Origin of the sequence: Burkholderia sp. TSV86, from assembly GCF_001522865.1 — a bacterium.
Classification (GTDB): domain Bacteria; phylum Pseudomonadota; class Gammaproteobacteria; order Burkholderiales; family Burkholderiaceae; genus Burkholderia.
Map to the genome: position 1 here is coordinate 1 of NZ_LOWB01000033.1, position 57,510 is coordinate 57,510.

47 protein-coding genes and 6 pseudogenes (1 of these 53 only partly in view) are annotated in these 57,510 nt (G+C 62.9%); 28 read left to right on the forward strand and 25 right to left on the reverse strand.

Annotation, left to right across the window (positions count from 1 at the left end; all coding sequences use genetic code 11):
* The first annotated feature begins 175 nt into the window (after positions 1-175).
* Positions 176-454: a hypothetical protein gene (locus tag WS68_RS05480; RefSeq protein WP_059569835.1), complete on the forward strand. Its 279-nt coding sequence runs from the start codon at positions 176-178 to the stop codon at positions 452-454.
* A 158-nt stretch (positions 455-612) separates the two neighbouring features.
* Positions 613-1,566: pseudogene (locus WS68_RS05485) on the forward strand (MFS transporter); the annotation flags it as partial.
* Positions 1,567-1,760: 194 nt separating this feature from the next.
* On the opposite strand, the gene WS68_RS05490 reads toward WS68_RS05485, so the two are convergent.
* The 3 genes from WS68_RS05490 to WS68_RS05500 form a co-directional block, all read right to left on the reverse strand.
* Positions 1,761-2,774 (reverse strand): DUF2891 domain-containing protein, encoded by a 1,014-nt coding sequence (locus WS68_RS05490; RefSeq protein ID WP_059569836.1) that lies wholly within the window; start codon positions 2,772-2,774, stop codon positions 1,761-1,763.
* A gap of 100 nt (positions 2,775-2,874) precedes the next feature.
* On the reverse strand, positions 2,875-3,504 hold the full coding sequence (locus WS68_RS05495; RefSeq protein ID WP_156429349.1) for a hypothetical protein: 630 nt from the start codon (positions 3,502-3,504) through the stop codon (positions 2,875-2,877).
* A gap of 96 nt (positions 3,505-3,600) precedes the next feature.
* The gene (locus tag WS68_RS05500) at positions 3,601-4,329 is read right to left on the reverse strand and encodes a TetR/AcrR family transcriptional regulator (RefSeq protein ID WP_059569838.1); all 729 of its coding nucleotides are present in this window, start codon (positions 4,327-4,329) and stop codon (positions 3,601-3,603) included.
* 213 nt (positions 4,330-4,542) lie between these two features.
* Here WS68_RS05500 and WS68_RS05505 point away from each other — a divergent pair, with 213 nt between their 5' ends.
* The 5 genes from WS68_RS05505 to WS68_RS05525 all read left to right on the forward strand — a co-directional run bounded on the left by WS68_RS05505 (position 4,543) and on the right by WS68_RS05525 (position 11,614).
* Positions 4,543-5,727, forward strand: coding sequence for an isovaleryl-CoA dehydrogenase (locus WS68_RS05505; RefSeq protein ID WP_059569839.1), 1,185 nt, complete (start codon positions 4,543-4,545; stop codon positions 5,725-5,727).
* 22 nt (positions 5,728-5,749) lie between these two features.
* Positions 5,750-7,357, forward strand: coding sequence for a carboxyl transferase domain-containing protein (locus WS68_RS05510; RefSeq protein ID WP_059569840.1), 1,608 nt, complete (start codon positions 5,750-5,752; stop codon positions 7,355-7,357).
* A gap of 10 nt (positions 7,358-7,367) precedes the next feature.
* Positions 7,368-8,153 carry an enoyl-CoA hydratase/isomerase family protein gene (locus WS68_RS05515; RefSeq protein WP_059569924.1) on the forward strand — a complete coding sequence of 262 codons (786 nt, stop codon included), beginning with the start codon at positions 7,368-7,370 and terminating at the stop codon, positions 8,151-8,153.
* A 156-nt stretch (positions 8,154-8,309) separates the two neighbouring features.
* Entirely contained in the window at positions 8,310-10,310 is a 2,001-nt protein-coding gene (locus WS68_RS05520) for an acetyl/propionyl/methylcrotonyl-CoA carboxylase subunit alpha (protein ID WP_059569841.1), read from the forward strand.
* Between the two features lie 158 nt (positions 10,311-10,468).
* The gene (locus WS68_RS05525; protein ID WP_059569842.1) at positions 10,469-11,614 is read left to right on the forward strand and encodes a DUF2827 domain-containing protein; all 1,146 of its coding nucleotides are present in this window, start codon (positions 10,469-10,471) and stop codon (positions 11,612-11,614) included.
* A gap of 82 nt (positions 11,615-11,696) precedes the next feature.
* Here the strand turns inward: WS68_RS05525 and WS68_RS05530 are convergent, their stop codons facing one another.
* The 9 genes and pseudogenes from WS68_RS05530 to WS68_RS05570 form a co-directional block, all read right to left on the reverse strand.
* A complete protein-coding gene (locus tag WS68_RS05530; RefSeq protein ID WP_059569843.1) occupies positions 11,697-12,848 on the reverse strand; it encodes a DUF2827 domain-containing protein in 1,152 nt (383 codons plus the stop codon).
* 17 nt (positions 12,849-12,865) lie between these two features.
* On the reverse strand, positions 12,866-13,966 hold the full coding sequence (locus tag WS68_RS05535) for a DUF2827 domain-containing protein (protein ID WP_059569844.1): 1,101 nt from the start codon (positions 13,964-13,966) through the stop codon (positions 12,866-12,868).
* A 28-nt stretch (positions 13,967-13,994) separates the two neighbouring features.
* Positions 13,995-14,213, reverse strand: a complete 219-nt coding sequence (locus WS68_RS05540; protein WP_059569845.1) for a hypothetical protein — start codon at positions 14,211-14,213, stop codon at positions 13,995-13,997.
* Positions 14,214-14,232: 19 nt separating this feature from the next.
* A complete protein-coding gene (locus tag WS68_RS05545; protein WP_059569925.1) occupies positions 14,233-14,553 on the reverse strand; it encodes a hypothetical protein in 321 nt (106 codons plus the stop codon).
* A 47-nt stretch (positions 14,554-14,600) separates the two neighbouring features.
* Positions 14,601-16,102 (reverse strand): annotated as a pseudogene (locus WS68_RS28720) (YadA family autotransporter adhesin); the annotation flags it as partial.
* An 888-nt stretch (positions 16,103-16,990) separates the two neighbouring features.
* A pseudogene (locus WS68_RS29525) lies at positions 16,991-17,884 on the reverse strand (ESPR-type extended signal peptide-containing protein); the annotation flags it as partial.
* 566 nt (positions 17,885-18,450) lie between these two features.
* Entirely contained in the window at positions 18,451-19,365 is a 915-nt protein-coding gene (locus WS68_RS05560) for a hypothetical protein (protein ID WP_059569847.1), read from the reverse strand.
* A 136-nt stretch (positions 19,366-19,501) separates the two neighbouring features.
* Entirely contained in the window at positions 19,502-19,714 is a 213-nt protein-coding gene (locus WS68_RS05565; RefSeq protein WP_059569927.1) for a hypothetical protein, read from the reverse strand.
* A gap of 281 nt (positions 19,715-19,995) precedes the next feature.
* On the reverse strand, positions 19,996-20,658 hold the full coding sequence (locus tag WS68_RS05570) for an NADPH-dependent FMN reductase (protein ID WP_059569848.1): 663 nt from the start codon (positions 20,656-20,658) through the stop codon (positions 19,996-19,998).
* Positions 20,659-21,207: 549 nt separating this feature from the next.
* On the opposite strand from WS68_RS05570, the gene WS68_RS27280 reads away from it, so the two are divergent.
* From WS68_RS27280 to choW, 3 genes and pseudogenes are all read left to right on the forward strand, one after another.
* Positions 21,208-21,450 (forward strand): hypothetical protein, encoded by a 243-nt coding sequence (locus WS68_RS27280; RefSeq protein WP_156429350.1) that lies wholly within the window; start codon positions 21,208-21,210, stop codon positions 21,448-21,450.
* A pseudogene (locus WS68_RS05575) lies at positions 21,366-22,655 on the forward strand (quaternary amine ABC transporter ATP-binding protein); the annotation flags it as partial. The gene WS68_RS27280 and the pseudogene WS68_RS05575, both read left to right, overlap by 85 nt.
* Entirely contained in the window at positions 22,648-23,544 is an 897-nt protein-coding gene (choW, locus tag WS68_RS05580; protein ID WP_059569850.1) for a choline ABC transporter permease subunit, read from the forward strand. The pseudogene WS68_RS05575 and the gene choW, both read left to right, overlap by 8 nt.
* Positions 23,545-23,553: 9 nt before the next feature.
* Here choW and WS68_RS28735 read toward each other — a convergent pair whose 3' ends face one another.
* Complete coding sequence (locus WS68_RS28735; protein ID WP_231752955.1) at positions 23,554-23,742, reverse strand: hypothetical protein; 189 nt, start codon at positions 23,740-23,742, stop codon at positions 23,554-23,556.
* On the opposite strand from WS68_RS28735, the gene WS68_RS05585 reads away from it, so the two are divergent.
* Entirely contained in the window at positions 23,684-24,649 is a 966-nt protein-coding gene (locus WS68_RS05585; protein WP_231752953.1) for a GlxA family transcriptional regulator, read from the forward strand. The two genes, WS68_RS28735 and WS68_RS05585, sit on opposite strands and share 59 nt — an antisense overlap.
* Positions 24,650-24,777: 128 nt before the next feature.
* Positions 24,778-25,728: a choline ABC transporter substrate-binding protein gene (locus WS68_RS05590; RefSeq protein WP_059569852.1), complete on the forward strand. Its 951-nt coding sequence runs from the start codon at positions 24,778-24,780 to the stop codon at positions 25,726-25,728.
* A gap of 165 nt (positions 25,729-25,893) precedes the next feature.
* On the opposite strand, the gene otnI is transcribed toward WS68_RS05590, so the two are convergent.
* A complete protein-coding gene (gene otnI, locus WS68_RS05595; RefSeq protein WP_059569853.1) occupies positions 25,894-26,670 on the reverse strand; it encodes a 2-oxo-tetronate isomerase in 777 nt (258 codons plus the stop codon).
* 319 nt (positions 26,671-26,989) lie between these two features.
* Positions 26,990-28,081, reverse strand: a complete 1,092-nt coding sequence (locus WS68_RS05600) for a GlxA family transcriptional regulator (RefSeq protein WP_059569854.1) — start codon at positions 28,079-28,081, stop codon at positions 26,990-26,992.
* Between the two features lie 335 nt (positions 28,082-28,416).
* Here WS68_RS05600 and WS68_RS05605 point away from each other — a divergent pair, with 335 nt between their 5' ends.
* From WS68_RS05605 to WS68_RS05630, 6 genes are read left to right on the forward strand one after another with little or no spacing between them, the layout of a single operon-like run.
* A complete protein-coding gene (locus WS68_RS05605) occupies positions 28,417-29,802 on the forward strand; it encodes an L-serine ammonia-lyase (RefSeq protein ID WP_059569855.1) in 1,386 nt (461 codons plus the stop codon).
* 16 nt (positions 29,803-29,818) lie between these two features.
* Positions 29,819-31,063, forward strand: a complete 1,245-nt coding sequence (locus WS68_RS05610; RefSeq protein WP_059569856.1) for a sarcosine oxidase subunit beta family protein — start codon at positions 29,819-29,821, stop codon at positions 31,061-31,063.
* A 26-nt stretch (positions 31,064-31,089) separates the two neighbouring features.
* Positions 31,090-31,395, forward strand: coding sequence for a sarcosine oxidase subunit delta (locus WS68_RS05615; RefSeq protein ID WP_059569857.1), 306 nt, complete (start codon positions 31,090-31,092; stop codon positions 31,393-31,395).
* Positions 31,392-34,403 carry a sarcosine oxidase subunit alpha family protein gene (locus WS68_RS05620; RefSeq protein WP_059569858.1) on the forward strand — a complete coding sequence of 1,004 codons (3,012 nt, stop codon included), beginning with the start codon at positions 31,392-31,394 and terminating at the stop codon, positions 34,401-34,403. The genes WS68_RS05615 and WS68_RS05620 overlap by 4 nt, the downstream gene beginning before the upstream one ends.
* A complete protein-coding gene (locus tag WS68_RS05625; RefSeq protein ID WP_059569859.1) occupies positions 34,393-35,031 on the forward strand; it encodes a sarcosine oxidase subunit gamma in 639 nt (212 codons plus the stop codon). Before WS68_RS05620 ends, WS68_RS05625 begins: the two co-directional genes overlap by 11 nt.
* Positions 35,028-35,489, forward strand: coding sequence for a dihydroneopterin aldolase (locus WS68_RS05630; protein WP_059569860.1), 462 nt, complete (start codon positions 35,028-35,030; stop codon positions 35,487-35,489). The genes WS68_RS05625 and WS68_RS05630 overlap by 4 nt, the downstream gene beginning before the upstream one ends.
* 216 nt (positions 35,490-35,705) lie before the next feature.
* On the opposite strand, the gene WS68_RS05635 is transcribed toward WS68_RS05630, so the two are convergent.
* Positions 35,706-36,170, reverse strand: a complete 465-nt coding sequence (locus WS68_RS05635) for a DUF3761 domain-containing protein (protein WP_059569861.1) — start codon at positions 36,168-36,170, stop codon at positions 35,706-35,708.
* Positions 36,171-36,469: 299 nt separating this feature from the next.
* Between WS68_RS05635 and WS68_RS05640 the strand changes: the two genes are divergently transcribed.
* On the forward strand, positions 36,470-36,730 hold the full coding sequence (locus WS68_RS05640; protein WP_059520220.1) for a hypothetical protein: 261 nt from the start codon (positions 36,470-36,472) through the stop codon (positions 36,728-36,730).
* Between the two features lie 452 nt (positions 36,731-37,182).
* Here WS68_RS05640 and WS68_RS05645 read toward each other — a convergent pair whose 3' ends face one another.
* A complete protein-coding gene (locus WS68_RS05645; protein WP_059569862.1) occupies positions 37,183-38,148 on the reverse strand; it encodes a LysR family transcriptional regulator in 966 nt (321 codons plus the stop codon).
* Positions 38,149-38,250: 102 nt separating this feature from the next.
* Between WS68_RS05645 and WS68_RS05650 the strand changes: the two genes are divergently transcribed.
* The 3 genes from WS68_RS05650 to WS68_RS29530 all read left to right on the forward strand — a co-directional run bounded on the left by WS68_RS05650 (position 38,251) and on the right by WS68_RS29530 (position 42,125).
* A complete protein-coding gene (locus tag WS68_RS05650; RefSeq protein WP_059569863.1) occupies positions 38,251-39,606 on the forward strand; it encodes an aspartate aminotransferase family protein in 1,356 nt (451 codons plus the stop codon).
* Positions 39,607-39,888: 282 nt separating this feature from the next.
* Positions 39,889-41,406 (forward strand): CoA-acylating methylmalonate-semialdehyde dehydrogenase, encoded by a 1,518-nt coding sequence (locus WS68_RS05655; RefSeq protein ID WP_059569928.1) that lies wholly within the window; start codon positions 39,889-39,891, stop codon positions 41,404-41,406.
* A 146-nt stretch (positions 41,407-41,552) separates the two neighbouring features.
* Positions 41,553-42,125: a murein hydrolase activator EnvC family protein gene (locus WS68_RS29530; protein ID WP_059569929.1), complete on the forward strand. Its 573-nt coding sequence runs from the start codon at positions 41,553-41,555 to the stop codon at positions 42,123-42,125.
* A 124-nt stretch (positions 42,126-42,249) separates the two neighbouring features.
* Here the strand turns inward: WS68_RS29530 and WS68_RS05665 are convergent, their stop codons facing one another.
* Both WS68_RS05665 and WS68_RS05670 read right to left on the reverse strand, forming a co-directional pair.
* On the reverse strand, positions 42,250-42,627 hold the full coding sequence (locus tag WS68_RS05665) for a COG4315 family predicted lipoprotein (protein ID WP_059569930.1): 378 nt from the start codon (positions 42,625-42,627) through the stop codon (positions 42,250-42,252).
* 138 nt (positions 42,628-42,765) lie between these two features.
* Complete coding sequence (locus WS68_RS05670; RefSeq protein ID WP_059569864.1) at positions 42,766-43,566, reverse strand: helix-turn-helix transcriptional regulator; 801 nt, start codon at positions 43,564-43,566, stop codon at positions 42,766-42,768.
* Positions 43,567-43,688: 122 nt separating this feature from the next.
* Here WS68_RS05670 and WS68_RS05675 point away from each other — a divergent pair, with 122 nt between their 5' ends.
* Both WS68_RS05675 and WS68_RS05680 read left to right on the forward strand, forming a co-directional pair.
* Positions 43,689-45,095: an APC family permease gene (locus tag WS68_RS05675; protein ID WP_059569865.1), complete on the forward strand. Its 1,407-nt coding sequence runs from the start codon at positions 43,689-43,691 to the stop codon at positions 45,093-45,095.
* A gap of 33 nt (positions 45,096-45,128) precedes the next feature.
* Positions 45,129-46,253: a DmpA family aminopeptidase gene (locus WS68_RS05680; RefSeq protein WP_059569866.1), complete on the forward strand. Its 1,125-nt coding sequence runs from the start codon at positions 45,129-45,131 to the stop codon at positions 46,251-46,253.
* Here WS68_RS05680 and WS68_RS05685 read toward each other — a convergent pair.
* The 3 genes and pseudogenes from WS68_RS05685 to WS68_RS05690 all read right to left on the reverse strand — a co-directional run bounded on the left by WS68_RS05685 (position 46,244) and on the right by WS68_RS05690 (position 50,623).
* Positions 46,244-47,892: pseudogene (locus WS68_RS05685) on the reverse strand (histidine-type phosphatase). The gene WS68_RS05680 and the pseudogene WS68_RS05685 sit on opposite strands and share 10 nt — an antisense overlap.
* 171 nt (positions 47,893-48,063) lie before the next feature.
* Positions 48,064-48,276: a hypothetical protein gene (locus WS68_RS25740; RefSeq protein WP_082709824.1), complete on the reverse strand. Its 213-nt coding sequence runs from the start codon at positions 48,274-48,276 to the stop codon at positions 48,064-48,066.
* 143 nt (positions 48,277-48,419) lie between these two features.
* Positions 48,420-50,623: pseudogene (locus tag WS68_RS05690) on the reverse strand (FUSC family protein).
* Positions 50,624-50,826: 203 nt separating this feature from the next.
* Between WS68_RS05690 and WS68_RS05695 the strand changes: the two are divergent.
* On the forward strand, positions 50,827-51,837 hold the full coding sequence (locus WS68_RS05695; RefSeq protein WP_059569867.1) for a LysR family transcriptional regulator: 1,011 nt from the start codon (positions 50,827-50,829) through the stop codon (positions 51,835-51,837).
* 157 nt (positions 51,838-51,994) lie between these two features.
* Here the strand turns inward: WS68_RS05695 and WS68_RS05700 are convergent, their stop codons facing one another.
* Positions 51,995-52,300, reverse strand: coding sequence for a DUF4148 domain-containing protein (locus WS68_RS05700; protein ID WP_059569868.1), 306 nt, complete (start codon positions 52,298-52,300; stop codon positions 51,995-51,997).
* Positions 52,301-52,447: 147 nt separating this feature from the next.
* Between WS68_RS05700 and WS68_RS05705 the strand changes: the two genes are divergently transcribed.
* The 3 genes from WS68_RS05705 (at position 52,448) to codA (ending at position 55,626) form a co-directional block, all read left to right on the forward strand.
* The gene (locus WS68_RS05705; protein ID WP_059569869.1) at positions 52,448-52,903 is read left to right on the forward strand and encodes a hypothetical protein; all 456 of its coding nucleotides are present in this window, start codon (positions 52,448-52,450) and stop codon (positions 52,901-52,903) included.
* Positions 52,900-54,162 carry a cytosine permease gene (gene codB, locus WS68_RS05710; protein WP_059569870.1) on the forward strand — a complete coding sequence of 421 codons (1,263 nt, stop codon included), beginning with the start codon at positions 52,900-52,902 and terminating at the stop codon, positions 54,160-54,162. The genes WS68_RS05705 and codB overlap by 4 nt, the downstream gene beginning before the upstream one ends.
* Before the next feature lie 222 nt (positions 54,163-54,384).
* On the forward strand, positions 54,385-55,626 hold the full coding sequence (gene codA / locus WS68_RS05715) for a cytosine deaminase (RefSeq protein ID WP_059569871.1): 1,242 nt from the start codon (positions 54,385-54,387) through the stop codon (positions 55,624-55,626).
* A gap of 39 nt (positions 55,627-55,665) precedes the next feature.
* Here the strand turns inward: codA and WS68_RS05720 are convergent, their stop codons facing one another.
* Positions 55,666-56,970 carry an MFS transporter gene (locus WS68_RS05720; RefSeq protein ID WP_059569872.1) on the reverse strand — a complete coding sequence of 435 codons (1,305 nt, stop codon included), beginning with the start codon at positions 56,968-56,970 and terminating at the stop codon, positions 55,666-55,668.
* A gap of 190 nt (positions 56,971-57,160) precedes the next feature.
* On the reverse strand, positions 57,161-57,510 hold the end of the coding sequence (locus tag WS68_RS05725) for a 3-keto-5-aminohexanoate cleavage protein (RefSeq protein ID WP_059569873.1). 583 nt of this gene lie beyond the right edge of the window; 350 of the gene's 933 nt are visible here — the last part of the coding sequence; its start codon lies off the right edge, out of view; the stop codon is at positions 57,161-57,163.

The following is a 57,510-nucleotide window of genomic DNA, read 5'->3' on the forward strand; positions in this document are numbered from 1 at the left end:
CGATCGTGGACTTGTACGCGGCGACTGCTGAAGCGCTGGCGGCATGGGAGCCGCGTTTTCGGCTCACACAAGTCAAGCTGGCGAGTGCCGATGTCGGCGTCGTCGCGCTCGACTTGATCGGCCGATATCTTCCTGATGGTCAGACCGTGACGCTTGATGGCATTAAGGTGAACCGGTGCGGCGCATCAAGCAATATTTCCCGACGCAGGATCAGGCGGTGGCTGCCGCGAAGGCCGAGTTGGCCAAACGCACGCGGGGCATGCTGAAAATGACGCTCACGTGTCCGGGGCGCGCCGACCTGGGGGCCGAGTCGCAAGTGAATTTACGGGGGTGGCGCGACGGGGTGCCGACCACGTGGATTGCGACGCGCGTGGAGCACGCTCTCGATACCGAGGGCTATGTCTGCCATGTGGAGCTTGAGCAGCCGAATGCGGGGCAGCAAGGGGGCGGTTGATGAGGTGGCTTCATGACAGGCGGTTTTGATCGTGTTCAAAACTACCTGCTAACTCATTGATTTTATTACTGTGCATCGCACCGTTTTGTGACGCATTTTCCTGCCCTATTTTTCATCAAAACTTATTGATTTAAAAGGTAAAAACGTCATTTGCAAGCACGTATATTTCCGAGCTTGTGCCAAAGCAGATTCGCGGGCGCGCGTTCGCCTGCGAGCAAGCGGTCGGCTTCGTGGCGGTGCCGGTCGTCGCGCTGCTCGCTTATCTGCTCGTGCCGCGCGCGCCGTTCGGCATCGACGGCTGGCGCTGGGTCGTGCTGATCGGCGCGCACGGCGCGATCTTCGTCTGGTGGATTCGCCGTCAGTTGCCGGAGAGCCCGCGTTGGCTCGCGCAGCAGGGCAGGCTCGACGAGGCCGAGCGCGTGCTTGCGGCGCTGGAGGCAAAGGTCCAGGCCGAGCATGGCCGGCCGCTGCCGCCGCCCGGGCCCGTCGAGCCGGTCGCGCCGCGCGGCCGTTTCAGCGCGATGTGGGCGCCGCCGTATCGCAAGCGCACGCTGATGATGACGGTGTTCAACGTGTTTCAGACCGTCGGTTTCTACGGTTTCGCGAACTGGGTGCCGACGCTGCTCGTCAAGCAGGGGATCACCGTGACGACGAGCCTGCTGTATTCGAGCGTGATCGCGCTCGCCGCGCCCATTGGCCCGTTGATCGGCCTCGCGATCGCCGACCGTTTCGAGCGCAAGACCGTGATCGTCGCGATGGCGGGAGCGGCGATGGTCTGCGGGCTGCTGTTCAGCCAGACGTCGTCGGCGTGGCTGCTGGTCGCGCTGGGCGTGGGGCTGACGCTTGCGAACAACATCATGTCGTACAGCTTCCACGCTTATCAGGCGGAGCTGTTCCCCACGGCGATCCGTGCGCGAGCTGTCGGTTTCGTCTATTCGTGGAGCCGGTTCTCGGCGATCTTCACGTCTTTTGCGATCGCGGCTGTACTGAAGGGATTCGGCACGGCGGGCGTGTTCGTGTTTATCGCGGGCGCGATGGCGATCGTCATGTCCGCGATCGGGCTGATGGGGCCGCGCACGAAAGGCATCGCGCTCGAGGCGATATCGGGCTGATCCGGCGGGTGATTCGCGCGGGGCCGTGGCGCGATGGCGAATTGCGTATTGAGCCGGGCCGAACGCAGTGCGATGCTCGAATCCGGCGGCTCCACGCCCGCACCCATCTCCCGGCGGCCGAAGCCGCCGTCATGGGCGGTTCCCGCGCGGGCGGCTCACCGGCGCGAATCGGCCGGCGGCATCCGCACGCAGCCTTATGCGTCCAGCGCGAGCGTCGCGAACGACGCGAGCCAGTGCTCGCCCATGTAGTCGCCCGTCACGTGCGGCAGCGCGCTCGCCAGATGCCGTTCGGCTGCCTCGGCGAGCACGGCCCGGCGCGGATCGTCGTGCGGCAGCGCTCGCGCGAGCGAGCGCTGGCACCACGCGCGGCTCAGGTTCAGCCCGTCGAGGTGGGCGATTTTGCCGTCGCTGCGGTCGGTGACGGTCGCCGGCGTGAATAGTGCTGCGGGTTCACGCGCGGCGAGCGCGGGCAGAAATGCGTTGAACCACGGCAGGAATTCGTCGGTGGGCAGCACGCGCCGCATCAGTTCCGCTTCCATCAGCGCAGGCGACAGGAACTCGTCGCCGCTCGGCTCCCAGGCTTGGCAATGCGCATCGCGCAAATGCCAGCGGCGCGCGGTATCGACGATCAGCGCATCCAGCGCCGCATGCTGGGTAACGCGCGCGAAATCGAGCGCGAGCGACAGCGCGAACGACGTGTTGAAGTGCGTGCCGACGCGCACCGGATAAGTCGCCTTCGGCAGAAACTCGACAAAGCGCTCGACGACGATACCGGCGAGCGGCGCGAGCGTCGCGCACCAACGCTGTGCTTGTACCGAGCGCATCGACGCGAGTTGCGCGGACAACGCGAGCAGCCACGCCCAGCCATAAGGGCGCTCGAAATTGCGGTTGTGCGGCAAGCTCAGGTAGGCCGCTTCGCCGGCGACATTGGCGGCGGTGAAATGCTCGTCGACGACCGCTGCGATGCGCGCCGCTTCCGGCAAATCGGGAAAGCGCGCGATCAGATGCGTGACGAGCCAATAGCCGTGCACGCACGAATGCCAGTCATAGCTGCCGTAGAAGATCGGATGCAGCTCGCGCGGGCTGCGCACGTCTTGCGGCCCGGCGAGCGAATGCGTGATCCGGTTCGGGTATTCGCGCGTCAGGTGGCCGAGCGCGACGCGCGCAAAGTGTGACGCGAGCGCGGCCGTCAGATGACTGTCGGTCATGAATGGACTCGATGGGCGCGGCGCGGGAGCGCGCCGCGATCGGCACCATCTTACTGGTTGACGTGCGAACGCGCTCGGGCCGCGCCCGGCCGTTTGCGGGCTACGGACGGCAGTTCAGCTGCCGGTAGCGGGCTTCTAGCGCGGAGTGCCTGTCGCCGCGCTCGCGTTGCTGCTTCTTGTCCTTTTCCGTCATGGGAACGGCGGTGGGGGCGTGATGCAGCGCGGACGGGTATGCCGGCGGCAAATTCGGCGGCGTGCGGCCTTGCTGCTTGGGCAGCGGCCGGGACGGCGGCGGAAGATAGACGGGCGCGGCGGGAATCACTCCCGGCGTGGGATCGTAAGCCGCGCCCGGCGCGCGCAGCGACAGCGGCGCGGCAGGCGCCCCCGACGTACTCGCGCGCAGCAGATTGTCGATTTGCGATGCGAGCTTGTCGCATTCGTCGAGCCGGCTGTATTCCTGTGCGTGTGCGAAGTTGCGCTGCAACGGCGCGGCGTATCGTGCGTTTGGCGCGTTGACGCTCGACGACGCGGCGCGCACAGCGTAGGCGGCCGGCGCGGCGGCCGCGCGTGGGACCGTGCGCAGCGCGGCCGAGTGAGCGTGAGTGGACGGCGGCGGATGGTGGGGCGGCGGCGGGTGTTGCCGCGCGGTACCCGGTTGCGGCTGGCCGAGCGGTTGCGCGCTCGCATAGGCTGGGCTCAGCAGCGAGATGGCCAGGGCCGCATTTGACATCGAAAACTTCATGCGGACGAAGGGAAGAAGCGAGAATCCAACGGCCGCGTATCGTCTCACATTGCGCTCGATTCGTCGAATCGGGCGCGTATCGAATCAACCGCCGCTTGCACGCTGCGCGTCGTCGAGCCGGCGCATCGCGTCCGCGACGTCGCTGCGAAACCGCGCGAGCGCCTCGCGCTGCGGCGCGGGCGGTTGCAGCGCGGCCCACAGCAGATCGGTCAATTGCTGGGCAGTCGCGTCGATATCGAGCTTGCGGTGGCCGAGCGTCGCGTCCCACAGCACGTGCTCCATCGGCCCGAACACCATCGAGCGCAGCAGGCTCAGCGGCATGTCCGCACGAACCTGGCCGTTGGCCTGGCCGCGCGCGAGCACGTCCATCAACGGCGCGGTGTAGCGGCGCTGCAGCGCGCTCAGCTCGTCGGCAAGCGCGTGCTGCTTCGCGCGCCCCTCGGACAGCACGAGCGCGCACAGCCCGGTGCCGTGCACGAGCATCAGCCGCAAGTGCGTGCGCACGATGAACGCGAACTGCTGGCGTACCGATGCGTCGCGCGGCATGCCGGTTTCGAACGCGTCGATGATCTCGTCGTACCAATCGGCGATCACGCGCGCGCAGAGTTCGCGCTTGCCGCGAAAGTAGCTGAATACGGTTGCCTCCGAGACGCCCACCCGATGCGCGATCTCGGCGGCCGTCGCATGCTCGTAGCCTTTTTCTGCGAACACGGCGCGCCCCGCGCGCAGAATGTCCTGCACGCGCTGCTGCGATTTGGGGCCGGTAGGCGCGCGCGGCGTGTTTGGGCGGTCGGTCTTGGCAGGCGTGCTCATAACGGAAGAGGGGCGGATTCGCGTCGCAGATGCAGGATTGGAACGGCTTCGATGATAGTTGAGTATCGCTCAGAAAACTATTGACGATTGCGTGGGCGGCGCGCGAAACTAGCAAAAATTTTCGCTGTATACAGCGTTCAAACTGTGGCGGCACGAATCTGAGTATCGCTCAGAAACCGGCGTTTCGCCGAACTTCCTGGCATTGGAGGAGACATGAGCAACCTGCCTGGCGTGAACTTCATGCTCGGTGAAGACATCGAGATGCTGCGCGATTCGGTCGCGCATTTCGCCGCGAAGGAAATCGCGCCGCGCGCGGCGGAAATCGATCGCACCGATCAGTTCCCGATGGATCTGTGGCGCAAGTTCGGCGAGCTTGGCGTGCTCGGGATGACGGTTGCCGAGGAGTACGGCGGCGCGAATCTCGGCTACACCGCGCACATGGTCGCGATGGAGGAAATCTCTCGCGCGTCGGCATCGGTCGGGCTGTCGTATGGCGCGCATTCGAACCTGTGCGTGAACCAGATCCACCGTAACGGCACCGACGCGCAAAAGCAGAAATATCTGCCGAAGCTAGTGTCGGGCGAGCATGTCGGCGCGCTCGCGATGAGCGAGCCGAACGCGGGATCGGACGTCGTCAGCATGAAGCTGCGTGCGGACCAGCGCGGCGATCGCTACGTGCTGAACGGCACGAAGATGTGGATCACGAACGGCCCGGACTGCGACACGCTCGTCGTCTACGCGAAGACCGAGCCCGACGCCGGCCCGCGCGGCATCACCGCGTTCATCGTCGAGAAGGGCATGAAGGGTTTTTCGGTCGCGCAAAAGCTCGACAAGCTCGGCATGCGCGGCTCGCATACGGGCGAGCTGGTGTTTCAGGACGTCGAGGTGCCGGCCGAGAACATCCTCGGCGAGCTGAACGGCGGCGTGAAGGTGCTGATGAGCGGCCTCGACTACGAGCGGGCAGTGCTGGCGGGCGGCCCGACGGGCATCATGGCCGCCTGTCTCGACGCGGCGGTGCCGTACATCCACGATCGCAAGCAGTTCGGCCAGCCGATCGGCGAATTCCAGTTGATCCAGGGCAAGATCGCCGATATGTACACGACCTTCCAAGCCTGCCGCGCGTATCTGTACGCGGTCGGGCGCCACCTCGATACGGCGTCGTCGGGCGGGCATCTGCGCCAGGTGCGCAAGGATTGCGCGGGCGTGATCCTCTATACCGCGGAAAAGGCGACGTGGATGGCAGGTGAGGCGATCCAGATCCTCGGCGGCAACGGCTACATCAACGAATATCCGGTTGGCCGCCTGTGGCGCGACGCGAAGCTCTACGAGATCGGCGCCGGCACCAGCGAGATCCGCCGGATGTTGATCGGCCGCGAGCTGTTCGCGCAAACGCTTTGATTTCGTGCGCGGAGCCTACGCGATGCCGATCATCGAATCCAAGTTGAACCCGCGCGCCGACGATTTCCGCGCGAACGCCGCCGCGCTCGAGGTGCTCGTCGCCGATCTGCGCGACAAGATCGAGCGGCTTGCGCAAGGCGGCGGGCAAGCCGCGCGCGACAAGCATCTGGCGCGCGGCAAGCTGCTGCCGCGCGAGCGGATTGCGCAACTGCTCGATCCGGGCACGCCGTTTCTCGAGCTGTCGCAACTGGCCGCATACGGGATGTATAACGACGACGCGCCGGGCGCGGGCATCATCACCGGCATCGGCCGGATCGCGGGCCGCGAGTGCGTGATCGTCTGCAATGACGCCACGGTCAAGGGCGGCACCTACTATCCGATGACCGTGAAGAAGCACGTGCGCGCGCAGGAGATCGCGGCCGAGAACCGGCTGCCGTGTGTCTATCTCGTCGATTCCGGCGGCGCGAACCTGCCCAACCAGGACGACGTGTTTCCCGATCGCGATCATTTCGGCCGGATCTTCTTCAATCAGGCGAATTTGTCGGCCGAAGGCATCGCGCAGATCGCGGTCGTGATGGGTTCGTGCACCGCGGGTGGCGCGTATGTGCCGGCGATGAGCGACGAGTCGATCATCGTGAAGAATCAAGGGACGATCTTCCTCGGCGGCCCGCCGCTGGTGAAGGCGGCCACTGGCGAGGAAGTCAGCGCGGAGGACCTTGGCGGCGGCGACGTGCATACGCGGCTATCGGGCGTCGCCGATCATCTCGCGCAGAACGACGCGCATGCGCTCGCGATCGCGCGCGGCATCGTCGGCCATCTCGGCGCGCGTCCCCGGGGGCCGCTCGTTGCACGCGAGCCGCTGCCGCCGCGCTACGACGCGAAGAGCCTGTACGGCGTGATTCCGGCCGATACGCGAAAGCCGTTCGACGTGCGCGAGGTGATCGCGCGGATCGTCGACGATTCCGCGTTCGACGAATTCAAGGCGCGTTTCGGCACGACGCTCGTCACCGGTTTCGCGCACATCTGGGGCTATCCGGTCGGGATCGTCGCGAATAACGGCATTCTGTTCTCCGAGTCGGCGCTCAAGGGCGCGCATTTCATCGAACTGTGCTGCCAGCGCAAGATTCCGCTCGTATTCCTGCAGAACATCACCGGCTTCATGGTCGGCCGCAAATATGAGAACGAAGGGATCGCGCGGCACGGCGCGAAGATGGTGACGGCGGTGTCCACCGCGCAGGTGCCGAAGTTCACGGTCATCATCGGCGGCTCGTTCGGCGCGGGCAATTACGGAATGTGCGGCCGCGCGTTCGGCCCGCGCTTTTTATGGATGTGGCCGAATGCGCGGATCTCGGTGATGGGCGGCGAGCAGGCCGCGTCGGTGCTCGCGACGGTGCGGCGTGACGGGATCGAAGCGAAGGGCGGCCAATGGTCGGCCGACGACGAAGAGGCGTTCAAGCAGCCGATTCGCGAGCAGTACGAGCGCCAGGGGCATCCGTACTATGCGAGCGCGCGCTTGTGGGACGACGGCGTGATCGATCCGGCGCAGACGCGCGACGTGCTCGGCCTGGGCCTTGCCGCGGCGATGAACGCGCCGATCGGCGAGACCCGCTTCGGCGTGTTCCGGATGTGAGGGCATGGTCATGCGCTATGAAACGATCGAAGTGACCAACGGCGGCCGCGTCGCGACCGTCACGCTCGCACGCCCCGACGTGCGCAACGCGTTCAACGAAACAATGATCGCCGAGCTGACGGCCGTGTTTGAATGGCTCGATGCGCACGAAGGCGTGCGCGCGGTGGTGCTCGCGTCGCGCGGCCCGGCGTTTTGCGCGGGCGCGGATCTGAACTGGATGAAGAAGATGGCGGGCTTTTCCGACGACGAGAACCGCGCGGATGCGCGCAAGCTCGCGCGGATGCTCGATGCGGTCTATCGCTGCGCGAAGCCCGTGATCGCGCGCGTGCACGGCGACGCCTATGCGGGCGGAGTCGGCCTCGTCGCCGCGTCCGATATCGCGGTCGCGGCCGACGACGTGAAATTCTGCCTGTCGGAAGCGCGTCTCGGGCTGATTCCGGCGACGATCGCGCCATACGTGGTGCGTGCGATCGGCGAGCGCGCCGCACGCCGTTATTTTGCGACCGCGGAGGTGTTCGATTGCGCGAAAGCCGAGCAGCTTGGCTTCGTCCACGAGCGCGTGCCGGCCAGCGCGCTTGACGAGACGGTCGCCAAGCTCGCCGATGCGCTGTGCGCGAACGGGCCGCAGGCGGTGCGCGCGTGCAAAACGCTGGTGCGCGACGTGGCGGGCCGCCCGCTGGATGCGGCGCTGATCGACGATACCGCCGAGCGCATCGCGCGCACGCGCGCCGGCGCGGAGGCGCGCGAAGGCGTCGCGTCGTTCCTCGAAAAGCGCGCGCCCGCGTGGCGCACGTGATCCGGCCGCCAAGGCAATGCGCCGCCGCAGGCGCGGCGCACGCCGGATGCCCGATGTCCGCGTTGGTCCGGCATCGGATACCGCGCGCCGCCGGATAGGCCAGCGCCAGCCTGCTGTAGACCAAACCCGTTACTTTCATCCATTCCCAGAGCCGCCATGTTCGACAAGATCCTGATCGCCAACCGCGGAGAAATCGCGTGCCGGGTGGCCGCAACCTGCAAACGTCTCGGCATTGCCAGCGTCGCGGTTTATTCGGACGCCGATGTGCACGCGAAGCACGTCGCTGCATGTGACGAAGCTGTGCATATCGGCGGGGCGGCCGCGGCTGACAGTTATCTGCAAATCGCGCGCATCGTCGATGCCGCCCGGGCGACGGGCGCGCAGGCGATTCATCCGGGCTATGGCTTCCTGTCGGAGAATGAGGATTTCGCGCGCGCGTGCGCCGAAGCGGGGATCGTGTTCATTGGCCCGCCCATCGACGCGATCGCGGCGATGGGCTCGAAGGCTGCCGCGAAGGCGCTGATGCAGGCCGCGGCGGTGCCGCTCGTGCCCGGCTATCACGGAGACGATCAGGCAGCCGATTTGTTGCGGCGCGAAGCGGATCGGATCGGCTATCCGGTGCTGCTGAAGGCGAGCGCGGGCGGCGGCGGCAAGGGCATGCGGGTGGTCGAGCGAGCGGACGATTTTGCTGCGGCGCTCTTGTCGTGCCAGCGTGAAGCGGCCGCGAGCTTCGGCAACGATCGCGTGCTGATCGAAAAATATTTGCAACGCCCGCGCCACGTCGAGGTGCAGGTATTCGGCGATACGTTCGGCAATGCGGTTTATCTGTTCGATCGCGATTGTTCGGTGCAGCGCCGTCACCAGAAGGTGCTCGAGGAGGCGCCCGCACCGGGCCTGCCGGACAGCGTCCGGCAGGCGATGGGCGCGGCAGCGGTCGCGGCTGCGCGTGCGGTCGGCTATGTCGGCGCGGGCACCGTCGAATTCATCATGACGGGCGATACGTTCTACTTCATGGAAATGAACACGCGGCTGCAAGTCGAGCATCCGGTGACTGAAATGGTCACGGGGCTCGATCTCGTCGAATGGCAGCTGCGCGTCGCGGCGGGCGAGCCGCTGCCGTTGCAGCAGGCGCAGTTGCGCGTGCGCGGCCACGCGGTCGAAGCGCGGCTCTATGCGGAGAATCCCGTGCGTGGCTTCCTGCCGTCGACCGGCACGCTCAAGCATCTGCGACTGCCGGCGGGCGTGGAATTTGCGCTCGGCGCGGCCGTGCGCATCGACAGCGGCGTGCGCGAGGGCGATGCGATCACGCCGTTTTACGATCCAATGATCGCGAAACTGATCGCGCACGGCGAAACTCGTGCGCAGGCGTTGGCGACGCTTGTGCGCGCGCTGCGCGAATGCGAAGTCGTCGGCTTGCAGACGAATGCGGCGTTCCTGCAGCGCATCGTCGAGAGTCGGCCATTTGCCGACGCGGATCTCGACACGGGGCTGATCGAGCGTCATCGCGACGCGCTGCTCGCGCCGCGCGATGCGCCGGCTGCCGCGCTCGCGCTGGCCTGCGCGGCGCTGTTCGCGCGCGAGCAGGATGCGGCGCGGCGCGGCGAGCCCGTGTCGCCGTGGAGCGCGTTGTCGAGCTGGCGGCTCAACGGCGGCTATACGCGCACGCTCGAATGGTGCGCGCTCGCCGACGACGCGGCGCTTGCCCTCCGCTACGCGCACGGCGATGGCGGACAAACGCTGCAGATCGACGGCGTTGCCCAACCGTTCGTTTGGACGCGCGGCGCGGGCCCGCTCGATTTCGACGTGACGCTCGGCGGCGTGCGCACGGGCGGGCGTGTGTATGTCGACGGCGACACGTTCCATGTGTTCTGCCAGGGCGTTGCATGCGCGTTCCAATGGCGCAACCTGCTCGAGCACGCGGCCGATTCGACCGACGGCGAGGGCCGCCTCACCGCGCCGATGCCGGGCAAAGTGATTGCGGTGCTCGTCGAGCCGGGGCAGAAGGTCGAGCAGGGCGATCCGCTGATCGTGATGGAAGCGATGAAAATGGAACACACGATCGGCGCACCGGCGGCAGGCGTCGTCGGCGAAGTGTTATATGCGGTCGGTGATCAGGTCGCGGACGGCGCGCAGTTGTTGATTTTGGGCAAAGAGTGACAGCCGGACGGCGTCAAACCTTAACGATATCTGACAGTCCGATTATTTGATGTCCGCTAGACTCATTTATGGGGGCGCGCGACGCGGGCGGTAGAACTTAAAACGCAACAGGCGGGCGGCGCGCTACACTGCGAACTTTCCCTTGCCTCCGGCATGCGATGACACCCCCTGTCGATTTAAATGGCTTGCGTATTGGCATCACAATCGGCCTGCGCGAGCCGAATGAGAGCCTGTGGATCAACGGCATCAAGCAAAATGCGCTGTTTTTAGCGAAATTGTTGATGAAATCGTCGCGCGGTTATCGCGTGACGCTCGTTAATACCACTAACGTTCCGCTCACCGATGCGCTGCCATGGGACCGCCGGATTTTCGGAACCCGTTCGTTTTCCGAAATGAAGGATTCGCTCGACGTACTAATCGAGCTTGGTGGCCAGATCGACGGCGAGCAGACTGCGTATTTGAAGGCGCGCGGCGTGAAAATCGTCAGTTATTGCTGTGGCGTCGAATATATCAACGCGGTCGAATCGATTTTATTCGGCCGCCGAATGTGGGAATCACTCTTTATCAATCGTGGTTACGACGAGATTTGGGCGATTCCGCAGATCGCGCAATCGTCGTTGCCGTTTTTGCAGTCGTTGCGGCGTTGTCCAGCCCGCGTCGTGCCGTTCGTTTGGGATCCGATGTTTCTCGGCGAGCGCACGCGGCTTCTGGCCGGGAATGGCGAATACCAGCCGAGCGGCAAGCGGGCGAAGCGGCTGACGGTGATGGAGCCGAACTTCGACGTGGTCAAGTGCTGCATCTATCCGCTGCTCATCATCGACGAGGTTTATCGCCACGATCCTGATGCGATCGCATTTACGCATGTGACGAACGCCGATCGCCTCGCGCGCGAGAGCCCGGAATTCACGATGCTGATGAACTATCTGGAGATCGTGCGCGCGAGCAAGGCGAGCTTTGTCGGGCGCTACGACACGCCCACGTTCCTTGCCGAATACTCCGATGTCGTCGTATCGCACCAGTGGGAAAACCCGCTGAACTACTTCTACTTCGACGTTTGTTGGCAGGGCTACCCGCTTGTCCATAACGCGAGCCTTGCGCCTGATCTCGGCTATTACTATTCGGGCAACGACGTATCCGCGGGCGTCGACGCGCTGCTGCGCGCGCTGCGCGAGCACGACGACGACTGGGAGGGCTATACGGCGCGGCAGCGGGCGATCCTGCGGCGCTACACGTCGAAGAGCCCGGCGCTCGTTGCCGAATACGACACGCTGCTCGCGAATCTCGTCAACGACAGAAACCGCTGATGCGGCAACGGCCGGCGGGCGTCTGTGTTTGCCGCACCATGCCCCGTCATGCCGCGCGATGTGATGCCTGGCCGCGTTGCGTTTATCGATATAGTGCGGCAAGTGCGTCGGTATAGACGGCGATGTTGTCGGCGTTGTAGATGCTGACCGAGTCGAGCAATACGCGCGCGTTTTCCCGGTACGCATCGAGATGCGCATCGTGGTTGCGGAACGCGTCGATGAGCGCTCGGCCTCCGTGCTGGCAGTTGAAATCCGGGTAGTAGTAGCCGCATTTGCCGAGAAACGGCGAATTGTGGATCAGCGGATAGCTGCCGTACAACAGCTCGTAGTACAGATAATTTTGCGCGTTCTCCCACGTGTGCGAAACCACCGCGTCGCCATACGCGGCCATGAACTCATACACCGCGAAGCGTCCTTCGAACGTCGTGAGGCCATGCGTGACGATATCGAGATTCGTCGCGAATTTCACGAACGTTGCGTGCTCCTTCATATGCAGCGTGTTGCACACGCGCGCGTTTTCGAGAAACGACGGTTGCGCGCGATACGCTTCTTCGACGATCAGCATCGGGATCATGCTGGTCTTCACCATGCAGATGTTCGGCTCGAAGATCGCAACGCGCCAGCGCGGCTTACCAGGTTGATAGCCGAATTCGAGGTGCGGGGCGAGCGTTGCGCGGGCCTTATCGAACAGCACCGGATGCCAGATGTGCGCAACGATCGTGACGGGCGAGCGCAACCCTGTCTCGAGATAGTGCCGGCACGAGCGCTCGAATTCGGGAATCGTCCAAACGCTGTCGTAGGCCGCACCCGAGAACAGGAAGCCGGGCGGCTTGTCGAACATCGCTCGCTCGATGTCGATCACATAATCGTTACCGACCCGCATCGTGACCACCTTGCCGCCGCTCGCGCGGAAATGCGCAATCCAGCTTGCGTCGAACTGTGCGCTCATCTCGATCAGCACGTCGCAGCGGGCGAGCGCTTCGTCCATCGACCACAGCGGCACGTTCCATTCGTCGAGCATCATCTGAGGATCGGCCGCGTTGCTGCCGCCGCCGTTGACGAGCACCGCTTCGGCGACGAGCGGCGACTGGCGCAACAGCAGCACCAGCAGCAGGCAGTTCTGGAAGATGCCATTTTCCCATAGCGATTGGCCGGCGCCACGAACGAACAGCGATACGCCGACGATGACACGCTTGCTGCCGTCACGCACGCCGCGAGCGGTGGATTCGGACATGCTTTTTTCTCCGGGATTCAAGCTTTTGCAATCAGACGCATCACGAACGCATCGACATTGCACGGATTGTCGATCGCGACATCGCGCAGCAACGCGTTGGCGAGTGCGCGGCCGCCGGCCGCCGAGTCGAAATCCGGGTAATAGTAGCCGGCGCCGTTGAGCAGCGGCGAATTGTGGATTAGCGGATAACCGCCGTACAACACGTCGTAGTACAGATAATTCTGCGAATTTTCCCAATGATGAGACACGACGGCATCCGCATGCGACGACAGGAACAACGGCAGATCGATCCGCGGCTCGAACGTGGCTTTGTGATCGCGAACCAGGTCAAGCGCGTTCGCGAAATGCACGAAGCTCGGATGCGACTTCATATGCATGGCGTTGACGACGAACATGTGCTGGACCGCGTCCGGTTGCGCGCGGTAGAACTCCTCGCATGCGAGCATTGGATAATGGCAGCTTTTGACGACAGAGATGTTCGGTTCGAGGATCGCGAGCCGCCAAGGCCGCGGACCGGGACGATAGCCGTAGGTCAACCCTTCGGCCGCGAGTTGCGCGTTGCGGCGCTCGATGAAATACGAAGACCAGATGTGCGGCATCGTATGGACGGGAGCGCGCAATGAAGTGTGCAGCAGCGGTGCGCATGTCTTCTCCGATTTTTGCAGCACCCACACTTCATCGAAGCGTGCGCCGTTGAACACATGACCCGATGGCAGCCCGAAGAGCGGCGCCTCGCACAGCCCCGCATAAGTATGGCCGACAAAGAATGCGACAAGCTTCTTGCCGAGCGCGCGCATATGGTTGAGCCAGCCGACGTCGAGCTGCGCGCCCATCTCGATCACGACATCGAGTTCGTGCGTGACGTCACGCGGATTGGCAAGCGCGATATCGAGGCCGCCGAAATCGAGTCCATCGGGTAGCCTGCTCGCGTCGCCGCCATTCAGGAAGTACACCGGGCCGATCGCGTCCGATTGCTTGAGCAGCATCGCGAGAAACGCAATGTTTTGATGGATGCCGCTTTCCCAGATGGCCTGGCCGCCATGGGCAAACAGCGAGATGCCGACGGCCGGGCGTTTTTCGCGCCGTCCGGCGGACGATGAGGATGCTTGATCGATCACCGGCTATGTCCGTTTTCAGCATCGAACCTCATCGGTTGCCCAACGGGTCGATGCGCAGCTGATGAGTGAGCAACGCGGCCGGTGCGTTCGCGGTGCGCTCGAACGCGATCCGGAAGTCGGCCGGAATGCGGCTGGAGCGGGCTGGATACGCGATCCGGATCGCCGGGCCGAACGAATCGGCCTGCGGCAGATTGTGACATAGAAGCCCGCGCGCGATGCATCCGGCGATGTGCGTGCGGGTTTCCATGCCGGTCACGGGCTGGCGGTCATGAACCCGGCGCCGACGAGGCGAGCGGCGTCGCAACGCATTCGAACGTAAGGCTCAATGGTTCGTCATGCTGACCGTTATCGCGGTAAGCGGCGTCGGCTGCAATCGTGTTGACTTGGCGATCGCCGCAGACGCGCGCGGCGACATTCGTGCAGATTGCGTTTTCTCCGAACAAGCCGCCACAGGAGACGCGGTACGCGTCCGGATGGTCGGGCAGACGGGTCTGCGTGATCGAGTAAGTCGGCCAACTCGATGCGGTGCATCCTGCCGCCGCGAGCGCCGCGAACGTGAGCGTGGTCCAAGTGATCTTCATCGTCATGTTTTCTCCAAATTGGCGCGGCGACGCAATGCGCTCGCCGCTGCGCGTTACTTCCATTGATAAAGCATGCCCGCGCCAAGCACTTTCTGACTGCCGCTGAGACCGCCATTCAGCGACGCCTTCAGGTTCTCGGTGAGCCGCGCCTGTATGCCGAGCGCCATCGCCTTCTGGCCAAGGAACGTCGATGAGCCGACGCCCATCGCGAAATTCGAGTCGCGGTCCATATGCGGAATCGCCGCCATGGCCGCTACGGCCGCAATCCCTTGGCGTGCCATCGCATCGGTCTGCTGAAGCTGTTGCTGCTGTTGGTTGATCTGTGCGCCAAGAGTGTCGATCTGGGTCTGCTGATTCGACAGCGATTGCGACATCGATGCCGACAACGCATTCAACTGGTTCAGGTTCACCGCATCGGTGCCTTCGGTGCCCGGCGCGACGTTCGTGATTTGTCGTTGCTGCGTGGCGCTGCCGACCGACACCACGTTTGAGCGGCCCGCATCATTCGAATTCGCGCCGATCGCGACCGAGTTCGAGCCGGCGGTGACGGAGGGCGCGGCGGTGGACGGCGCGCTCATGTCGGCCGCGATGCCGGTGCTCGCGGGCAGCGAGTGGATCACGTTTTCCGTGATCGATGTTGATAGCGACGTGATCTGCGTATTGATGTTCGTTACGCTCGTCGATAGCGAGGCGACCGAGGTGTTGGTGTTCGACAGGCTGGTCGATAGTGAGCCGAGGCCGGTCGAGGCCGACGTGGACAGCGACGCAAGATTGCTGTTGGTCGTCGACAGCCCGGTGGACAGCGAGCCGATGCTCGTCGAAGTCGACGTGGACAGCGACGCGAGATTGCTATTGGTTGCCGACAGCCCGGTGGACAGCGAACCGACCGCGGTCGACGTTGACGTGGACAGCGACGCCAGGTTGCTGTTCGTTGTGTTCAGCCCTGTCGACAATGATACGACGGTGCTGTTGGTCGCATAGAGCTGGCTGCCGTTGATCGCGTCCGTGCTGACCTTCGCAATCCTGCCGGCCGCGACGTTCGTGATTTGCCGCTCGGCGCCCGGTGTGCCGACGCTGAACACGCCGACAGGGTTGCTGCCTGCAAAACCGCCGAACGTCAATCCCCCGATGGCCACCGACGGCACGGCGACGGCGGCCGACGTCGTCGCGCCATTGCCGATCGCGATCGAGTCGGCAATGTTAGCGATCGCGTTCGGACCGATCGCCACGCTGTTCGCGCCGGCCGCGATGCTGTCGGGCAGGGTCGAGTTCTCATGGAAGTACTTGATACCTTTTGCGTTGATGCTGTCGATCGCGTTGCCGACGCTGTGACTCACGCTCGTCGTGCCGTCGCTGTTGTACGTGACGTACGACGGCGCGGAAACCGCACGTTTGCCACGGAGTTCGCGCCAAGTGCGACCGAGTTATTGATGCTGGCCACCGCGCCGGTGCCGATGGCGATGGCGTTCACGCCGGTTGCGATGCTGTCCGTACCTGCCGAGTTGGCGTGAAAGTACTTGATGCCCTTTGCATTGATGTTGTCGAGTGCGTTGCCGACGCTGTGATTTGCGGTGGTCGTGCCATTGTCGTTGTACGTGACAAACGACGGCGCGGAGATCGTGCCCGTGGCAACGTTGTACACAGCGCCGCCGCCGAGAGCGGCGGCGGCGCTGTTGCCGAGGTTGCCGGCCGTTGACGCGACACTCGACAGTCCGGTGGACAACGAGCCGATGCCGATCGATGTGGAGGTCGAAAGAGACGCCATCGAGCTGTTTGCGGAGGCCAGGCCGGTGGAAAGCGAGTTGACCCCGCTCTGGGCGGCGTTGATTCCCGTCGAGGCCGAAGTTGATAACGATGTTAATAAATTCTTAGTTGTACTAAGCCCAGTGGACAGCGAAAAAACGTTGCCGTTGGCTGTAGAGAGTCCGCTGGAAAGCGATGCGATGTTGCTGTTGGCGGTGCCTAGGCCGGTGGAAAGCGAATTGACTCCGCTTTGAGCCGTATTGATTCCAGTCGAGGCCGAGATTGATAAAGATGTTAGTAAATTATTAGTTGTACTAAGTCCAGTGGATAGCGAAAAAACGTTGCCATGGACCGTCGATAGCCCGCTGGAAAGCGAAGCGATATTGCTGCTGGCCGCGCCGAGGCCGGTGGAAAGGGAGTTGACGCTGGCCTGAGCCGTACCGATTCCGGTTGACGCGGAAGTCGACAGACTTGCAATGTTGGCTGCGGTCGTCTTCATGCCGGTGCTCAATTGCGCGACCGTCGCTGCGTCTTGCGGAGCGGCGCCGTCGGCGACGTTTGTGATGCGGCGCAGGTTCGTCGCACTGCCAACCGATACTTCGGACAGCGGCGCGGCCGTTGCGGTCAGGTAGCCGGAAAGAGTGGGCGCTTGGGGGCCAGTCGTGCTGCCTTGGCCGATCGCTACGCTGTTCGCGTATAAAGCGGTGCTTGAAGGGCCGATTGCTGTCGCGCCTGCCGCATTCGCATTCGCTTGGGTGCCGATCGCGGTTGCGCTTGCGCCGTTCGCGGTGGTTCGATTGCCCAGCGCGAGCGCATTCGCGCTGTTCGCCGCCACCGTTGCGCTATTGCCCATTGCAACGCCATTCGTGCTTGTCGCGCCGACCGTCGCACCGAGCCCGATCGCTACGCCCGATTGTGCCGCAGCGCTGGATTGTCCTCCGAGCGCAATCGCATCTTGCGCGGTCGCTTGTGCTCCTTTCGTTGCATTGCTGCCGATAGCAATCGATCCCGCACCGGAGGCGAGCGTTGAGTTTGCCGCTGACAGCGCAGTCGTGCCGTTGCCGCCGGCACCACCGATCGCGACGGAGTTCAGCGCGCTTGCGATGCTGCCGAAGCCGACCGCGGTTGCCGCAGTGCCGCTCGCATTCGCTTCGAGACCGGCCGCAGTTCCCCATAGGGCCGCCGAGCTGAGAAAGCCGGTGGCGGTGCCGCCGTTGCCCGTTACCTGCGCGAATACGCCATAGACGGTTGCCGCGAGCTGGTTGTTGCCGCTCGAATTGCAGCCGCTGATGGTCGAATACGTACCCGAGCCGTCGACAGGATAGGCATTCGTGTTGCCCGTAACCGTCCGGCCGACGGTCGCTGTGCCACTACCGGACGTGCAGGTCGCGTGCGTGAGTTCTCCGGTGGACGAGATTTCGTTGGGAATATAGACGTCGGCGCTCGCAAGCGATGGTACTCCGGCCAGCAGTGCCACGATCGTCGTGACGATGACGGGAGATTTGTTCGGTTTGCCGCGCGCCGAATCAAGTTCCGATGTGGCAACCCATGCGCCGAGCGCTTCGTTCCAAATGGAGCGGTATGAGCGATTCATGCTGAAGTTCCCCTAAAACGAGTGCGCAACACGTCTGTCTCTTGCCTGCGTCGATCTCGTGTTGACGCGTTGTGATCAGGGAGCGAATTCTAGTATTGATAATTTCGAAGAATGAAAAAGAAGTGGTTGTCAGAATGTTAAAAAATGTTATTCCGGGATGGGGCGATAAGAATCATAATTTTTATTGTTTTTTGTAGTTCTATGTTTTGATTGGAATTTCTTCTGCTTGGTTAGCTGAATGATTGAGTTTTTATGTTCGCTTCTGGTGTTGTTTCAAACACACTGAAAATTTCAGATTCAATAAATTCGTAAGGTTGATGGTCATTTTCATACAAATACTTCTTCTATTCGTATGATTTTATTGAGATGAATGCAGGGCAGTATTTGATTTATTTTTTTGTGTCGTTGTTAATTAATTTTTGAAATCGTCGGGCGGTGATGGTGGGGGCTGGATGATTATTGAAAATTAATAAGACGGACGTCTATTTATATCCGGGATAATCGGTATTGCGAATGATATGAAAAAGGCGCGACCGGTTCTGAGCTGGAGGCGCGCCGGTAGAGAATTACTGGCGTAATAAACGCAGCGCTAACCGCGCGAGCCGGGGGACGGCTGTCGGGCGCAGCAGCCGTTTGTCGTAACCGGCCATCCGCCGTTCGTTCTCGATGAGGCAAAGCTCGATCAGTTCGCGGGGATTCAGCGCGTCGCCGACGGTGGCTGCGGTATTGGCCGGAAAATTCGCGTCGCGGGCGACGCCGTCGGCGTCGATGCCGCGCGCGATGCCGATTCGTTCCCAGATCAGGAACGCCCACACCGTCGCGACCCGCGCGAAGAACCACGGCCGGCGCCACCACGGCAGGTTGCGCCAATACCAGCCGAACCAGTTCACGAAGAACAGGATGTGGCGGCCTTCTTCCTGGATCACGGGTTCGAAGGTTTCGACGAGCGCTTGTGGAAAGTAGCCCGAACGTTGCGCGGAGAGGAACAGCCCGAATGCGAAGAAGCTGTCGATGCATTCGCTGAATCCGGTGACCATCCACGCCCACTCGGCGTCTTTGGGCACCGGATAGTCCGGCTCGGGCGCGAGCTTGATTCCGTAAGCCTCGACGAGCTTCGACAGCACGACCTTGTGCCGGGCTTCCTCGGCGCCGTCCATCTCAAGCGCTTCGCGCAGCAGCGGGTCGCTTACCACCGTCGATGCGAAGGTCGCTACCCGGATCGACGCGCGGCCTTCGGTTTGCACGGCGATGTCCCAGATCGGCAGCGACGTGAGTTTCGCCAGCGAATCGGCGTCAAGCGGCGGCCAATCGATGACGGCTGGCTTATACGGGTTATGAGTGTCGAGCAGCATACGGCAGAACATCTGCTTATGCATATCGGAGCCGATTCGCACTGGGCCGCGGCTTGGATGGACCCAGTTTCGCATTGCGTGATCTGCTGCTTGTTCCGCCGTTTGCTCTTGCGGCAGCGTGTCGGACATGGCCAGGTTGGTAAACGTGATGTAAGGAGTAGGTGATTGTTACATAGCTCCGGAAATCACGTATTTTGCCAGCCGATGTACGTGCGCGATGTGGCGCGCGAGGCAGCCGTTTTACCGGGCGCCGCCGGCGTCTTGCTCAACAGTGCGAGTCGACCCAGAGGCGTCCCCAGCGGAACGCATAGGCGAGTGCATGCTCTTCGTCGAAGAAGAAATCGATGGCGTCGAACGAATAGGCCCGGGCGGGGGCGCCTGCCTTTTCGATGGTGAGGTTCGCGGCGAACAGGCCGTTCGGCAGTCGCGCCGCAGCGGGCGCGACCTCATAGCCCTTGTAGCGGATCGAGCGATTCATGGCATACGCGAGAGTTGAGAGCGAGCTTGCAGCGTAAGCAATCGGCACACGACGGTGAACCAATCTTTATAGGTAAGCAAATCACGTGGCGGGATCGAATGTCATGAAGATGGCTCTCGATCCGATAGACACTTGGTGCGTATCCCGGGGCGGGGCGACACGCGCGGGTGCGATTTGCCGATCCGCTCGCGGACGCGGCGGATACGGCAGACCGGACCAGGCGGACCTGATCAGCGCCCAACGATGAGGGGAGCGTGGCGGCGCGCGCGAGCGCAGCGCGTTCAACTGACGGTGGCTTCGAGCACTGCCGCGAGCGCATCGTCTCCCGTGGCGCGGGCGGCCGCACGGCGCAACGCGAACGCGAGTGCGAACTCGGCAGCTTGCGCGCCGACAGTTTCGAGCTGCGAAGCCACCTTGGGATCGGAGCAGTTATCGGCGGTTTCGAAGCGGGTTTCGAGCGTGTTGACCGTCGCGCCGAATGGTGTCGGCCAGCCGCGCAGTGCGTGGACGATCGAGCGCAGTGACGTCAGCACGGTGCCCGCGGCCCGCCAGCCGTATGCGGTGACGATGCAGCCCACCGCGCGGCCGTCCAGGTAAGGACGCTCGTCGGCGCGCAATTCCTCGAGCGTGTCGAGCGCGTTTTTCACGAGCCCGGACACGCCGCCGTGATAGCCGGGCGTTGCGATGATTACCGCGTCGGCGGTGCGGATAGCGTCGATCAACTCGCGCTGGCTGTTGGTCAGTTCGCGCCGCTCCGGCGCGTAATGGGGCAGCGTATGCAGGAACGGGCCATCGAACAATCGTGTTCGGGCGCCGGTTGCTTGCGCGCCGCGCAGCGCGAAGCCGAGCGCGCGCTCGGTCGATGATGCGGCTCGGGTGGTGCCGCCGATGCCGACGATGAACGGCCGACGATGCGGGTCGAATGCAGTCAAAGTGCGCTCCATGTAGGTGCGGCGCCTGATCAAAAGTAGGCTGGATACAGCATATTAATGACGTAATCGATGCTGGAGAAACGACTTTTCATTCTATCGATATGCTAATTGAGGATGGGAGCGGTGCCGCGCACCGTGAATTGGATAGCAGAAATGCTTGGTTGGGGGGCACGCAGCGGATCGATATGATCGCACCTGTCTCCTCCATGAGATTTCTCTAACATGGGTTGGCCCCGCCGGTGGGAATGTCGGCGGGGCTTTTTTTGTGCGTTGGCGATTCGACGTTGGCAATTCGATATTCGCAATGCGGAATCGGCCATCGATTTGGACAACCGAATGTCGCATGAGCGTTTTCGATTGGATTTCGATTCACATGCGAGATGCTTTCGGCGCGCACGTTGCCGCATCGGGCCAAGCCGCTCGCCACGCGAGCGCGCAATTGCGGTTGCGAGGCAGCCAGTATGCAACTGCCGCGCGGCAGACATGGCTTTGCTTTGCCGAATGACCGGAGCAGCATGAGCGACGAGTCTCGTGTCGGCCGGCCACGGCCGAGTGTGCGGTATGGCTGATGAAGATCAAACAAAGTTTGACGACGCGCGCTTTACGCGACGTGCCGGCCGCCGTGCTGCCGCCGAGGCGGCGCGTTTTTTCTTGTCAGCTTTTTGCCGCGGTGCGCAAAAGCCGCATGTCCGACGCCGGCCGCACTTGACCGGCGCCGCCGCGCGTGTCGTATTTGCGCAAGCGTTTGTCGTAATTCGTCGGCTGGACAGGGTTTTTTCTGGCAACCATGTAGGCACGCTCTGATGGCTTGATTTCCGCTACACCAGGAGACGGTTGCAATGGATGCCCCGAAGGTCGTGGTCGAAGGTCTGTGCAAAGTATTTGGAAATAATCCGCGGCAGGCGCTCGACATGCTTGCCGCGGGCGCGACGAAAGATGAAGTGTTCGCGCGCACGGGCCAGGTGGTCGGTGTGCATGACGTCTCATTCGATGTGCGGGAAGGCGAGATTTTCGTGCTGATGGGCTTGTCGGGTTCCGGCAAATCGACGCTGATCCGGCTCGTTAACCGGCTCGTCGAGCCCAGCGCCGGCAAGGTGTTGATCGACGGCCGCGACGTCGCCGCCGTGCCGCGCGCCGAGTTGATCGCGCTGCGCCGCAAAGACATGAGCATGGTGTTTCAGTCGTTCGCGCTGATGCCGCAGCGCACGGTGCTGTCGAATGCCGCGTTTGGTCTCGAGGTTGCCGGGATGCGCCGCAAGGAGCGCGAGCAGCGCGCGATGACGGTGCTCGAGCAGGTCGGGCTCGCGCAATTCGCGCACAAGCTGCCCGCGGAACTGTCGGGCGGTATGCAGCAGCGTGTCGGGCTCGCGCGGGCGCTTGCAGTCAATCCGTCGCTGATGATCATGGACGAAGCGTTTTCCGCACTCGATCCGCTCAAGCGCAAGGAAATGCAGAACGTGCTGCTGCAGCTTCAAAAGGAGCAGCGCCGCACGATCATGTTCGTGTCGCACGATCTCGAGGAGGCGCTGCGTATCGGTAGCCGGATCGCGATCATGGAGGGCGGCCGGCTCGTGCAGCTCGGCACGCCGCAGGAAATCATCGCGCATCCGGCCGACGAGTACGTGCGCGCGTTCTTCGAAGGCATCGACACGAGCCGCTATCTGACGGCGGGCGACCTGATGCTGACGGGCGCGGTGCCTGTCGTCTCGAGACTCGATGCGGCGACCGTTGCCGCGACGCTGAACGGCAGTGCCGAATACGCATTCGTGCTCGACGAAACGCGCAAGCTGCGCGGCTGCGTGACGCGCGATGCGCTCGGCAGCGCGAAGCTCAGCGTGAACCAGATCGAGAGCATTCCGCGCGATGCGTCGCTCGAGCATGTGATCGAGCGGGTGGTCGCGCACCCACACGCGCTGCCCGTCGTCGACGACGACGGCTGCTATTGCGGCTCGGTCGACCGGACCGTGTTGCTGAAGGCCATTACGCGCTCGCGAGGTTCCCATGTCTGAACGCATTCCGCTCGGTAGCTGGGTAGATCAGTCGGTTCACTATCTGCTCGACCACGACGCCAAGACGTTCGATTCGATCGGCCGCGCAATCGAAGGGCTCGCCGCGTTTGTCGAGCACACGCTGCAGGTGGTGCCGATGTGGGCAATGATCGCCGGCTTCGTCGGCGTCGGGCTATGGCGTGTCGGCTGGCGTTTCGCACTGTTCACCGCGTTGTCGCTCGGCCTCATCGTCGGCACGGGCTTTTGGGATCAGACGGTCGTCACGCTCGGGCTCACGTTGTCGTCGACGATCATCAGTCTCGTGCTCGGCATTCCGCTCGGAATCTGGGCGGCAAAGAACAAATGGGTCGCGGCGCTCGTGCGCCCGATTCTCGATTTGATGCAGACGATGCCCGCATTCGTCTATCTGATTCCGGCTGCCATGCTGTTCGGTTTGGGCCGCGTGCCCGGCATCTTGTCGACGGTGATCTTCGCAATGCCGCCCGCCGTGCGTCTAACGAGCCTCGGCATTCGCCATGTGAACCGCGAGATCGTCGAAGCGGGGCAGGCGTTCGGCTGCACGCCGTGGCAACTTCTCTACAAGGTGCAGTTTCCGAATGCGCTGCCGTCGATCATGCAGGGCGTGAACCAGACGATCATGATGGCGTTGTCGATGGTGATCATCGCATCGATGGTCGGCGCGGGTGGCCTCGGTAACGACGTGCTCGCGAGCATTCAGCGTTTGGACATCGGCCTGGGTTTCGAAAGCGGCTTGTCCGTCGTGCTGCTGGCGATCATTCTCGACCGTATCACCGAAAGCTTCGGCCGCGCACCGGGCACCGCGAAAGCCCCGTTGTTCTCCGGCCTCAGGCAATTGTTCGGCACGCGCTCGCCGATTGCGCAAGCCTGACGTTTTTCGTCATTCCGAGTGTCGAAAACCGGCTGGCTCAGGCAGGTGTGCGGTCGCCTGAGCCAGCCGGCCGCAGGCAACCAGATTGCTGGAGAACGATGTGATGCCCGCCCCCGCCGTTGCCGCATTTGATGCCTGTATCGATCCGCTTGCTTCGGTCAGGAATTTTGGATTCCTGACGTTGAATAATTTTTCCATGATCGCGTTTACGAGCGCGGTCGAAGTGTTGCGGATGGCGAATTATGTTGCGCGCGCCCAGCACTACCGCTGGTCGGTGCTTACGCTCGATGGCACGCCGGCGCATGCAAGCAACGGCATTGCGGTGCGTCCGACGCAACCGCTCGACATTGAAACGCCGCCCGATGCGCTGATTGTTTGCGGCGGCATTGGGGTTCGCGAGGTGGTCACCTCCGCGACGTGCGAGGCGCTTGTCGCGCTTGCCGGGCGCGGCGTGCCGTTGGGCGGTTTTTGCACGGGCGCGTATGCGTTGATGGCAAGCGGCTTGCTCGACGGCTACCGGTGTTCGGTGCATTGGGAGAATCTGTCGGCGCTGCACACGCAGTTTCCGCAAGTGAGCTTTGCCGACGAGCTGTTCGTCGTCGATCGCGACCGGTTGACCTGCACGGGCGGCACCGCGCCGCTCGATCTGATGCTCAATCTTGTCGGCGCGCAGCTCGGGCAGCGGCTCGCCGCGCAGGTTTCCGAGCAGTTCGTCCTCGAGCGGATTCGCGGCGCGACCGATGCTCAGCCGATTCCAGTCGATGCGCGCGTGGGTTTTTCCCGCGCGGAACTGATCGAGGTCGTGCGACTGATGGAGTCGAACATCGAGGAGCCGCTGTCGCTGGATGAACTGGCGCGGCTCGTGCAACTATCGCAACGGCATCTGCAGCGCATGTTCAAGGTGTATTTGAATGTGTCGCCGACGCATTACTACCTGACGCTGCGCTTGAAGCGCGCCCGTGATCTTTTGCGCACCACCGACGCATCGATCGCGCGCGTGACGGCGATTTGCGGTTTTCATTCGCCATGCCATTTCAGCAAGGCGTATCGCGCGCAGTTCGGCCATGCGCCGAGCCACGAGCGCCGTGCGCTGGCGGCGGGCTGAGCCGGATGCGGGCTGATGCGCGGGCAGGCTCTGCCTTGCCGATGTGCGATAGGCGGCGCGATGCGCGATCCTCGCATTGGCGAAGCACGAATTTCATGTGGAAGACGTCGTAGTCGAGGAGAACGGGAATGAAACGACAATGGATCGCGGCGGCTTGCGGGCTCGCCATTTCGGTTGCACCGTTCGCGAGCGCGCGAGCGGGAGAGCCGCTGGCCTGCAAGACAGTGCGCTTTGCGGACGTCGGCTGGAGCGACATCGCCGCGACGACAGGGCTTGCTTCGACGATGCTCGCGGGCCTTGGCTACACGCCGACTAAGACGATCGCGTCAGTGCCGATCACGTTCGCGGGCATCAAGAGCAAGCAGATCGATGTGTTTCTCGGCTACTGGTCGCCGACGATGGACCCGATCATTGCGCCGTTTACGAAGGCGGGCACGATCAAGGTGCTGCCGACTCCGAACCTGACGGGAGCGAAATACACGCTCGCGGTACCGGATTATGTCTATCAAGGCGGCCTGAAGTCGTTTGCCGATATTCAGAAATTCTCGGACAAGCTCGGGGGACGCATCTACGGCATCGAGCCCGGCAACGACGGCAATATGCTGATCAAGAAGATGATCGACGGCAACCAGTTCGGGCTCGGCAAATTCAAGCTGGTCGAATCGAGCGAAGCGGGGATGCTCGTCGAAGTGAACCGCGCGATTCGAGACAAGCAATGGATTGTGTTTCTCGGCTGGGAACCGCATCCGATGAACGTGCAAATGAAGATCGATTATCTGAGTGGCGGCGATGACGTGTTCGGCCCGAACTACGGTGAGGCGAAGGTGTTGACGGCGATGCCGCCCGATTACGCATCGCGTTGCCCGAACGTCGCGAAATTCGTATCGAACCTGCAATTCTCGACGTCGATCGAGAATCACGTGATGGTGCCGATCATGAACAAGGAGGAGCCGAACAAGGCGGCGGGCGAGTGGCTGAAGGCGAATCCGCAAATACTCGACAAATGGCTGGCCGGCGTGACGACGTTCGACGGCAAACCGGCGGTGCCGGCCGTCAAGCACCATCTCGGTATGCAGTGAATCGCAGTGCCGTGCGCTTGCGCTGCGCGCACGGCGTTTTCCGTCCGCTTGCGGCGCGCATGCCGGTGGATGCTGCTCGACAAAGCCGCCGGCACCGCCGCTGAAACCCTCATTGCCGCCGGCGTAACCTTCATTGCGACAGGCGCTGCTGGCCGAAATCCGGCGTCACAGATATGGCCTGAGCCAGCCCAGACCTTCCGACGTGCCGGCTCGCGGCCGGTACTCGCAGCCGATCCAGCCGTCGTAGCCGAGCGCGTCGATCAGCGCGAACAGGTACGGATAATGGATCTCGCCGATGTCGGGCTCGTGCCGCTCCGGCACGCCGGCAATCTGAATGTGGCCGATGGCCGCGATGTCGCGTTTGAGTGCCGTCGCCAGATCGCCTTCGACGATCTGGCAGTGATAGCAATCGAATTGCACTTCGAGATTCGGAGCACCGATCTCGCGGCGGATCGCTTGCGCTTCTTCCTGACGGGTCAGGAAATAGCCGGGTATGTCGCGCGGATTGATGGGCTCGATCAGGATCGCCATGCGCTCGGCGCGCGCTGCTTCGGCCGCATAGGCGAGGTTGCGCAGATAGGTGTCGCGGTGGCGTGCGCGGTCGTGCGTCGGCGCGATCGAGCCGGCCATCACATGAACTTTATCGTTGCCGATCGCGCGGGCGTAGGCGAGTGCCGTGTCGATCGAGCGCTTGAATTCGTCTTCGCGGCCCGGCAGCGACGCGATCCCGCGTTCGCCCGCGGCCCAGTTGCCGGCAGGCGCGTTGAAGAGCGCTTGAGTCAGGCCGTTCGCGTCGAGCCGGGCTTTGAGCTCGGCGGCAGGGAAGTCATAGGGAAACAGGTATTCGACTGCCCGGAAGCCGTCGCGCGCGGCGGCGGCGAAGCGTTCGACGAACGCGTGCTCGTGGTACATCATCGTCAGATTGGCGGCAAAGCGTGGCATGGCGATGTGATGAGGTTTAGATGTTTAGATGTCGATTGGACGATGCGCCGTGCGTCATACGCCATGTGGCGCGCAACGCGTGGGCGCGCGTAACGATCGGCGATCTGCCGGCGGCGCGCTCGATACGACGGCGCGCCGACGCCGGTTCCTGTATCAAACTCCAGTATGGCGGCGTCGCAGAGGCTAACTCGATCGCGGGGTTTTTTTCAGGCCATTTTATCTGGCAGACAATTATTCGGCATGAATGGAAATGAACGCCGGCGCTCCGGCGGGGTAATGACAATGGGCCGAGCGCTATCGTTTATTGCCGGACGTCCAGCTATTGAGCGAGCGCGCAGGGGGGCGCGCTGGCGTCGTGCGCGGCGTGGGCCGCTGCGCCCCCGTCGCCGGTAAGGGCAACGCCTTTGTCCCGGTAAGCCGCGGGCGGTTCGCCGAACTGCTTGCGGAATTCCCGTCCGAGGTGAGACGCGTCGGAGAATCCGCAACTCGACGCGATGTCGGCGACGGTGCGGTCCGAACTCGTCAGTAGCCACGCGGCGGTGCGCAGCCGCACCTGCTTGGCGAACGCCTGCGGGGTCTTGCCCGTTTCCGCCTTGAATAGCCGCTCGAGCTGCCGTGTCGACAGGTCGAGCTTGCATGCCAGTTCGTCGAGCGGCAGCGCACGGCCGACATGTTGCTCCATCAGCAGGATCGCGCGCTTGATTTTCGGATGCGTTGCGGGCGCGAGGCCGGGCGGGTGTGGTTGCGGCGCGTTGCCTTTCTGCATCTCGCCGACGAGCAGGATACGGAGTGCTTTTTGTACGGTCGCATGATCGAAGTGGCGCAGCAGGATCGCGGCGGCGACGTCGATTGACGCGCGCCCACCCGAGCAAGTGATGCGCCGCCGGTCGATGACGAACAGCCTGTCGGCGATCAGGAGATCCGGATCGATGTCCGGGAAGCGCTCGACGAAATCCCAATAATGGAACCAACTCACGCAGACCCTGTGTCCGTCGAGCACGCCCGCCCGCATCAGCGCGAACGCACCGGTGCAAATGCCCACGAGATGCGCGCCGCGTTGTGCGGCGCGGTGGATGAATTGCAGGACCGGCTGGCCCGCCTGCGGCCCGGAGTGCAGCAGCCCGCCCACGACGACGACGTAGTCGAACGCGCCCGCGTCGTCGAACGTTTGCCATGGCGTCACCTGGATCCCGCAGCTCGCGCGCACGGGCGCGAGCGTGTCGCCGATCACCGTCCATGAACAGCGCACCGGCTTGCTGTGGTCGCCGTCGTCGGCCGACAGGCGCAGCATGTCGACGAAGCCGGAGAACGCGGTCAACGTGAAATTTGGCAGCAGCACGATGCCGAAGCGCAGACGCGGCTTGGCGTCGGGCGTGGCGGCTAGGGGCGGGGCGGATGCGTCGGCGGTCATCGTGGCAGTCTTGGGCTGAATCGTTTAGCTGATACGGCAGTGTGGCACAGCGCTGCGGGCGCACCGGCTGCGCATGGTTCGCGGCGGGCCGGTGTATGGGCCAGGACGCGGAGCGTACCGGGGACCATATCGCGAGCGTCGCCGATCGGCTCGGGCGGGACTTGTGTTTTTTCGCCGCGAATCATCGCCGAAACGCATCGCCCGGCCGGCGGGCGCGGCGCTTGGCGGCGGCGTCCCACGCCGATGCCGTTTTTGTTCTATCGGCCAATTCTACGCTTTGGTGTACTGACACCCAACGTCAATTTCACAGTGCATTGTCACGCAAGGATGGCCGGATGAATGTCAGCGTCTTCGATCTGTTCAAGATCGGCATCGGTCCGTCGAGTTCGCACACGGTCGGCCCGATGATCGCCGCATGCCGTTTCGCGTCGCATGTCGAGGATGCGAACCTGCTTGCGTTCGTGCGGCGTGTGCGGGTGGATCTGTATGGCTCGCTCGGCGCGACCGGCAAGGGGCATGGCACCGACAAGGCAGTACTGCTCGGTCTCGAAGGGCATTTGCCCGACCGGATCGATCCCGATCTGATCGGGCCGCGCCTTGCCGAGATCCGCTCCCGGAAGTCGCTCGCGCTGCTTGGCAAGTATCCGGTGCGCTTTGACGAGAAGGACGATCTCGGGTTCTATCGCAAGCTGATGACGGGTTCGGGCGTTGTGCATCCGAATGGGATGCGGTTTCAGGCGTTCGACGAGCAAGGGCAGCTTCTCGTCGAGAAAGAGTATTACTCGGTGGGCGGCGGTTTCGTCGTCAATCGCGACGGCGATCGCGTCAACGGGGCGTGCGCGGGAGCGGACGTGCCGTATCCGTTTCGCACGGGCGACGATCTGATGCGCGCGTGCCGCGACAGCGGGCTGTCGATCGCGGCGCTGACGTTTCGCAACGAATGCGCGCTGCGGCCACCCGAAGAGGTGCGCGCGGGCCTCATCGCGATCTGGCGGGCGATGGCTGCGTGCGTCGAACGCGGCTGCAAGACGAGCGGCGAGCTGCCGGGGCCGATGCGTGTGAAGCGTCGCGCGGCCGAGCTGCATGCGCGGTTGCGTGAGCGATCGGAGGAATCGCTGCGCGATCCGCTGTCGATGCTCGATTGGGTCAATCTGTATGCGATGGCCGTCAACGAGGAAAACGCGGCGGGCGGCCGGGTGGTCACCGCGCCGACCAACGGCGCGGCGGGCGTGATTCCAGCCGTGCTGCATTACTACGTGAAGTTCGTGCCCGGTTCGAACGAGCAGGGCATCGTCGATTTTCTGTTGACGGCCGCCGCAATCGGAATCATCTACAAGGAAACCGCATCGATCTCGGGCGCGGAAGTCGGCTGCCAGGGCGAGGTCGGCGTCGCGTGCTCGATGGCCGCCGCCGCGCTTGCCGCGGTAATGGGCGGCACGCCGGGCCAGGTCGAGAACGCGGCCGAGATCGGCATGGAGCACAACCTCGGAATGACTTGCGATCCCGTGGGCGGTCTCGTGCAGATTCCGTGCATCGAGCGCAACGCGATGGGTGCGATCAAGGCGCTGAACGCGTCGCGGATCGCGCTGAAAGGGGACGGTCAGCACTACGTATCGCTCGATTCGGTGATCAAGACGATGCGCGAGACGGGCGCCGACATGAAGACGAAATACAAGGAGACGTCGCGCGGCGGGCTTGCCGTGAACGTCATCGAATGCTAACGAAGAGTCGATCCATATGAGCCGCTACTCGATATTCAGCCTGTTTCGCAACGGCCTGTCGTACCACGAGAACTGGGAGCGCCAATGGCAGAGCCCCGAACCCAGGCGCGAATACGACGTCGTGATCGTCGGCGGCGGCGGGCACGGGCTCGCGACCGCATATTACCTCGCCAAGGAGCACGGCGTGACCAACGTCGCGGTGCTCGAGAAGGGCTGGATCGGCGGTGGCAATACCGCGCGCAACACGACGATCGTCCGCTCGAATTATCTGTGGGACGAATCGGCTGCGCTGTACGAAAAGGCGATGAAGCTGTGGGAAGGGCTCGCGCAGGATCTGAACTACAACGTGATGTTCAGTCAGCGCGGCGTGATGAATCTCGCGCACACGCTGCAGGACGTGCGCGACACGCAGCGCCGCGTGAATGCGAACCGGCTCAACGGCGTCGATGCGGAGTTCCTGACGCCCGAGCAGATCAAGGCGATTGAGCCGACGATCAATCTGAACAGCCGCTATCCGGTGCTCGGCGCGTCGATCCAGCGGCGCGGCGGCGTCGCGCGGCATGACGCGCTTGCATGGGGCTTCGCGCGCGGGGCCGATCGCGCGGGCGTCGACATCATTCAGAACTGTCAGGTGACGGGCATTCGCCGCCAAGGCGGGGCGGTCACGGGTGTCGATACCGTGAAGGGCTTTATCAAGGCGAAAAAGGTCGCGGTGGTCGCGGCCGGCAATACAACGACGCTCGCCGACATGGCCGGCGTGCGCCTGCCGCTCGAAAGCCATCCGTTGCAGGCGCTCGTGTCGGAGCCGATCAAGCCGGTCGTCAATACGGTCGTGATGTCGAACGCGGTGCACGCGTATATCAGCCAGTCCGATAAGGGCGATTTGGTGATAGGCGCGGGGATCGACCAGTACACGGGCTTTGGCCAGCGCGGCAGCTTCCAGATTATCGAAGGCACGCTGCAGGCGATCGTCGAGATGTTCCCGGTATTTTCGCGTGTGCGGATGAACCGGCAGTGGGGCGGCATCGTCGACGTGTCGCCGGATGCATGTCCGATCATCAGCAAGACCGACGTGAAGGGGCTGTACTTCAACTGCGGCTGGGGCACCGGCGGCTTCAAGGCCACGCCGGGCTCGGGCTGGGTGTTCGCTCATACGATCGCGCGTGACGAGCCGCACCCGTTGAACGCGCCGTTTACGCTTGAGCGTTTCTACACCGGCCACCTGATCGACGAGCACGGCGCGGCCGCCGTTGCGCACTGAGCATCGCACGCCCCGAGGAGAACTGAATGTTATTGATCGAATGTCCGTGGTGCGGCCCGCGCGCCGAATCCGAATTCACGTGCGGCGGTGAGGCTGACATCGCGCGTCCGCTCGATACCGACGAACTGTCGGATCGCGAATGGGGCGATTACCTATTCATGCGCAAGAATCCTCGCGGCACGCATCGCGAACAATGGTTGCACACGCACGGCTGCCGGCGCTGGTTCATCGCGCAGCGCGACACCGTCAGCTATACATTTCAGGGATACGAAACGTTCGACAAGCCAATCGACAGGCCGGCCTCGAGCGCAACGGAGGAAGCGCGCAAATGAGCCAGAAAGACCGACTCGGCATGGGTGGGCGCATCAATCGCGCGCAGCCGCTCACGTTCACGTTCAACGGCCGCACTTATCAAGGTTATCAGGGTGACACGCTAGCCTCGGCATTGCTTGCCAACGGCGTGCATTTCGTCGCGCGCAGCTTCAAATACCACCGGCCGCGCGGGATCGTGACGGCGGGCGTCGACGAGCCGAACGCGCTCGTGCAGCTCGAGAGCGGTGCCTACACGGTGCCGAACGCGCGCGCGACCGAAGTCGATCTGTATCAAGGGTTGGTTGCGACGAGCGTGAATGCACGGCCGTCGCTCGAACATGACCGGATGGCCGTGATGCAGAAGTTTTCACGCTTTTTGCCGGCGGGTTTCTATTACAAGACGTTCATGTGGCCGCGTAAGTGGTGGCCGAAGTATGAAGAAAAAATTCGCGATGCGGCGGGCCTCGGCCGCGCACCCGATGTGCGCGACGCGGACCGCTACGATAAGCGTTATGCATATTGCGACGTGCTCGTCGTGGGCGGCGGTCCAGCTGGTTTGGCGGCCGCGCAAGCGGCGGCAGCCAGCGGTGCGCGCGTGATCGTCGTTGACGATCAGCGCGAACTCGGCGGCAGCCTCCTTTCGGGCCGTGCGCAGATCGACGGTAAGCCGGCGCTTCAGTGGGTCGAGAAGACCGAAGCCGAACTCGCGAAGCAGCCGGACGTGACGATTCTCACGCGCAGCACCGCGTTCGGGTATCAGGATCATAATCTGGTCACCGTGGCGCAACGGCTGACCGATCATCTGCCGGTATCGGTGCGTAAGGGTACGCGCGAGCTGCTGTGGAAAATCCGTGCCAAGCGCGTGATTTTGGCCACAGGCGCGCACGAACGGCCCCTCGTGTTCGGCAACAACGATTTGCCCGGCGTGATGACCGCCTCGGCGGTGTCGACATATATTCACCGCTACGGCGTGCTGCCGGGACGTGTCGCGGTAGTCGCGACCAACAATGATCGCGGCTATCAATGCGCGCTTGATTTGAAAGCGTGCGGCGCGCAGGTGACGGTCGTCGATGCGCGCGCGTCCACGCGCGGCGAGCTGGCGGCTGTCGCCAAGCGCAATGGCGTGACCGTGATGAGCGGCGCGGTCGTGATGGCGGCGCAAGGTAAGCTGCGCGTCGCATCGGTTGACGTCGCGTCGTATACGAACGGCAAAATGGGCGCCAGGCTTGCGACGCTCATGTGCGATCTCGTCGCGATGTCGGGCGGCTTCAGCCCGGTGCTGCATCTGTTCGCGCAATCGGGCGGCAAAGCGCATTGGAACGACGACAAGGCGTGCTTCGTGCCGGGCAAGCCGGTGCAGGCGGAGACGAGCGTCGGTGCGGCGGCAGGCGAATTCGAGCTGTCGCGCGCGTTGCGGCTCGCGCTCGACGCCGGCGTCGATGCGGCAAGGGCGGCGGGCTTTGTCGATGCCGAACGTCCCGCGGTGCCGCATGTCGTCGAAACGGTCGACGACGCGATATTGCCGGTATGGCTCGCGAGCGGCATCGACGCTGCGGTGCGCGGCCCGAAGCAGTTCGTCGACTTCCAGAACGACGTCGGCGCGGCCGACATTTTGCTCGCCGCGCGCGAGGGCTTCGAATCGGTCGAGCATGTGAAGCGCTATACGGCGATGGGCTTCGGCACGGATCAGGGCAAGCTAGGCAATATCAACGGAATGGCGATTCTCGCGCACGCGCTCGGCAAGACGATCGCCGAGACTGGCACGACGACGTTCCGTCCGAACTACACGCCGGTGTCGTTCGGTGCGTTCGCGGGGCGCGAACTCGGCGATTTGCTCGATCCGGTCCGCAAGACCTGCATGCATGAATGGCACGCCGGGCACGGCGCGCTGTTCGAGGACGTCGGTAATTGGAAGCGGCCGTGGTACTACCCGAAACCTGGTGAGGATCTGCATGCGGCGGTGGCGCGCGAGTGTCTCGCGGTGCGCAACGGTGTGGGCATGCTCGATGCGTCGACGCTCGGCAAGATCGATATTCAGGGCCCGGATGCGGTGAAGCTGCTGAACTGGGTCTATACGAATCCGTGGAACAAGCTCGAAATCGGCAAATGCCGTTATGGGCTGATGCTCGACGAGAACGGCATGGTGTTCGACGACGGTGTGACCGTGCGTCTTGGCGAACAGCATTTCATGATGACGACGACGACGGGCGGCGCGGCGCGCGTGCTCACGTGGCTCGAGCGCTGGCTGCAGACCGAATGGCCCGATATGAAGGTCCGGCTCGCGTCGGTGACCGACCATTGGGCGACGTTCGCGGTCGTCGGCCCGAAGAGCCGGCAGGTCGTGCGCAAGGTATGCGAAGACATCGATTTCGCGAACGACGCGTTCCCGTTCATGAGTTTTCGCGAAGGCACCGTCGCCGGCGTGCGCGCGCGGGTGATGCGCATCAGCTTTTCGGGCGAGCTTGCGTATGAGATCAACGTGCCGGCGAATGCCGGGCGCGTGGTGTGGGAGGCGCTGATGGCCGCCGGCGCCGAATTCGACATCACGCCATACGGCACCGAGACGATGCATGTTTTGCGCGCGGAGAAGGGCTACATCATCGTCGGGCAGGATACCGACGGTTCGGTCACGCCGCATGATCTCGGCATGGGCGGGCTCGTCGCGAAATCGAAGGATTTCCTTGGCCGGCGTTCGCTGACGCGCGCCGATACCGCGAAGGCGGACCGCAAGCAATTCGTTGGACTGCTGAGCGACGATCCGCAGCACGTGCTGCCGGAAGGCGGCCAGATCACGGAGGCCGACGCGGCGGCGCGCGCGGACGGCACCTGCGCGATGCTCGGCCACGTGACGTCGAGCTATTACAGTCCGATTCTGAAGCGCTCGATCGCGCTTGCCGTGATCAAGGGCGGGTTGGATCGAATCGGCGACAAGGTGGCGATCTCGGATGCAAGTGGCAGGCGCGCGAGCGCAACGATCGCAAGCCCGGTTTTCTATGACACGCAAGGGGTGCGCCAGCATGTGGAATGAGACAAGAAACGAAGCACCGGCGCGCGCGCAGGCGCCGGGCGGCATAGCGCTCGAATCGCCACTCGTGGGCGCCGGTGATGTATTGAAGACGTTTCAGGCGCGCGAGTCGAAGAAATTCCAGTTTCGCGAGCGTGCGTTTCTCGATCTCGTGAACGTGCGAGGCGAGCCGGATGATGCGGCTTTCGTTCGCGCATTCGAGCAAACAGTGGGTTGCCTGCCGCCCGTTAAGCCGAACACGGTCGCCCGCGCCGCCGAATACGACGTGCTATGGCTCGGCCCCGACGAGTGGCTGGTGCGCTCGAACGGACCGGTCGCCCTCGGCCAGCTCGAAGCGAAGCTTGCGCCGGCGCTCAACGGCATCTATGCGGCGGCGGTGGACGTCGGCAGCGGCTACACGGTGGTCGAAGCGAGCGGCGAGCGTGTGCGCGACGTGCTCGCACGCGGTTGTCCGCTCGATCTGCATCCGCGCGTGTTCGGCGTAGGGCAATGCGCGCAGAGCCACTACTTCAAGGCGTCGATCGTGCTCGTCCCGACCGGCGACGCGACATTCGAGATCGTGGTGCGCCGCAGCTTTGCCGATTATTTCTGCCGCATCATGCTCGACGCGGCCGAGCCGTTGATCGGATGAAACCGGTCGAATCGCCGTTTGCGGCATGCGGGCCGATGATGCAGAACAGCCGAGGCTGGAGCGTATTCGTCGACGGGCTGAGCGTAGCGGCGCGCATCGGTATCTATGCGCATGAGCATGCAGCGCCGCAGCCCGTCGTGATCGATGCGCGGCTCGCTTACCGATGCGAGCCGTCCGAGGCGGAAAACGACGGCTGGATCGATTACGACGCGTATTGCGCGCGGATCACGTCATTTCTCGCGCACAAGCCGCATACGCGGCTGCTCGAGACGCTCGCGGTCGAAATCGCGGCGCTCTCGTTCGATGCTTGGCCCGCGCTCGACGCATTGATTCTCGCGTTGCACAAACCGAAGATCAGACCGGGCACGCAGCGCATCGGCATCGAACTCAGTTGGACGCGCGCCGATTACGCGGCGTGGCGTGCAGGCGCTGACCGTGCGTCGAGCGCGATACGTTGATGCGCGTCGCGCTTGATTCGCTTGGCTATCGACAGCCGTGCGCGCGGCAAGATGAAAATTTGTTCGCGGGCGCATCGATCGCGCAAGCGGAATTCATCGCGTGATTCGATAAAACGGCCAAAGCCGGCATGCGATACCGCGATGCCTGCGATATGCCGCTCGGGCGCAGCGGCGGCCGGCGCGCCTCACAACGTAAACCGCGCCGGCGTGGCCGCGTTACGAGCAGGCCTTGCCGTGCGATGCGTGGTAGCCCTTCGCCTTCGCATCTGCTTCCGACATGTACGAGCCTTGCTTGGTCTTGCCGTAGTACTTGTCGCCCTGGCAGTGGTAGACCTTGGTGCCGGTGTTGACCCACACTTGGCCGGGTGCGCCCGCGGCCGCCGTGCTCTTTGCCGTGCTCTTCGTCGCGGCGCTCGTGTCCGATGCCGGAGCCGATGCGGCAGCGGCCGGCGCCGTCGAGGCGGACGTGCCGCTCGCGGCCGTTTCCGCCGATGCGCCGTACCAGGTCTTCACACCCTTATGGCCCGCGCACGCGCCTTTTTTCGATGCGCCGGAGTAGTACGAGCCGTCCTTGCAGAGACCGGTCGTGCCGGCGGGCGCATTCGCGGGGACTTGCGCGAAGCTGCTGATCGAGATGCACAAGCCGGCGGCGAGCGCCGAGAGGATTGCGGTCTTTTTCATTTCGACTCCTGACTGTATGGGATTGGCGCACATTCACTTGCGTGATACGTGCGTGCGCGCTTTCCGAAGCGGGCGCAGCCCTGACGCGATTCAGTGCGCCAGTACCGTCAATAACTCTCGTTGCAGTCGATTGGTTGACGCCCGCGGCGTAGAGAATCGTGCATTAATGCAACGAGCCGTGACAATCTGTAACCCGGCGGCAGGCATCGCCGCGCGGTGCGCTAGCCGCCGCTGCGATCGTGCGATACTCGCGGACCGGCCGCGCCGCGGCCTGCTATGACATATCGACGGGAGTTGCCGTGTTTGCAAGTTTTGAGCCGACCGCCACCGGTTTTGTCGCGGAAATCGACGGATGCCGTTGCAGCATCGAAGGCGCGCCGTCGCCAATCGCCGATCGTATCGACTGGCGCTGGACGATTGCACAACCGGAGGCCGACAACCTTGACGGTGCCGATCCTTACAAATATGAAGTGCTCGCGACCGGCGAAACCGTGACGCCGCTGCAAGCCGAGCAGCAGATCGTCGCATGGCTGGAAGCACATCCGCCAGAGGCGGCGTAATCGTCGAGGAAACGCAGCGCGAGGTGGCTTGATGCTACGTTTTGGCGCTTGCGCTTCGGTGCATTGGCGTTGGCGTTTTTATGTTTTCGCGCTGCTGCGCGCGCTCATCTGTGCTGACGGGCACCGCCAGTTCATGAAATTCTCTTGTCGATTCCATTGAAATTACGGGTGTCCGACGTTCATATGCAAGGTCTCTTCTTGCCTGCCGTCGAAGGTGGCCGAGGAACTTCGCCCGGTAGACATCCGGCGTGGCTGGATGTCTACCGGGCCGATGACGGACGCCAGATAAGCGTTTGACGGCGAGCGCGCATGGCGCGGTGCGTGTATGTCCCCCCGCAATAATTGCCCCGGAATTGCAACGCATAAAAAGATCATTCCTGCCTCAATCGGATCAGAATGATGCGATTCGGCTCAAGTAGGAACGACCTAAGCGGGGGCCGTTATTGGTGCCGTCAATGCGCCCGGTTTGCCGCGCTGCCTGGCATTGCCGCGTGCGCTGCTTCCAAACACGCCTGAAACAGCAGCGCTGCCCTCGATGGCTGCGGTGAGCGCCGTAACAAGCTCACGAACCGGCATGCGTAACGAAACCGCTGCGGCGCGACAGGCCGCATCCGTCCCTTCGCCTCGAAGCTCTCCGCGTAATGATCCGGCAGAAAGCCGAGATAGCGGCCGGATAAAATCAGCGTCGCGATCGACTCCTGGTCGGACGCCGTCGCGCTGCGCGTGAGTTTTGCCCGATGGCTGACATCCATGTTCGGCGAATGGTAGCCAAGCCCGGCAAACGCGTAGTTGCGCACTTGGCGCCAGGTCAGCTTGCCGTGCGGCGCGTCGAACAGCGGGTGGCCCGTGCCGCAATAGAGCAGCATCCGTTCGTTGAACAGATCCGTGTAGACCAGGCTGCCCGAGCTGCGATGCGCGGGAATGATGCCGATTTGATAACTGCCATCGATGACCCCGCGCTCGACCTCGTTGATCGATGCGACATGCAGATTCAGTGCAACGCCGGGCGCCTGATCGTGAAAGCGGCCGATCGCGTCAGGCAGCCGCGACAGCGGATTCGTCGCGGTCTTGTCGAATATCGCGACGTGCAGCTCGCCGCCCATCCGATCGTGGATGCCGTCGATCCGGCTTTTGAACGCCTCGACCGACGCGAGCAGCCGCAGCGTTTCCTCGTAGACGGTCTGGCCCTCCGGCGTCAATGTGAAACCCGCACGCCCGCGCCGGCACAGCACGAGCCCGACGCGCGTTTCGAGATCCTTCACGTGCCGGCTGATCGTCGAAATGCCGATGTTCAACTCCAGCTCGGCCGCCGCCATCCCGCCGCATTGGACAACACTCCTGAACACGCGCAACAAGCGCAGATCCATATCGGTGAGCTGGCCGAGCAGCGCACGGCTCTTCGGTTTTTTTGCTTGCATGAATGCTCAAGTAAACATTGATATTGCGATATTTAAAAGACTATTTGTCGACTCGACAATGCGCAATATCTTTCTCAACCGCCGCGCGCTGCGCAGACCGCCATGAACGCCCCGACTGATCCCAAGACCCTCGACACGCCGCCGCGCACCGATGCCGAGTGGCTCGACGCGCATTGGATGCCGTTTACCGGCAATCGCCAGTTCAAGCAGGACCCGCGGATCATCGTCGCGGGTGAAGGCGCGTACTATATCGACGCCGATGGCCGCCGGATCTTCGATGGCCTGTCCGGCCTCTGGTGCTGTGGCCTCGGCCATGGCCGCAAGGAGATTGCCGACGCGGTGAGCCGGCAGATCGCGCAGCTCGACTATTCGCCTGCATTCCAGTTCGGCCATCCGCAGTCGTTCGAGCTTGCCAACCGGATCAAGGCGCTGACGCCAGCCGGGCTCGATCACGTGTTTTTCACCGGCTCCGGTTCGGAGGCGGCCGACACGTCGCTGAAAATGGCGCGCGCGTACTGGCGCGCGAAAGGCAAGGGCACCAAGACGCGTCTGATCGGCCGCGAGAAGGGCTATCACGGCGTGAACTTCGGCGGCATCTCGGTCGGCGGGATCGGACCAAACCGCAAGCTGTTCGGTCAAGGCATCGACGCCGATTTCCTGCCGCATACGCAATTGCCGGAGAACGCGTTTTCGCGCGGGCAGCCTGCGCGCGGCGCGGAGCTGGCCGATCGTCTGCTCGATCTGATCGCGCTGCACGATGCGTCGAACATCGCGGCGGTGATCGTCGAGCCGTTTTCCGGCTCGGCAGGCGTGATCGTGCCGCCACAGGGCTATCTGCAACGGCTGCGCGAGATCTGCACCGCGCACGACATCCTGCTGATCTTCGATGAAGTCATCACCGGCTTCGGCCGTACCGGTGCGATGACGGGTGCCGATGCGTTCGGCGTGGTACCGGACATCATGAACGTCGCGAAGCAGGTGACGAACGGCGCGCAGCCGCTCGGTGCGGTGATCGCGAAACGCGATATCCACGATACGTTCATGGCGGCAGGCGGCCCTGACTACATGGTCGAATTCCCCCACGGCTATACGTATTCGGCACATCCGGTCGCGTGCGCGGCAGGCGTCGCCGCACTCGATTTGCTCGAGAAGGAGGATGCGATCGGCCGCGTGCGCGCGCTCGCGCCGCACTTCGAAGCTGCCGTGCACGGCCTGAAGGGCGTGAGGCATGTCACGGACATCCGCAATTGCGGGCTGGCGGCCGGGCTCACGATCGCGCACGTGCCAGGCGAGCCCGCGCGCCGCCCCTTCGAGATCGCGATGCGCTGTTGGCAAAAAGGTTTCTACGTGCGCTATGGCGGCGACACGATCCAGCTCGCGCCGCCGTTTGTCGCAGACAAGCGCGAGATCGACGATTTGGTTAGCGCGTTGAACGACGCGCTGCTCGCGACTGATTGAGTGCGGCCGGCTGGCGGCCGCACCGCGCGATCGGCGAGTGCGGCGCCCGCCGTCTTGATGGTCCAGCGCTCGCGGATTTGCCGCTGGCGTTTGCCAATAGCCGCAGGCTGCTCGGCCAGGGCCAATCGACCAGCCTGCGGGCGGTCGACCGTCCACCCGTGATCGCATACGGAGTTTGTGCCCGTTGCGGCGAACGACGCACACCTGGCCTGCAATGAGCCGCGTGTCGTGCCGCCGCTTTTTTCCGACCCATTCGAACCCAAGATCGCAGGAACCTTCGCGATGAAACACGATAGCAACGTGACCTCCACCCTCGGCCACCTGATCGACGGCAAGCGCGTCGGCGGCGGCGACCGTGTCCAGCCGGTGTTCGATCCGGCGACGGGCGTATCGGCGAAGAGCGTGACGCTCGCCGACAAGCCGACCGTCGAGGCCGCGATCGCGGCCGCGCAGGCGGCGTATCCCGCGTGGCGCAATACGCCGCCGCTGAAGCGCGCGCGCGTGATGAGCCGTTACAAGACGCTGCTTGAAGAGCATGCAAACGAGTTGTGCGCACTGATCACGGCCGAGCACGGCAAGGTACTCGCCGATGCAATGGGCGAGTTGCAGCGTGGTATAGAGAACGTCGAGTATGCGAGCTATGCGCCCGAGCTGCTGAAAGGAGAGCACAGCAAGAACGTCGGGCCGGCGATCGATTCGTGGAGCGAGTTTCAGGCACTTGGTGTCGTCGCGGGCATTACGCCGTTCAATTTCCCGGTGATGGTGCCGCTATGGATGTGGCCGATGGCCGTTGCCTGCGGTAACACGTTCGTGCTGAAGCCGTCGGAGCGCACACCGTCGTCCACGCTGCGGATGGCCGAGCTTGCGCTTGACGCCGGGTTGCCGCCCGGCGTGCTGAACGTGGTGAACGGCGATAAGGAGGCGGTCGACGTCATTCTTGCCGATTCGCGTGTCAAGGCTGTGAGCTTCGTCGGTTCGACGCCGATCGCCGAATCCATTTACACGATTGGCTGCGCGCACGGCAAGCGCGTGCAGGCGCTTGGCGGTGCGAAGAATTTCGCGGTCGTGATGCCCGATGCCGATATCGGCAACGCGGTGAATGCGTTGATGGGGGCGGCATATGGCTCGTGCGGTGAGCGTTGCATGGCGATTCCGCTCGTTGTCGCGATTGGCGATGATACAGCGAATCAGGTCGTCGAAGGTTTGAAGGCCGAGGTTGCGAAGATGAAGGTGGGGCCAGGTGCGGGCGAGGGCGTCGATATGGGGCCGCTCGTCACGAAGCAGCACTTCGACAAGGTGGCCGGCTTCGTCGACGAGGGTGTGGCCGCTGGCGCAACGCTTGTCGTCGACGGGCGCGGCGTGAAGATCGACGGCCACGAAGGCGGCTATTATCTCGGCCCGTGCCTGTTCGATCACGTGAAGCCGGGAATGCCGATCTATCAGCACGAGATTTTCGGGCCGGTACTCGGCGTCGTGCGCGTTGCTTCGCTGGCCGAAGCAATGGCGCTCGTCGATGCTCACGAGTACGGTAACGGCACCTGTCTTTTCACGCGCGACGGTGAGGCTGCGCGTTTCTTCAGCGACAACATCCAGGTCGGCATGGTCGGCATCAACGTGCCGCTGCCCGTACCGGTTGCGTATCATTCGTTCGGCGGATGGAAGCGCTCGCTGTTTGGCGATTTGCACGCCTATGGTCCGGACGCCGTGCGGTTCTATACGAAACGCAAGACGATCACGCAACGCTGGCCATCGGCCGGTGTGCGCGAGGGCGCGGTGTTCAGCTTCCCGTCGAGCCGATAGGCCGTTCCGGGTGGAATGGCCGATGTAATTTTTTGAAAGCGATATGCATTGATTCGGTGTCGCGTGGTATTACTCTCCAGCTTCGCGTCGACGGATGTTCGTTGGCGCGGCGCACTGGCATCGTTTACGAGGAGATGTTGATACCGATGATCTCGTTGTCCAAACCTACCCATCGCTGCGTTCGAAAATCGTTCACGTTTGCATCGCGTGCGGCCGGCGTGGTTGCTGTTGCAATGCTTGCCGCCTGTGCGACGCCGCCGAATTCGGCGCCTGCTGCAGGCTATCAGGGCAAACTGCCGGTGGACGCGACGCAGTCCGCGCAATCGTCTCCTCAGCGGTCCACATTGCCGGATGCGTCAACGCCGGCCTTCGCATGGCCGGTGCGCGGTCCGATCCTCAAGCCAGCCGGCAATACGAACGGCGTCAACATTGGCGGCATGGCGGGCGAGCCCGTGAAAGCGGCCGCGGGTGGCGTTGTCGCGTATGCGGGCAGCAGCTTGCGCGGCTATGGCAATTTCGTGATCGTCAAGCATGACGATACATATCTGAGTGCCTATGCGCACAATCGCGTGCTGAAGGTCAAGGAGGGCGACAAGGTCGAAAAAGGGCAGACGATCGCCGAGATGGGCAGCAGCGACGCGAATCGCGTGATGCTGCATTTCGAGATCCGCCGCAATGGTGCGCCTGTCGATCCGCTGAAATATTTGCCGCCTCAATAAAGCCTCAGCGGGTGGGCAGCGAACGCCGGTAATCGTTTATCCGATCGTTCGGGAATGTTGCGCACCGCTCACTGCCTTCGCGTTTGTCCGCCCGCCTGCGACGCCGTTGCGGGCGAACCACCTTTTAGGACGATGGCCTGACTACGTGCCAAACTTCCTTGAAGCGGTCCCCCTTCTTGTCTCCCTTGACGCTATCCTTGGCAAAAAAATAAAGCGGCTTGCCCGCGTATGCCCATTGCATTGAACCATCGTCGCGCTTGATGATGGTATAGGCGCCTGCCGGCTGATCGCTTGCGCTTGCCTTGTACGGCGGCCAGTTCGTCGCGCAGGAGCCGTTGCACGTGCTCTTGCCCGAGTTCGGCGCGTCCTTGTCGAAGGTATAGAGTGTCATGCCGTTGGCGGCAACGAGTGTGCCGCCGTTGTCCATCGCGGGGGCGCCGGCGAGGGCGGCAAACGGCGCGAACCCGAGTGCGAGCGCCCAGAGGGCGTGGGGGATTTTCATGATCTTCTCCTTGTGCGGGCGGTTACGGCGCCGCTTGCGCGGCAAGTTCGTCACATAGCGCCTACGGGCGTTTGACCAGGCGGCAGTGGTGGCTACGTATGCAGGACGTGGTTGCATGCTCGCACGCTGCACGGATCGTCAGCGTGCGTCATTTTGTCCTAGCGCGTGCAGGAACAGCGAAAATAGTTCGGGCTGCGATGCAATGCCGAGTTTCGAATACAGATGCCGGCGATGTACCTTGACGGTTTCGGGCGAAATCGAGAGCCGCTCGGCTATCGCCTTCGACGAGTTGCCGCGCAGCACGAGCCGCGCGATCGCCATCTCACGCTCGGACAGCCGCTCAGCACCGAAGCGCGTCAATGCACGCTCGACGCGCGCCGTGAGGTCGCCGTCGGTGCGGCCGTGCGCACTGTCGTTCTGCAGTCTGCGCTGCTGGCGCAGTGTCGCGATCAACCACGGCGAACATGCGCACAGACGGCCGAGCGCATCGGAGTCGAAACGGCAGCGTGCGCCGAGCGATAGCGACAGCGTCTCGTCAGGCCGTGTACGCACGATGATCTGCAATTCGTCTTCGCCCACTGCATCGCGGAAATAGCTCAGAAAATATTCGCTCTGCCTGAACCGGTCCGGCGCGACTTCCTCGAGCCGGTAACAACCGTCCGCGAGACCGTCCTGTGCGGCCTGCAGGAATGGATCGAGCAGGTACAACCCGTCCAGATAGAGCGGCACGGGCGACGGCTGGCCCGCGCCGCCGGTGTCATATTCATCGAGCACGGCAGGCATGCCGTCGGCGCCGATTACGGTCGCGAGCGCATTGTCGAACGGCACCATCTCGTTGAGAAACAGGATCAGCAAGCGCCAGAAGCGCGGCTCGCCGAGGTGCTCGAGTGCACGTCCGAACGCCTGATGCATCGCAACTTCGCTGAACAATCGATCCATAAACGCCCCGGATTGGCGTACCTCCAAAGGGGAATTGGCACGTGCAAATTGTCTTCCTAGACTGTGCGCCATGCATAGCCAGAGTATGGGCGTTCAAAAAACCGGCGGCAAAGGAGAGCAAGGTGGCGATGATATCGGAGCCTTCGAGCATGGCGTCTGGTGCGCCGTGCGACGCGCGAGCGGCCAATGCGCTTGTGCGCTCGCTCAGCGTGCGTGACGTCGTGATGATCACCGTGTCGGGCGTGACGCCGGCAAGCTCCATCTTCGTGATCGCGCCGTTCGCGATTCGGCAATCGGGCAGCGGTGCTGTGATGTCTTTCGCATTCGGGGGCTTGCTCGCGCTTGCATTTGCACTTTGCTACGCGGAATTGGGCGCGGCGCATCGCAGCGCGGGCGGCGAGTACGTGATGGTGAAGCGCGTGTTCGGCGGGTTGCCAGGCTACCTGACGTTTGCCGCGGTACTCGCCGTCAACGCATTCATTCCGGCGGTGCTCGCGAGCGGCGCTGCGCCCTATCTGAATGCGGCGCTTGGCACGCATATCGGCAATCAGGCGGTGGCGCTCGCGATCGTGTTCGCGAGTTATGCGCTAGGTATCCTGAATATTCGTACCAATGCGTGGATCACCGGGGCGTTCCTCGTGATCGAGGTACTCGTGCTCGTGCTGATCGCGTATCTCGGTTTCTCGGCGCCGCACCGATCCGCGCTTGCGTTCGTCAATCCGGTCGTCGTGAATGGCGATGCGCTCGTGCCCGTGGCACTCGCCGCGATCATGCCGGCGGTCGGAACGGCAATCTTCTGCTACAACGGCTTCGGCACGGCTGTCTTTCTCGCCGAGGATCTGGACTGCGGCAATCGCAATGTCGCGAAAGCCGTGATCTTCTCGCTCGCGGTGGTGCTTGCCGTGGAGCTGGTACCGCTGAGCGCGATCGTGATTGGCACGCCATCGTTCGTCGAACTCGCGAAAAGCGCGGACCCGATCGGCTATGTCATACGCTCATTGAGCAGTTCCGCCGTATCGCGTGTCGTGAGCGCGGGCATTTTCCTATCGGTGTTCAATGCGATCATCGCGATCGTGATCATGACCGGCCGCTTGCTGTATAGCAGTGGCCGGCATGCAATGTGGTCACCCGCATGCAATGTCGTCTTCACGCGCATTCATTCGCGCTTTGAATCGCCGTGGGGCGCGACACTGGCGCTGGCTGCGCCGTCGATGCTGCTCGTGTTCGTGTCGAGCCTGGACGAACTGACCGCTTTTACCGTTGATTTACTGCTGCTCGTCTATTTCGCGGTCGGTATTGCCGCGCTCGCGAGCCGCGTGCTGCGGCGCGATGTCGAGCATCATTACCGGATGCCGTGGTGGCCTTTGCCGCCGATCGTTGCAATCGCCGGCGCGGGTTATACGCTTTATACGACACTCGCTGCCGCGGCCAGGCCGGCGGATCTGTACATCATTGCGGGAATTGCCGCCGTCGCGTTCGTGACTTACGCGCTCTGGGTACGCCGCAGTGCCCCGTTCCGGCAGCTTTGAATCACGCATCCATTCATCAGGAGGACTAGCGACATGCGCACACGGGATCTGGGCATCCGAATCGGCCGCGGCCGGCCAGGGCGCTTCAACGCGATCACCGACGTGGCGGGAGTGCGGGTCGGCCATCATACGCTTCACGTCGATGCAGGCGATGCATCGGTGCATACCGGCGTGACGGTGATCGAACCGCGCATGGGCCGCGCGCGCGACGAACCGTGCTTCGCCGGCGTGCACGTGCTGAACGGCAACGGCGATGCGACGGGGCTCGAATGGATACGCGAGGCGGGGGTGTTGACCACGCCGATTGCGTATACCAACACGCACAGCGTCGGCGTCGTGCGCGACGCGTTGATTGCGGCCGAGCGTGCCGAGGGCGGCGAGCGTGATCGCGAGCATGTTTATTGGTGCATGCCGGTTGTACTGGAGACGTTCGACGGACTCCTGAACGACATCTGGGGGCAGCATGTGCGGGGTGAGCATGTCGCGCATGCACGCGCCTTTGCGTGTACCGGGCCGGTCGGCGAAGGCAGCGTCGGCGGCGGGGCCGGAATGATTTGCCACGAGTTCAAGGGCGGCATCGGCACCGCGTCGCGTGTCGTCGACGCGACGGCAGGCGGCTGGACCATCGGCGCGCTCGTGCAGGCGAACTACGGACAGCGTGAGGCGCTGCGCGTTGCCGGTTATCCGGTCGGCGAGGTGCTGCGCGACGTGCATTCGCCGTTTCGCGCGCCGGGTGCGGGCGAGCCGGGGATGGGTTCGATCGTTGTGACGCTTGCGACGGACGCGCCGCTGCTGCCGCATCAATGCCGGCGGCTTGCGCAGCGCGCCAGCATAGGGCTCGCGCGAGTCGGCGGGGGCACCGACAATTCGAGCGGCGATATCTTCGTTGCGTTCGCCACGGGCAACAGCGGGCTGCCGATTGCGAGCTACGGACGCGCCGCTGCTGCGACGTTCGACGTGCGGATGGTTGCCGATTCGCATATTTCCTCGCTGTTCGAGGCGGCGGCGGAGGCTGTGGAGGAAGCGATCGTCAACGCGCTTGTCGCCGCATCCGATCTTGCGGCGCGCGGATGCCGCGTCGAGGCGCTGGGCGCGGCCCGGTTGACGGATGCATTGCGGCAGACTGGTTGGCGGCCCGCTCGCGACGCTCAGTTGTAACCGTGGCAGCGTTTCAGGCCGGCGTAGTCATAAAAATGACTGCCGGCCGCGATTCGTGCGCCATCGCACGCGGGTTGAAAATCAGTTTCTCGCTCGTTGTACAGCATCTTCACGATAAGCCGTGAATCGTTGCGATACACGTCCCATTGCAGGTTCGCCGCCATCGGCGACACCGTTTCGCCGCGCCACGGATTGTTTGCATACGTGTAGGTTTGCGCTTGCGGCACGGGAACGAACACATCTTTCAGCTTCAGAATCGATGCGAACGGAATGATGACCTCGGCATGCGTGAAACGCAGCTTTGCCGCATTCGTCAAGTCACCTCGCGCGACAGCATCGATTTCATTGAAGAAGTCATAGGCCAGCCGTTGAGCCATCCGATAGGTTATCGGATTGGCTTCGGCCAAGCCTGGGCCTTTCGTGTAGAAATCCTCTGCATCTTGAAGATAGGCGAGGTATTCAGCCTGTGGCGCGGCGATATAGCGCTCCATCGTCACGCCGCCTGTTTCGGCCTTCATCGCGGGCGCGATTTGCAATAGGTTGTACAGCACGTTTGCTGCGTCGGCGGCGGATTTGATCTTTGTCTTGCCGTCGCCGTTGAGCGTATTGCTGAATTTGCCGTCCGCCGACGTGAACGTATACGTGCCTCGATTCGAGAACGTATAGCCCGCCGTACCGAGTTTCGCGACGAAATCGGGTTTCATCAGCGCGGCGAGGATGGTTTGTGCGACCTGTGCGGTTTGCGGCGCTTGCGTGATCGCATCGAGCTTTGCCGCGACGACGGGATCGTTTACATAGGCCTGGTAGGCGAGGCTGTCGCGATATGTCGCGTAGTATGGGTCGGTGGCTGATGTCACGAGATCGGTCGCGGGCTTTAGCGCATGAAAGTACAGCAGAAAGCGATTGACGGCCTCCGGCTGCGCGATTGGTGCGCCCTGTGGATAGCCTGCCGGCGCGGCGGGCCGCACGATCGACGAGGCGAGCGCGGGCCGTGCGAATACGAGTGCATTCGAGAAATAGGTCGAACTATCGACCGCGCGGTCTTGACCGGAATTGATGACGACGATCTTGCGTCGTGAGGTGCCGGATGCGTTCGCGACAGCGTCGAACAGCGCCGGCATCCGTTGCAGCAGGCGCGAGGCGAGTTGCTGATGCTCGCTTGCGTCAAATTTCCGTAGCCGGGAGCCGAGATGCCTGCTACGCCGTAGCCGAGCAGCGCGTTCGCCTTGATCAACGTGAACGTATCGGCTTTGAGCTGCTGGCCGAGTGCAGTCAATGCACCGTCTGCCTCGGCTTTTTGCAGCATGTCGTAGATCGCGCCGTCGTATTTGAACCCTGACAGTCCCCGCGAACCGTGGCGCGCAACCATTTGTGTGGAGACCGGCGTATAACCGTCGGGCGGCGCTTCGTATGCCGAAATATCCTGAAGCGGACGATATGGCGTTTTCGTTTGATAATAGGTTGGTGTAGCTGGAGCAGGAACCGGAGCGGGTGTCGACGCGGGCGTGTCGGGGGCATGGAGTGCGGCATTCGACGCAGTGCTCGGCGGCGGATTGTCGTTGGCGTTATCCGAATTGCAGCCGGCGAATGCGGCGCATAGCAGAATCGGTCCGACGAGGCGGGTGAGGTGGCGTTTCATCGGGATGATTGCGTGCAATGGATAGGCATGGAGTCCCGCCGCTGGTTGAAGCAGTGCGCGGACGGTCGATCGAGCGCGCAGTCTCACAAAATTATTTGACAGCTTGAAGTCATCGAGCGGAAAGCGTCCCGCGCGCTTTCCGTTTGCATTCGCTTGCGGCGAACACGGTGTTCAACTGCCGAAATAGATGTTGCAGAAGCTGACAGGGCCCACACACTCGCCCGAGTTACTGCGGCTCTGATGAGCGGGCGCTCGGCCGTTTTGCCGGATGGATTCGGTGCGGCTTGCCGATTGAGGGTTCGTACCGGCGGCGGCTTGCCCCTGGGATGCCATTGCAGCGGTGCAAAGCGACAGGACGAAGAGGGCGGCGTACAGCGACTTCATGTTGTTTTCTCCTTGATGTTTAACGCCTTGCTTGGCGTTGACGACACTATATGACTCGGATTCGAGCCGATTAATCCTCGGTGTTGGAGAGCTTCTTTCCATATCGAACAACGATTCACGCGTCATATCGATAAAGCGCGGCGTCAGTGTCGACGTGGCGTGCGCGCTCGCGTATACCGGCAAAACGGCGTGTCCCGGTCGATCAGCGCACTTCGGATGAAATGCAGACAACTGGCGATTCGCTGCATGCGCCGGCGTTCGTCCGGAATCGCATGCCATATGTGTTGCGTATGCTGAAGCGCCCGAATCGCGAGACTGACTGACCTCAGCGTGGTTGCGAGCCGCTGGGCATCGGGCGTTTCGAATAGGCGCGGCAGCGCGTTGGATACCGCGCCGACGAGCGTGGTCCAGCGCGGCGCGGGCACGGTTGACGTGCTCGAGTAGACTTGCATTTCGTTGCGCAGATCGATGACGGCATGGCCTACTTCGAGCGTGACGAGCATCCAGCGCATCGCGTCGCGATAACCGCGCGAGCGCTTGACGAGCAGGTTGCGCAACTGCGAAATCAAGTCATGCGTGCTCGACTGAAACCGTTGATCCAAGCCGGGCAACGGGCCTTTGCACGCGAGCGCAACTTGGCGGCGCAGGTCGCGCGTAATCTTGCCGATAAGCCAGGGCGACTCGGTGGGCAAGAACACCGCGAAGGCGAGCGATGTGGTGAGCATCGAAACGATCAGTGCAAGCCCGTTGTTGAGCAACATGTCGGGCGCATAGGCGATCACGTTGTCCGGTCCGGCAAGCAGGCAGAAAAACACGACGAAACCGATTCCATAGCCGGACTTGCCGGGCAGCGTCGCGAGAAACGCACCGAATGCGAGCGTTGGCGCAAGCGCTGCGCATAGCAGCGCAAAACCGCCGATGTTCGGGTACACGTAGCAGAGGTACAGGTAGCCGGCGAGCGTCGCGCCCGCCGCGCCTGCCGCCATCTGTGCGATGAAGCGGCTCGCGCGTGCGGCGCTTGAACTGAGCGCGCCGCGATGGCGGTGCCGATTACCGCGAGTGCACCGCTCGGCCATTCCGAGGCGATCCAAAATGCACTCATCGCGCCCATCGCCACGATCGTGCGAACGAACGTGAAGCCGACGAAATACCGGTTGGTCTTCACCGCATAACGAGTAACCGAGCGCTCGAGAACGTGACTGTCGAGCGCGAGCGATGCATGTGTTAGCGCATAACCGCGAAATTCGTCGACGAAGCGATAGAGCAGTTCGATCGCGGTATCGAAATCGAGCAAGCCGGCTCTTGCGTGCTCTTCGATTGCTCGTCGCGATGCACGCGCGCACTTCGGCAGTGCGGCGAGGTAATCGCTCAGCTCGGCAATGGCCAACGAGTGCGCATTTTCGTTGCGCTCGAACTCGACGCCGATCCTGCCGAGCAATGCCGATAACGTTTCGATATGCGAACTGATGGCGGCGAGCACGTTGCTCGCATGATTCGTGCGCAATCGTTTGATCAGTTGATGGAACGCGTGCAGCCGCGCGCACGCATTCATGAATTCGCTGTTCAGCCGCGCAAGCCTTCGGCTGCGCGCGCGAATCCGCGGATCTTCGAATGACGCGAACGCACGGTTTGCCTCGAAACCGACGATGCCGTCGAAGAAAACCGCGAAGCGCCGCTCGAATGCACTTCGTTCTACGAAGCCGCCGAACGTGCTGGCGGCGAATGCAATGAAATCGTGATGACGCGTGTTCAGCGTGCGCATCAATGCGTTGCTCGAACTGAGGGGGAATACGATCGCGCTGACCGTGGCCGAGCAGATAATTCCGACGCTGACTTCGCTCGCGCGCGTGAGCGCCGCGAGAAACAGCGTATTCGGAGCCATCACGGCCGGCAGACCGATGAGTGCGGCGGTATAGCCAGCAAGCACGTAACCGTACCAACGGAAATGTCGATTGCGCACGGCCGCCGTAATGCAGAGCGCGACCCACAGCGTCATGCCGGTCATATAAAGCTCCGGCTGTTGCGCGCACAGTGCGCCCAGTGTCAACGCGGCGGCGAGCCCTACGGCGGTGCCCACGATTCGATAAAAGCTTTTCGCGAACACCATGCCACTCATCGGCTGCATCAGCACGAATACGGTCGTCATCGCAATGCGCGGCTGCGGCATGTCGAATAGCATGGCGATACCCATCGCAAGCAACGCCGCCGAGACCGTTTTCATGAGATGAAGCCACACGAGCCCGCTGCTCTTCGCCCAGTCCCGCGCGAGCTTGACGAACACTGGCCACCGTGGCGGCCATCGTTGCGGATCGATGGAGAATCGCGGTGACGCAGGCTCGGTTTTCATGACAAAGACGAATGCTCGTGACGGTGCTGATCGGGAGCCCCAATCCGCACGACGATGCCGAATCGACTGGAGCGGCGCCGATTGTAGGAGCGTCGTGCACGCGTATTAACGAAACTACGAGGAAACCATCGTTGCAACAGAAGTAACAATCGACACCGGGTGCTGGAGGACAATAGCGGCTCTTCGACAAGTTTCGAACCAGCATGGACACGTTACAGAACATGCGGGTATTCGCCCGTGTGGTGGAAGCGGGAAGCTTCACGGCGGCCGCGCAATCGCTGAATTCGACGACGGGCGCGATGTCGCGCGCTGTGTCTGAACTGGAGGCTCGGCTGAGAACGCGCCTGATGAATCGTTCGACGCGCCGTCTGGCACTGACGCCTGCCGGCGAGCGCTATCTGCTGCGCTGCCGGCAGATTTTGGCCGACGTGGACCAGGCCGAGGAAGAAGCGAGCCGCGCGCATGAGCGCCCGGCGGGCGTGTTGCGCATGCATAGTTTTGCGAGCATTGGCCAACACTACGTGCTGCCTGCACTGACTGAGTATCGCGAGCAGCATCCGGATGTATCGATCAAGCTTATGCTGTCGCAACGAATGCCCGATCTCTTTGACGGCACGAGTGACATGGCAGTCGTCACGGCGGCTGCATTGCCCGATTCGGAGCTGGTGTCGCATTTGCTGGGCTCGACCTACAACATCTTGTGCGCGACGCCGGCATACCTGCGCGCGCATGGCGCGCCGTGCAGCCCGCGCGATCTCGCGCGGCATGCGTGCCTGACGCTGTGCACGCCCGCGTTTCCGTCGCACGAGTGGCAGCTCGAAGGGCCGGCGAACACCGAGACGATCAAGGTGGAGGGGCCGGTGCAGACCAACACCGCCGAATCGCTCGCAGTGGCGATTCGTTCAGGTATCGGCATCGGCATGCTGCCGCTTTACGCGGCAATCGAGGATTTGCGACGCGGCATGCTTGTGCGCGTGTTGCCCGCGTATCGGCTGCAGAAGATGAACGTCTACGCGCTCTATGCATCACGGCGCTTTATCGATGCGAAAGTGCGGACTTGGGTGGACGCATTGCGCTTTCATATGCCGAAGATGATCGCGCGTGATGAGGCGGGGTTGTCTTCGATCGGTGCGCAGGCGTGCGAGACGGTGCGGAATGCCTGTGCGGTTGCGCGGGAGGCATCTGCCGATTCCGAGCTGGCACTGACGCATTGACTCGCGTATCGGTTCGGATTTCTCAGCGTTCTCGATGTGCCTGAAGCGATCGCGATAAGTGTGCGGCATGCATTGACCGCTTTGAAATTAGCCGTGTTGCTCGCGCATTCCGCACGTCATGCCGCGCGTGCGGAATGCGTGCGAAGTGTGGTGTCGCTTATTGGACGTGGGCTGCGGCAGGTTTGCCAGCCTCTGCGATGCCGCTGACAGCCGCACCGTAGGACGTCGCCGCCTTTTGCTGGGCGAGGCGTTTCCGATCGAGCTGTTGTTGAGCGGCTTGAATGTCTTCCGGATAATTCGTGTCATTGCCGCGTGCCGGCTGGTAGCCGACCGATTCGAGGTCGACGAGTTCCTGAATGACGTGGGCGCGTGTGAGCCCTTGGCTCGACGGCTGCTGCGCAAATGAGACGACCGGTGCGGCGAGCATAAGCGCGGCAGCGGCAGTGGCGGCGATCGATTTCATATAGAACTCCGAGATGATTCAGTGCGATTCGACGTAGTTCGCGTCTGGCGATTCGAACTGTCGATACGCAGTTTATGGAGTCGCCGCGTATGGAAAAATCCTCGGAGCTGGTTTGCAGCCTTCCAGATCGAACAACATTGAACCGGAATGAATAGCGCCGCGGCGCATGGTTATTCCGGTACACCGGTGCTCGGCGTGCGATCGCTGCCCGTGCGCTGTTATCGATGCGATTTCACCCTGCCCGCCCGCGTTGTGCGATGGCAGCATTCATCCGAAGCTGGCGACCGCACATACGAGTGCCAATTGCGCGGGTTCATCCAGTTTCTTTTCATCGAAATCGGCAACATGCCGTTCGTGCGGAAAAGTGTGCGATGCGTGTCCGCGGTGGTGCATCGCATCATGTTTTGCACATTAAAATGGCGGCCGGATTGCAGACTGAGCTACGGGCATTGTGCAATTTGCACACTCCACATTGTCCGCTTTACCGCGCTTTACCGACGCCGTGCCGGCCATGAGCATGGCATGGCCCTTGCGATCATCGGCGTGCCGCCAATCGCGGCATATCAACTGTTCGCGCTGAAACGCTGGAGACCTGAACGATGACGAAGCAAGGCGAATTTTCATTGAGCGAAGTGCCGCAGAACGAGCGCAAGGGCTTGTTCTCGATCACGATGGTATTGCTGAGTTTCACGTTTTTCACGGGCACGATGTTCGCGGGCGGCAAGATCGGCGTGGCATTCGGTGTTGTCGACATGCTTTGGATCGCCGTTGCCGGCAACCTGTTGCTGGCCGCCTATGCGGCGTCGCTTGGATTGATCGCGGCGCGCAGCGGCCTCAATTCGGTATTGATGGGGCGCTTTTGTTTCGGCGAGATCGGCAGCAAGCTGTCCGATTTCCTCCTCGGTTTCGCGGAGCTTGGCTGGTATGCATGGGGCACCGCGACGGTTTCGATCGCTCTCGTCAAGTTGCTCGGCTGGCCGCAGGTGGTGACGTCGCCGCTGATGGTGCTGTTCGGTCTAGGTTTCTCGATTACCGCGATCGTCGGTTATCGCGGGATGGATGTGTTGTCACGCATATCGGTGCCGCTGATGTTCGTGCTGCTGATCGTATCGATGTGGATCGCGACGCGCGATATCGGCGGTTGGCAGGGACTGGTGAGGGTGTCGCCGGCGCATCCGATGACGTTTCCGGCGGCGATCACGATGGTGTTCGGCACGTTTGCAAGCGGTGCGACACAGGCGACCAACTGGACGCGCCTCGCGCGCGGTGGCCGTACCGCGATGCTCGCGAGCCTGATCGGTTTTTTCGCCGGCAACGGTTTGATGATCGTCGCGGGCGCGTATTGCGCGATCGTTTATCAGCAGCCGGATATCGTCGAAGTGATGATGTTGCAGGGGCTGTCGATTGCGGCAGTCGTGATGCTATGCCTGAATTTGTGGACGATCCAGGGGCCGACGATCTATAACGTCGCCGCTGCCGCGTGCCATCTGCTGCGCACCGAGCGCCGTCGCACGCTGACGCTCGCGGGCGCGGTGTTCGGCATCGTGCTGGCGATCGGCGGCATGTACGAACTGCTGATTCCATTTTTGCTCCTGCTCGGCTCGATCATTCCTCCTGTCGGCGGCGTGATCATGGCAGACTATTGGTTTCGGCACCGCGGCCGCTATCCGGCGCTCGTGTCGGCGCGGCTGCCGCGCTTCAACGTCCCGGGACTGGCCGCCTATGCAGTAGGCGCGGCGATGGCGTATGCGTCGCCGTGGATCGCGCCGATCGTGGGTATTGCCGCGTCGTCGTTCGCGTATGTCGTGTTCGTGCAGATCTCGCAGCGCGTCGCACGCGCGCCTTCGATCCAGGAGCCATGAGCAGATGAGTTCGAGATGATTTCGCGACGAAAATATTCGGAAGCCTGATCGATGAGAATCGCTGTCATACCACCGTGCCGATCGAAACGCTGGACGCGTTGCCACGAATGAACGGCCACGCAAATCACGTGGCGGAGCAATGATCGATTCACCACAATACGCCCAATCGCCGGCTGCGTTGCTTGCATGGCGGACGCTGGGCTCTCAACTACAGGAGCGTTCATGAAAATCGTCAATGCCGCGCTGCGCAAGCGCAATGGCCTGCACACCATCGATATCGACGGCGGCATGATCGCGGCCATCACGCAGCAATCCGAGCGGATCGCTACGCCGGATGCGGATCATATCGATGCGGCCGGTCAGCTCGTGATTGCGCCGCTCGTGGAGCCGCACATTCATCTCGATGCCGTGCTGACGGCGGGGGATCCGGAATGGAATATGAGCGGCACGCTGTTCGAAGGCATCGAGCGTTGGGCGCAGCGCAAGGCAACGATCACGCATGACGATACGAAAGCGCGTGCGCATGCGGCTATCGGTATGCTGCGCGATCACGGAATTCAGCACGTGCGCACGCATGTCGACGTAACCGATCCGACGCTTGCCGCGCTGAAGGCGATGCTCGAAGTGAAAGACGAGGCGCGCGGTCTGATCGATCTGCAAATCGTGGCATTTCCGCAGGAGGGTATCGAATCGTTCGACGGCGGACGAAGGCTGATGGAACAGGCGATCGAGATGGGCGCGGATGTGGTCGGCGGGATACCGCATTTCGAGAACACGCGCGAGCAGGGTGTGAGTTCGATCAAGTTTCTGATGGATCTCGCCGAGCGAACCGGCTGTCTCGTCGACGTGCATTGCGACGAAACCGATGACCCGAATTCGCGTTTTCTCGAAGTGCTCGCCGAGGAGGCGCGTGTGCGCGGTATGGGCGCACGCGTGACGGCGAGCCATACGACGGCGATGGGCTCGTATGACAATGCGTATTGCTCGAAACTATTCCGGCTGCTGAAGCGCTCGGCGATCAACTTCATTTCGTGTCCGACCGAGAGCATTCATTTGCAGGGACGTTTCGATACATTTCCTAAGCGGCGTGGCGTGACGCGCGTCGCGGAGCTGGATCGTGCGGGGCTCAATGTGTGTTTCGGTCAGGATTCGATCAGAGACCCGTGGTATCCGCTCGGAAACGGAAATATCCTGCGCGTGCTGGACGCGGGCCTGCACATCTGTCACATGATGGGCTACGACGATTTGCAACGCTGTCTCGATTTCGGCACAGATCATGGCGCACGCACGATGCATCTTGGCGAACGTTACGGAATCGAGCCGGGACGGCCCGCGAACCTGCTCGTATTCGATGCCGGCAGCGACTACGATGCGGTGCGCCGGCAGGCGAAGGCGCGGCTGTCGATCCGGCATGGCGAGATCATCATGCAGCGCGAGCCGGAGCGGCTTGCCTATCCGGCGTAACGCAGCAAGAGCAAGCAAGCCGTGCGCGGCCTTCTTGCTTCACTCGTGCCCGTTGCGCAGCCGCAGGCTGGCCAACGCCGCGATCACGAGCGCGGCGGCCAGCAGCACGAGGCCGTTTTTCGCGTCGCCGCTTACCTGCTCGATCATGCCGGCTACTGTCGGCCCGACGAAGCCGCCGAGCAAACCGCACGTATTGACGAGCCCCAGGCCGCCCGCGAGCGCGCTTCCGCTGAGCCGCGACGCGGGAAACGTAAAGATGATCGACTGCACGACGAAGAACATCGTCGCGGCAACGCACAAGCTGACCAGTTCCATCACGGGCGATGCATGGGCGGCTCCCACAAGCCCGAGCGCCATCACGGCAAGCCCCGCGCATAGCATCGTGCGCGCGCGACGCGAATTGCGCGCAAAGCGCGGCAGCGTTGCCGCCCCGAGCGCGGCGGCAAGCCAAGGTGTAGCCGTCAGTATACCGATCACGAATGGAGAGAATTGTCCCGACGCGCCAATGATGCCTGGTAAAAAGAAGATCACGGTATAGATCGTCAACTGGTGGCAGAAGTATATGAAAATCGCCAGCCAGATTTGCGGATCGCGCAGCGCGACACCGAACGAATGACCGCCGTGCGCAACCGAGCCGGTTTCCTGCTCGGTTGCGAGTGCGTGCTCCAGTGCGCGGCCGGTTTCCGGTGCGAGCCAACGCGCGTCGCTCGGACGATCGGGCAGGCGCATCCATACGACGAGCGCAAGCGCAATCGCCGGTATGCCTTCGATCACGAATAGCCATTGCCAGCCATGCAGCCCGAGCAGCCCGTCGAGTTCGAGCAGTACGCCGGCGAGCGGTCCGCCGACGATATTCGCTATGCAAACGCCGAGTAGAAAGTAACCCGTCGCGCGTGCGCGTTCGTCGCGGCCAAACCAGTAGGTCAGATAAAGCATCACGCCAGGAAAGAGCCCGGCTTCAGCGGCGCCGAGCAACAGCCGCATCAGATAGGACGACGCTTCGCCACGCACCAGGGCCATCGCGATCGACAGCACGCCCCACGTCATCATGATCCGGGCGATCCAGAAACGCGCGCCGACACGATGCAAGATCAGATTGCTCGGGATTTCGAAGCATGCGTAAGTCAAGAAAAACAGCCCCGCTCCGAGACCGTATGCGGCCGACGAGATGCCGAGATCAACGCTCATCGAATGCTTCGCGAACGCAATGTTGGTACGGTCGAGAAAACTAATGACATACGCGGCAATCAACAACGGCAGCAGTTTTTTGAACAGCAGCCGGTTCAACGGCGGCGCGGCGTGAACGGCGGCGGGGTGCAACGCTTGGGCTTGGCGAGTGGACATGTTGACGGCTCAGGTAAAGGCGAACTGGCGCGCACGGCAAGCGCGACGCACTGTGTTCGACAAAAGTTGAGCAGATGACGCAGTCGCGCGCCGGCGGCACTCACCGGGAGCGGGGCGATGGCGGCCTGGCGGTGGCCGGCGCCGTGTCTCTGCGCTTGCTTGCGTATTCAGCGAGTGGCGGGCGGCCGGCTCAGAACTTGACCTCGCCGCTGCCCTTGAGCCGGAGCATCGCGCGTGCGTCTGACGGAGTAGCGATGTCGAGCGATAATCCTTCGAGTACCTGACGAATTTTTTGCACCTGCTCGGCGCTCGATTGTGCGAGCTTGCCGGGCGCGATCCACAGCGAATCCTCGAGTCCGACCCGGACATTCGCGCCTTGAGCCGCGCCGATCGATGCGAGCGGAATCTGATGGCGGCCTGCGCCGAGAATCGACCAGACATAGTCCGCACCGAACAGGCGATCGGCGGTGCGGCGCATGTGCATCAGATCTTCCGGATGTGCGCCGATTCCGCCGAGCAGGCCGAACACGCTTTGGATGA

What these genes read in the sequence shown, in the direction of transcription:
- WS68_RS05610 (WP_059569856.1), top strand. Translation starts at nt 29,819, where the DNA reads ATGAGCCGCTACTCGATATTCAGCCTGTTTCGCAACGGCCTGTCGTAC.
- WS68_RS05515 (WP_059569924.1), top strand. Translation starts at nt 7,368, where the DNA reads ATGCGCTATGAAACGATCGAAGTGACCAACGGCGGCCGCGTCGCGACC.
- WS68_RS05655 (WP_059569928.1), top strand. Translation starts at nt 39,889, where the DNA reads ATGAAACACGATAGCAACGTGACCTCCACCCTCGGCCACCTGATCGAC.
- WS68_RS05510 (WP_059569840.1), top strand. Translation starts at nt 5,750, where the DNA reads ATGCCGATCATCGAATCCAAGTTGAACCCGCGCGCCGACGATTTCCGC.
- WS68_RS05540 (WP_059569845.1), bottom strand. Translation starts at nt 14,213, where the DNA reads ATGGAAACCCGCACGCACATCGCCGGATGCATCGCGCGCGGGCTTCTA.
- WS68_RS05620 (WP_059569858.1), top strand. Translation starts at nt 31,392, where the DNA reads ATGAGCCAGAAAGACCGACTCGGCATGGGTGGGCGCATCAATCGCGCG.
- WS68_RS05630 (WP_059569860.1), top strand. Translation starts at nt 35,028, where the DNA reads ATGAAACCGGTCGAATCGCCGTTTGCGGCATGCGGGCCGATGATGCAG.
- WS68_RS05545 (WP_059569925.1), bottom strand. Translation starts at nt 14,553, where the DNA reads ATGACGATGAAGATCACTTGGACCACGCTCACGTTCGCGGCGCTCGCG.
- WS68_RS05530 (WP_059569843.1), bottom strand. Translation starts at nt 12,848, where the DNA reads ATGTCCGAATCCACCGCTCGCGGCGTGCGTGACGGCAGCAAGCGTGTC.
- WS68_RS05625 (WP_059569859.1), top strand. Translation starts at nt 34,393, where the DNA reads ATGTGGAATGAGACAAGAAACGAAGCACCGGCGCGCGCGCAGGCGCCG.
- WS68_RS05665 (WP_059569930.1), bottom strand. Translation starts at nt 42,627, where the DNA reads ATGAAAATCCCCCACGCCCTCTGGGCGCTCGCACTCGGGTTCGCGCCG.
- WS68_RS05590 (WP_059569852.1), top strand. Translation starts at nt 24,778, where the DNA reads ATGAAACGACAATGGATCGCGGCGGCTTGCGGGCTCGCCATTTCGGTT.
- WS68_RS05605 (WP_059569855.1), top strand. Translation starts at nt 28,417, where the DNA reads ATGAATGTCAGCGTCTTCGATCTGTTCAAGATCGGCATCGGTCCGTCG.
- WS68_RS28735 (WP_231752955.1), bottom strand. Translation starts at nt 23,742, where the DNA reads ATGGAAAAATTATTCAACGTCAGGAATCCAAAATTCCTGACCGAAGCA.
- WS68_RS05500 (WP_059569838.1), bottom strand. Translation starts at nt 4,329, where the DNA reads ATGAGCACGCCTGCCAAGACCGACCGCCCAAACACGCCGCGCGCGCCT.
- codB (WP_059569870.1), top strand. Translation starts at nt 52,900, where the DNA reads ATGACGAAGCAAGGCGAATTTTCATTGAGCGAAGTGCCGCAGAACGAG.
- WS68_RS05705 (WP_059569869.1), top strand. Translation starts at nt 52,448, where the DNA reads ATGAATAGCGCCGCGGCGCATGGTTATTCCGGTACACCGGTGCTCGGC.
- WS68_RS05505 (WP_059569839.1), top strand. Translation starts at nt 4,543, where the DNA reads ATGAGCAACCTGCCTGGCGTGAACTTCATGCTCGGTGAAGACATCGAG.
- WS68_RS05495 (WP_156429349.1), bottom strand. Translation starts at nt 3,504, where the DNA reads ATGTCAAATGCGGCCCTGGCCATCTCGCTGCTGAGCCCAGCCTATGCG.
- WS68_RS05645 (WP_059569862.1), bottom strand. Translation starts at nt 38,148, where the DNA reads ATGCAAGCAAAAAAACCGAAGAGCCGTGCGCTGCTCGGCCAGCTCACC.
- choW (WP_059569850.1), top strand. Translation starts at nt 22,648, where the DNA reads ATGTCTGAACGCATTCCGCTCGGTAGCTGGGTAGATCAGTCGGTTCAC.
- WS68_RS27280 (WP_156429350.1), top strand. Translation starts at nt 21,208, where the DNA reads ATGGCTGATGAAGATCAAACAAAGTTTGACGACGCGCGCTTTACGCGA.
- WS68_RS29530 (WP_059569929.1), top strand. Translation starts at nt 41,553, where the DNA reads ATGATCTCGTTGTCCAAACCTACCCATCGCTGCGTTCGAAAATCGTTC.
- WS68_RS05635 (WP_059569861.1), bottom strand. Translation starts at nt 36,170, where the DNA reads ATGAAAAAGACCGCAATCCTCTCGGCGCTCGCCGCCGGCTTGTGCATC.
- WS68_RS05565 (WP_059569927.1), bottom strand. Translation starts at nt 19,714, where the DNA reads ATGAATCGCTCGATCCGCTACAAGGGCTATGAGGTCGCGCCCGCTGCG.
- WS68_RS05720 (WP_059569872.1), bottom strand. Translation starts at nt 56,970, where the DNA reads ATGTCCACTCGCCAAGCCCAAGCGTTGCACCCCGCCGCCGTTCACGCC.
- WS68_RS05520 (WP_059569841.1), top strand. Translation starts at nt 8,310, where the DNA reads ATGTTCGACAAGATCCTGATCGCCAACCGCGGAGAAATCGCGTGCCGG.
- WS68_RS05670 (WP_059569864.1), bottom strand. Translation starts at nt 43,566, where the DNA reads ATGGATCGATTGTTCAGCGAAGTTGCGATGCATCAGGCGTTCGGACGT.
- codA (WP_059569871.1), top strand. Translation starts at nt 54,385, where the DNA reads ATGAAAATCGTCAATGCCGCGCTGCGCAAGCGCAATGGCCTGCACACC.
- WS68_RS05680 (WP_059569866.1), top strand. Translation starts at nt 45,129, where the DNA reads ATGCGCACACGGGATCTGGGCATCCGAATCGGCCGCGGCCGGCCAGGG.
- WS68_RS05600 (WP_059569854.1), bottom strand. Translation starts at nt 28,081, where the DNA reads ATGACCGCCGACGCATCCGCCCCGCCCCTAGCCGCCACGCCCGACGCC.
- WS68_RS05525 (WP_059569842.1), top strand. Translation starts at nt 10,469, where the DNA reads ATGACACCCCCTGTCGATTTAAATGGCTTGCGTATTGGCATCACAATC.
- WS68_RS05615 (WP_059569857.1), top strand. Translation starts at nt 31,090, where the DNA reads ATGTTATTGATCGAATGTCCGTGGTGCGGCCCGCGCGCCGAATCCGAA.
- otnI (WP_059569853.1), bottom strand. Translation starts at nt 26,670, where the DNA reads ATGCCACGCTTTGCCGCCAATCTGACGATGATGTACCACGAGCACGCG.
- WS68_RS25740 (WP_082709824.1), bottom strand. Translation starts at nt 48,276, where the DNA reads ATGAAGTCGCTGTACGCCGCCCTCTTCGTCCTGTCGCTTTGCACCGCT.
- WS68_RS05560 (WP_059569847.1), bottom strand. Translation starts at nt 19,365, where the DNA reads ATGTCCGACACGCTGCCGCAAGAGCAAACGGCGGAACAAGCAGCAGAT.
- WS68_RS05570 (WP_059569848.1), bottom strand. Translation starts at nt 20,658, where the DNA reads ATGGAGCGCACTTTGACTGCATTCGACCCGCATCGTCGGCCGTTCATC.
- WS68_RS05650 (WP_059569863.1), top strand. Translation starts at nt 38,251, where the DNA reads ATGAACGCCCCGACTGATCCCAAGACCCTCGACACGCCGCCGCGCACC.
- WS68_RS05695 (WP_059569867.1), top strand. Translation starts at nt 50,827, where the DNA reads ATGGACACGTTACAGAACATGCGGGTATTCGCCCGTGTGGTGGAAGCG.
- WS68_RS05490 (WP_059569836.1), bottom strand. Translation starts at nt 2,774, where the DNA reads ATGACCGACAGTCATCTGACGGCCGCGCTCGCGTCACACTTTGCGCGC.
- WS68_RS05700 (WP_059569868.1), bottom strand. Translation starts at nt 52,300, where the DNA reads ATGAAATCGATCGCCGCCACTGCCGCTGCCGCGCTTATGCTCGCCGCA.